General features: G+C 73.2%; 50 protein-coding genes and 1 pseudogene (1 of these 51 only partly in view). 24 read left to right on the top strand and 27 right to left on the bottom strand.

What is annotated here, in order from left to right; all coding sequences use genetic code 11:
* The 4 genes from IE177_RS33370 to IE177_RS33355 all read right to left on the bottom strand — a co-directional run.
* Positions 1-881, bottom strand: partial view of a glycoside hydrolase family 3 protein gene (locus tag IE177_RS33370; protein WP_190019225.1) — the 5' portion only. Its footprint begins 631 nt before the window's first position; the window shows 881 of its 1,512 coding nt (coding positions 1-881); it begins with the start codon at positions 879-881; its stop codon lies off the left edge, out of view.
* Between the two features lie 7 nt (positions 882-888).
* Complete coding sequence (locus IE177_RS33365; RefSeq protein WP_190019224.1) at positions 889-1,719, bottom strand: carbohydrate ABC transporter permease; 831 nt, start codon at positions 1,717-1,719, stop codon at positions 889-891.
* Positions 1,716-2,714, bottom strand: coding sequence for a carbohydrate ABC transporter permease (locus IE177_RS33360; RefSeq protein ID WP_190019223.1), 999 nt, complete (start codon positions 2,712-2,714; stop codon positions 1,716-1,718). Before IE177_RS33360 ends, IE177_RS33365 begins: the two co-directional genes overlap by 4 nt.
* A gap of 99 nt (positions 2,715-2,813) precedes the next feature.
* Entirely contained in the window at positions 2,814-4,094 is a 1,281-nt protein-coding gene (locus IE177_RS33355) for an extracellular solute-binding protein (protein ID WP_190019222.1), read from the bottom strand.
* Positions 4,095-4,396: 302 nt separating this feature from the next.
* On the opposite strand from IE177_RS33355, the gene IE177_RS33350 reads away from it, so the two are divergent.
* Positions 4,397-5,230, top strand: a complete 834-nt coding sequence (locus tag IE177_RS33350) for a GntR family transcriptional regulator (RefSeq protein WP_190019221.1) — start codon at positions 4,397-4,399, stop codon at positions 5,228-5,230.
* Between the two features lie 66 nt (positions 5,231-5,296).
* Here IE177_RS33350 and IE177_RS33345 read toward each other — a convergent pair whose 3' ends face one another.
* From IE177_RS33345 to IE177_RS33335, 3 genes are all read right to left on the bottom strand, one after another.
* Positions 5,297-5,722, bottom strand: coding sequence for a DUF6299 family protein (locus tag IE177_RS33345; RefSeq protein WP_190019220.1), 426 nt, complete (start codon positions 5,720-5,722; stop codon positions 5,297-5,299).
* Between the two features lie 111 nt (positions 5,723-5,833).
* Positions 5,834-6,232: a RidA family protein gene (locus tag IE177_RS33340; RefSeq protein WP_190019219.1), complete on the bottom strand. Its 399-nt coding sequence runs from the start codon at positions 6,230-6,232 to the stop codon at positions 5,834-5,836.
* Positions 6,229-7,461 carry an acyl-CoA dehydrogenase family protein gene (locus IE177_RS33335; RefSeq protein ID WP_190019218.1) on the bottom strand — a complete coding sequence of 411 codons (1,233 nt, stop codon included), beginning with the start codon at positions 7,459-7,461 and terminating at the stop codon, positions 6,229-6,231. The genes IE177_RS33340 and IE177_RS33335 overlap by 4 nt, the downstream gene beginning before the upstream one ends.
* 148 nt (positions 7,462-7,609) lie before the next feature.
* Here IE177_RS33335 and IE177_RS33330 point away from each other — a divergent pair, with 148 nt between their 5' ends.
* Positions 7,610-9,307, top strand: a complete 1,698-nt coding sequence (locus IE177_RS33330; protein WP_190019235.1) for an AMP-binding protein — start codon at positions 7,610-7,612, stop codon at positions 9,305-9,307.
* A gap of 15 nt (positions 9,308-9,322) precedes the next feature.
* Positions 9,323-10,135, top strand: coding sequence for a PaaX family transcriptional regulator (locus tag IE177_RS33325; RefSeq protein ID WP_190019217.1), 813 nt, complete (start codon positions 9,323-9,325; stop codon positions 10,133-10,135).
* An 18-nt stretch (positions 10,136-10,153) separates the two neighbouring features.
* Here the strand turns inward: IE177_RS33325 and IE177_RS33320 are convergent, their stop codons facing one another.
* Positions 10,154-12,436, bottom strand: a complete 2,283-nt coding sequence (locus IE177_RS33320) for a bifunctional salicylyl-CoA 5-hydroxylase/oxidoreductase (RefSeq protein ID WP_190019216.1) — start codon at positions 12,434-12,436, stop codon at positions 10,154-10,156.
* Between the two features lie 2 nt (positions 12,437-12,438).
* Positions 12,439-13,266, bottom strand: coding sequence for an enoyl-CoA hydratase family protein (locus IE177_RS33315; protein WP_190019215.1), 828 nt, complete (start codon positions 13,264-13,266; stop codon positions 12,439-12,441).
* Between the two features lie 331 nt (positions 13,267-13,597).
* Here IE177_RS33315 and IE177_RS33310 point away from each other — a divergent pair, with 331 nt between their 5' ends.
* A complete protein-coding gene (locus IE177_RS33310) occupies positions 13,598-14,050 on the top strand; it encodes an ATP-binding protein (RefSeq protein WP_190019214.1) in 453 nt (150 codons plus the stop codon).
* Here the strand turns inward: IE177_RS33310 and IE177_RS33305 are convergent.
* The 11 genes from IE177_RS33305 to IE177_RS33255 form a co-directional block, all read right to left on the bottom strand.
* On the bottom strand, positions 14,010-15,455 hold the full coding sequence (locus tag IE177_RS33305) for an amino acid permease (protein ID WP_190019213.1): 1,446 nt from the start codon (positions 15,453-15,455) through the stop codon (positions 14,010-14,012). The genes IE177_RS33310 and IE177_RS33305 overlap by 41 nt on opposite strands.
* Before the next feature lie 98 nt (positions 15,456-15,553).
* On the bottom strand, positions 15,554-16,561 hold the full coding sequence (gene argF, locus IE177_RS33300) for an ornithine carbamoyltransferase (RefSeq protein WP_190019212.1): 1,008 nt from the start codon (positions 16,559-16,561) through the stop codon (positions 15,554-15,556).
* 88 nt (positions 16,562-16,649) lie between these two features.
* Positions 16,650-17,873 carry an arginine deiminase gene (locus IE177_RS33295; RefSeq protein WP_190019211.1) on the bottom strand — a complete coding sequence of 408 codons (1,224 nt, stop codon included), beginning with the start codon at positions 17,871-17,873 and terminating at the stop codon, positions 16,650-16,652.
* A gap of 142 nt (positions 17,874-18,015) precedes the next feature.
* Positions 18,016-20,556, bottom strand: a complete 2,541-nt coding sequence (locus tag IE177_RS33290; protein ID WP_190019210.1) for a polynucleotide kinase-phosphatase — start codon at positions 20,554-20,556, stop codon at positions 18,016-18,018.
* Positions 20,553-22,022 carry a 3' terminal RNA ribose 2'-O-methyltransferase Hen1 gene (locus IE177_RS33285; protein ID WP_190019209.1) on the bottom strand — a complete coding sequence of 490 codons (1,470 nt, stop codon included), beginning with the start codon at positions 22,020-22,022 and terminating at the stop codon, positions 20,553-20,555. Before IE177_RS33285 ends, IE177_RS33290 begins: the two co-directional genes overlap by 4 nt.
* Positions 22,023-22,085: 63 nt before the next feature.
* Positions 22,086-23,030: a hypothetical protein gene (locus tag IE177_RS33280; protein ID WP_229816378.1), complete on the bottom strand. Its 945-nt coding sequence runs from the start codon at positions 23,028-23,030 to the stop codon at positions 22,086-22,088.
* Between the two features lie 188 nt (positions 23,031-23,218).
* Positions 23,219-24,142 carry an LLM class F420-dependent oxidoreductase gene (locus tag IE177_RS33275; protein WP_190019207.1) on the bottom strand — a complete coding sequence of 308 codons (924 nt, stop codon included), beginning with the start codon at positions 24,140-24,142 and terminating at the stop codon, positions 23,219-23,221.
* Between the two features lie 33 nt (positions 24,143-24,175).
* On the bottom strand, positions 24,176-24,682 hold the full coding sequence (locus tag IE177_RS33270) for a DUF6099 family protein (protein WP_190019206.1): 507 nt from the start codon (positions 24,680-24,682) through the stop codon (positions 24,176-24,178).
* A gap of 213 nt (positions 24,683-24,895) precedes the next feature.
* The gene (locus tag IE177_RS33265) at positions 24,896-25,270 is read right to left on the bottom strand and encodes a nucleotide pyrophosphohydrolase (RefSeq protein WP_190019205.1); all 375 of its coding nucleotides are present in this window, start codon (positions 25,268-25,270) and stop codon (positions 24,896-24,898) included.
* Positions 25,267-26,463 (bottom strand): AAA family ATPase, encoded by a 1,197-nt coding sequence (locus IE177_RS33260; RefSeq protein WP_190019204.1) that lies wholly within the window; start codon positions 26,461-26,463, stop codon positions 25,267-25,269. Before IE177_RS33260 ends, IE177_RS33265 begins: the two co-directional genes overlap by 4 nt.
* A gap of 131 nt (positions 26,464-26,594) precedes the next feature.
* The gene (locus tag IE177_RS33255) at positions 26,595-26,984 is read right to left on the bottom strand and encodes a cell division protein SepF (RefSeq protein ID WP_190019203.1); all 390 of its coding nucleotides are present in this window, start codon (positions 26,982-26,984) and stop codon (positions 26,595-26,597) included.
* A gap of 236 nt (positions 26,985-27,220) precedes the next feature.
* On the opposite strand from IE177_RS33255, the gene IE177_RS33250 reads away from it, so the two are divergent.
* From IE177_RS33250 to meaB, 3 genes are read left to right on the top strand one after another with little or no spacing between them, the layout of a single operon-like run.
* Positions 27,221-29,038 (top strand): methylmalonyl-CoA mutase subunit beta, encoded by a 1,818-nt coding sequence (locus IE177_RS33250; protein ID WP_190019202.1) that lies wholly within the window; start codon positions 27,221-27,223, stop codon positions 29,036-29,038.
* Entirely contained in the window at positions 29,038-31,212 is a 2,175-nt protein-coding gene (gene scpA, locus IE177_RS33245; protein WP_190019201.1) for a methylmalonyl-CoA mutase, read from the top strand. Before IE177_RS33250 ends, scpA begins: the two co-directional genes overlap by 1 nt.
* Positions 31,213-31,218: 6 nt before the next feature.
* The gene (gene meaB / locus IE177_RS33240) at positions 31,219-32,244 is read left to right on the top strand and encodes a methylmalonyl Co-A mutase-associated GTPase MeaB (RefSeq protein WP_190019200.1); all 1,026 of its coding nucleotides are present in this window, start codon (positions 31,219-31,221) and stop codon (positions 32,242-32,244) included.
* Between the two features lie 18 nt (positions 32,245-32,262).
* Here meaB and IE177_RS33235 read toward each other — a convergent pair whose 3' ends face one another.
* Together IE177_RS33235 and IE177_RS33230 are read right to left on the bottom strand one after the other, a co-directional pair.
* Positions 32,263-32,952: a GAF and ANTAR domain-containing protein gene (locus IE177_RS33235; protein ID WP_190019199.1), complete on the bottom strand. Its 690-nt coding sequence runs from the start codon at positions 32,950-32,952 to the stop codon at positions 32,263-32,265.
* A 180-nt stretch (positions 32,953-33,132) separates the two neighbouring features.
* Positions 33,133-34,029: an alpha/beta fold hydrolase gene (locus IE177_RS33230; protein WP_190019198.1), complete on the bottom strand. Its 897-nt coding sequence runs from the start codon at positions 34,027-34,029 to the stop codon at positions 33,133-33,135.
* Between the two features lie 170 nt (positions 34,030-34,199).
* Between IE177_RS33230 and IE177_RS33225 the strand changes: the two genes are divergently transcribed.
* Complete coding sequence (locus IE177_RS33225) at positions 34,200-36,476, top strand: MMPL family transporter (RefSeq protein WP_190019197.1); 2,277 nt, start codon at positions 34,200-34,202, stop codon at positions 36,474-36,476.
* Positions 36,477-36,551: 75 nt separating this feature from the next.
* Here IE177_RS33225 and IE177_RS33220 read toward each other — a convergent pair whose 3' ends face one another.
* Positions 36,552-37,805: a 3-deoxy-7-phosphoheptulonate synthase gene (locus IE177_RS33220; RefSeq protein WP_190019196.1), complete on the bottom strand. Its 1,254-nt coding sequence runs from the start codon at positions 37,803-37,805 to the stop codon at positions 36,552-36,554.
* A gap of 149 nt (positions 37,806-37,954) precedes the next feature.
* The gene (locus IE177_RS33215; protein ID WP_190019195.1) at positions 37,955-38,506 is read right to left on the bottom strand and encodes a 4'-phosphopantetheinyl transferase superfamily protein; all 552 of its coding nucleotides are present in this window, start codon (positions 38,504-38,506) and stop codon (positions 37,955-37,957) included.
* A 412-nt stretch (positions 38,507-38,918) separates the two neighbouring features.
* Between IE177_RS33215 and IE177_RS33210 the strand changes: the two genes are divergently transcribed.
* Positions 38,919-39,425, top strand: coding sequence for a hypothetical protein (locus IE177_RS33210; RefSeq protein ID WP_190019194.1), 507 nt, complete (start codon positions 38,919-38,921; stop codon positions 39,423-39,425).
* Here the strand turns inward: IE177_RS33210 and IE177_RS33205 are convergent.
* Positions 39,402-39,935, bottom strand: a complete 534-nt coding sequence (locus IE177_RS33205; protein WP_229816377.1) for an RNA polymerase sigma factor — start codon at positions 39,933-39,935, stop codon at positions 39,402-39,404. The genes IE177_RS33210 and IE177_RS33205 overlap by 24 nt on opposite strands.
* A gap of 709 nt (positions 39,936-40,644) precedes the next feature.
* On the opposite strand from IE177_RS33205, the gene IE177_RS33200 reads away from it, so the two are divergent.
* The 13 genes from IE177_RS33200 (at position 40,645) to IE177_RS33140 (ending at position 55,086) form a co-directional block, all read left to right on the top strand.
* A complete protein-coding gene (locus IE177_RS33200; protein WP_190019193.1) occupies positions 40,645-41,211 on the top strand; it encodes an RNA polymerase sigma factor in 567 nt (188 codons plus the stop codon).
* Complete coding sequence (locus tag IE177_RS35530; protein ID WP_190019192.1) at positions 41,208-41,696, top strand: hypothetical protein; 489 nt, start codon at positions 41,208-41,210, stop codon at positions 41,694-41,696. The genes IE177_RS33200 and IE177_RS35530 overlap by 4 nt, the downstream gene beginning before the upstream one ends.
* Before the next feature lie 311 nt (positions 41,697-42,007).
* Entirely contained in the window at positions 42,008-43,606 is a 1,599-nt protein-coding gene (locus IE177_RS33190) for a class I adenylate-forming enzyme family protein (RefSeq protein WP_190019191.1), read from the top strand.
* A 3-nt stretch (positions 43,607-43,609) separates the two neighbouring features.
* Positions 43,610-45,283: an AMP-binding protein gene (locus tag IE177_RS33185; RefSeq protein ID WP_190019190.1), complete on the top strand. Its 1,674-nt coding sequence runs from the start codon at positions 43,610-43,612 to the stop codon at positions 45,281-45,283.
* Positions 45,280-45,537 carry an acyl carrier protein gene (locus IE177_RS33180; protein WP_190019189.1) on the top strand — a complete coding sequence of 86 codons (258 nt, stop codon included), beginning with the start codon at positions 45,280-45,282 and terminating at the stop codon, positions 45,535-45,537. Before IE177_RS33185 ends, IE177_RS33180 begins: the two co-directional genes overlap by 4 nt.
* Positions 45,534-46,553, top strand: coding sequence for a transglutaminase (locus tag IE177_RS33175; RefSeq protein WP_190019188.1), 1,020 nt, complete (start codon positions 45,534-45,536; stop codon positions 46,551-46,553). Before IE177_RS33180 ends, IE177_RS33175 begins: the two co-directional genes overlap by 4 nt.
* Positions 46,550-46,798, top strand: coding sequence for an acyl carrier protein (locus IE177_RS33170; protein ID WP_190019187.1), 249 nt, complete (start codon positions 46,550-46,552; stop codon positions 46,796-46,798). The genes IE177_RS33175 and IE177_RS33170 overlap by 4 nt, the downstream gene beginning before the upstream one ends.
* Position 46,799: 1 nt before the next feature.
* On the top strand, positions 46,800-48,317 hold the full coding sequence (locus IE177_RS33165) for a class I adenylate-forming enzyme family protein (RefSeq protein WP_190019186.1): 1,518 nt from the start codon (positions 46,800-46,802) through the stop codon (positions 48,315-48,317).
* On the top strand, positions 48,314-49,435 hold the full coding sequence (locus tag IE177_RS33160) for a diiron oxygenase (protein ID WP_190019185.1): 1,122 nt from the start codon (positions 48,314-48,316) through the stop codon (positions 49,433-49,435). Before IE177_RS33165 ends, IE177_RS33160 begins: the two co-directional genes overlap by 4 nt.
* A 203-nt stretch (positions 49,436-49,638) precedes the next feature.
* A complete protein-coding gene (locus tag IE177_RS33155) occupies positions 49,639-50,154 on the top strand; it encodes a PaaI family thioesterase (protein ID WP_190019184.1) in 516 nt (171 codons plus the stop codon).
* A 5-nt stretch (positions 50,155-50,159) separates the two neighbouring features.
* The gene (locus tag IE177_RS33150) at positions 50,160-51,302 is read left to right on the top strand and encodes an acyl-CoA dehydrogenase family protein (protein WP_190019183.1); all 1,143 of its coding nucleotides are present in this window, start codon (positions 50,160-50,162) and stop codon (positions 51,300-51,302) included.
* Between the two features lie 89 nt (positions 51,303-51,391).
* Positions 51,392-53,626 carry an anthranilate synthase component I gene (locus IE177_RS33145; RefSeq protein ID WP_190019182.1) on the top strand — a complete coding sequence of 745 codons (2,235 nt, stop codon included), beginning with the start codon at positions 51,392-51,394 and terminating at the stop codon, positions 53,624-53,626.
* A complete protein-coding gene (locus IE177_RS33140; RefSeq protein WP_229816376.1) occupies positions 53,623-55,086 on the top strand; it encodes an ABC1 kinase family protein in 1,464 nt (487 codons plus the stop codon). Before IE177_RS33145 ends, IE177_RS33140 begins: the two co-directional genes overlap by 4 nt.
* Positions 55,087-55,129: 43 nt before the next feature.
* Here IE177_RS33140 and IE177_RS33135 read toward each other — a convergent pair.
* Positions 55,130-55,285 (bottom strand): annotated as a pseudogene (locus IE177_RS33135) (LacI family DNA-binding transcriptional regulator); the annotation flags it as partial.
* 165 nt (positions 55,286-55,450) lie between these two features.
* Here IE177_RS33135 and IE177_RS33130 point away from each other — a divergent pair.
* Positions 55,451-55,915 carry a hypothetical protein gene (locus IE177_RS33130; RefSeq protein WP_190019181.1) on the top strand — a complete coding sequence of 155 codons (465 nt, stop codon included), beginning with the start codon at positions 55,451-55,453 and terminating at the stop codon, positions 55,913-55,915.
* A 30-nt stretch (positions 55,916-55,945) separates the two neighbouring features.
* Here IE177_RS33130 and IE177_RS33125 read toward each other — a convergent pair whose 3' ends face one another.
* Positions 55,946-56,278, bottom strand: coding sequence for a DUF3140 domain-containing protein (locus IE177_RS33125; protein WP_190019180.1), 333 nt, complete (start codon positions 56,276-56,278; stop codon positions 55,946-55,948).
* Between the two features lie 198 nt (positions 56,279-56,476).
* On the opposite strand from IE177_RS33125, the gene IE177_RS33120 reads away from it, so the two are divergent.
* Positions 56,477-56,899, top strand: a complete 423-nt coding sequence (locus IE177_RS33120; protein WP_190019179.1) for a hypothetical protein — start codon at positions 56,477-56,479, stop codon at positions 56,897-56,899.
* Positions 56,900-57,054 lie beyond the last annotated feature (155 nt).

The raw sequence follows: 57,054 nt of genomic DNA, 5'->3' as shown, positions 1-57,054 counted from the left end.
TCGGCGCCGGCCGCGATCGCGAGGACGACGCCGTGCTCCAGGCCGTAGGTGCCGGAGATGGCGCGCATCTCCATGCCGTCGGTGACGATCAGGCCCTGGTAGCCGAGTTCCTCGCGCAGCAGTTCGGTGAGGATGCGGCGGGAGAGGGTGCCGGGGCGGTCGGGGTCGAGGGCGGGCACGAGGATGTGCGCGCTCATGACGGCCCGGGTGCCGGCGGCGATCGCCGCCCGGAAGGGCGGCAGTTCGCGCTCGTGGAGGGTGTCGGCGTCGACGTCGATGCGCGGTACGGCGTGGTGGGAGTCGACGTTGGTGTCGCCGTGGCCCGGGAAGTGCTTGGTGCACGCGGCGACACCGGTGGACTGCAGGCCCTCGACCCACGCGGCGGTGTGCCGGGCGACCAGGTCGGTGCTCGCGCCGAAGGAGCGGACGCCGATCACGGGGTTGTCGGGGTTGGCGTTGACGTCGGCGGAGGGCGCCCAGTCGAAGTTGACGCCGCAGGCCGCCAGGCGCCGGCCCAGCTCGCGGGCGACGGCCCGGGTGAGGGCGGGGTCGTCGACGGCGCCGAGGGCGTGGTTGCCGGGGAAGGCGGAGCCGGTGCGCACGTCCAGGCGTGTGACGTCGCCGCTCTCCTCGTCGATGGCGACCAGCAGATCGTCCCGCTCCGCCCGCAGCTGGGCGGTGAGCGCGGTGACCTGGTCCTCGCTGACGACGTTACGGCCGAACAGGGCGACGGAGGCGAGGCCTTCGCCGATGCGGCGGCGCACCCAGTCGGGCGCGGTGGTGCCGTCGAAGCCCGGCTGCAGCACCGCGAGGGCGTCGCGGGTGAGGCTGTCGCCCGCGGCGGAACCGCTGCCGGACGCGGTGGTGGCGAGTGTGGTCATCGGCCGGTCATCCCTTCACGGCGCCGTCGGTCAGACCGCTGACAGCCTTGCGTTGCAGGAGGATGAAGACGATCAGGATGGGCAGCGCGAACAGGGACGAGGCGGCCATCGTGGCCCCCCAGTCGTCCCCGAAGGCGGTCTGGAACTGCGACAGCCACAGCGGCAGCGTCTGCTTCTCGACGTCCTTGTTGAGGATCAGGACGAGCGGGAACTCGTTCCAGGCGGTGATGAACCCGAACAGCGAGGTCGCCATCAGACCGGGGGCCAGCAGCGGGAAGATGACGCGCACGAAGGCCTGCCCGCGGGTGCAGCCGTCGACCATGGCCGCCTCCTCCAGGTCCTTGGGCACGGCGGCCACGTAGCCGCGCAGCGTCAGGACGGTCAGCGGGAGCACCATCACCGTGTAGAAGACGGTGAGCGGGACCAGGCTGTTGAGCATGTCGTTGTCGCGGACGAGCATGTAGATGGCGATGATCATGACCTCCCAGGGGGCCATCTGCGCCAGCATGAACGTCACGATGAGCCCGCGCCGGCCCCGGAACCGCATCCGGGCGAGCGCGAAGGCCGCGAACAGGGCGATGACGAGGGAGAAGACGACCGACAGGACCGTGACGGTCACGGAGTTGACGACCAGCGTCCAGAAGTGGTCGGCGTCGACCGCCTTCTTGAAGTGGCTGAAGGTGACGTCGGTCGGGAACCACACCGGGTTCTCGGCGATGATGTCGCCGGTCGGCTTGAAGGCCGTGGCGAACATCCAGTACACGGGGAACGCGAAGCCGGCGAAGAGGATGACGGCGGTCGCGTTGGGCCAGAAGCGGCCGAAGATCGAGCGCTTCACAGCTCGTCCTCCTCTTGCTTGAGCACCATGCGGAGGTAGTACGAGGTGATGACGAGGAGCGCCACGATGGTGAGGAAGGAGATCGCGGCACCGACACCGAAGTGCTGGTTGCCGACGCCCTCGACGTATGCGTAGACCGGCAGGGTCTCGGTGAGCCGGTCGGGGCCGCCCTCGTTGATCGCGAAGACCTGGGTGAACGCCTTGAAGATCCAGATGACTTCGAGGAAGGTCGTGGCGTAGAGGAAGGGCCGCAGGAAGGGCAGGGTCACCGAGGTGAAGCTCTTCCAGCCGCCGGCGCCGTCCAGGGACGCGGCCTCGTACAGCTCCTTGGGGATGGTGGTGGTGGCGGCGTACAGGTTGATCGCGACGAACGGGACCGACTGCCACACGAGCAGCAGGATGATCACGAAGTACGTGGAGGTCTGGGTGCCCAGCCAGTTGTAGTCGGCCATGGAGTGCCAGCCGAGCCTGTCCAGGACCCAGTTGACGACACCGAAGCGCTGGGCGAACAGCCACTGGTAGACGGTGGTGGCGGCGACGTAGGGCATCGCCCAGGCCAGGACCAGGCCCACCATCAGCAGCAGCCGCATCCTCTTGCCGAGCCGGGCCAGCAGCAGCCCGACCAGGGTGCCGACCGCCATGATCAGTACGACGTTGACGGCGGTGAAGACGACGGTGCGCTCGACGACGTGCCAGAAGTCCTGGCCGGTCAGCACCTCGCGGTAGTTGTCGACGCCGTTCCACTCGGTGAGGTGCTGGATGAGCTGGCGCGGGTTGAGGTTCTGGAACGACAGCAGGCCGTTCTTGACCAGGGGCCAGCCGAGCAGCACCACGGTGGCCAGCAGTGCGGGCAGCAGGAGCAGGTAGGGGGCGGCGGCGTGCCGCCGGGACGGGGCCCCGGGGGTGCGGTCGCCGCCTCGCGGCGGGGCCGGCACCGGGGCCTTGCGGACAGCGGGCTCCCCGGCCGTGTCCGTGCCTCGGGTCTGCACTGACATGAGTTGCCATCTCTTCCGTGGCCGTACGAAACCATGGCCGTGCCCGTGGCACGGCGCAGGCGTGGGCCGGGGGCGCCGCGCGGCGCCCCCGGCACGGGTCTAGTTCTGCTGGGCCAGGCGCTTGTTGATCTCGCCCTCGACCTGCTTGGCGGCGTCCGCCGGGGACTTACCGTTGAGCACGGCCGTCATGTAGGACTTGATCGGGTTCGGGGCGTTCTCCACCGCGCCCCACTCGGGGATCAGCGGGGTGGTGCCGCCGACCGCGGCGCCCGGAGCGGCGGCCTCTGCGACGGCGTTGCCCTTGAGGTTGGTCTCCAGCGACTTCTTGTTCGGGATGACGCCGTTGAGCTTGGCCAGTTCGCCCTCGTACTGGTCGGACAGGGCGATCTTCAGGAACTCCTCGGCCAGGGCCTGCTTCTTGCTGCCCTGCGCGACGGCGAGGTTGGAGCCGCCGAGGAAGACGCTCTCGGGCTTGTCGGCGGTCTCACCGGGGATGGTGAAGTAGCCGAGGTCCTTCTCGATGGCCTTGTTGGCCTGGACGGCGGTGCCGGCCTCCCAGCCCATGCCGATGAAGGCGCCGGTCTTGCCCTTGGCGAAGATCTCCGCCTGCTGCGGGGTGGCCTCGTCCTTGTCCTTGGGGGCCTTGGAGTAGGAGGCGTACTTCTTGTAGATCTCCATGGCCTTGGCGACCTTCGCGTCGGCGAGGTTGGAGACGTACTTGTCGCCGTCCTTCTTCACCAGGTCGGCGCCCTGGCCGATGGTCAGGCCGTCGAAGAAGTACCAGTTCTGGCCGGGCAGGTAGATCGGCTCGGCGTCGGTCTTCTTGCCGATGGTGTCGAGGTCCTTGAAGAACTCGTCCCGGGTCTTCGGGGTGTCCTTGATGCCGGCCTTGGCCCAGATCTTCTTGTTGTAGATGACCACGCGGTTGGCGAAGTACCAGGGAGCGGCGTACTGCTTGCCCTCGTAGACGGAGGACTGCGAGACCGACGGTGTCCAGTCGGTGCCGATCTGCTGCTTGAGGTCGCTCAGGTCCGCGAGGCCGCCGGTGGCCGCGTAGGCGGGGGTCTGGGTGTTGCCGACCTCCAGCACGTCCGGCGGGTTGGACTCGGAGAGCGCCGTGGTGATCTTCTGCTGGATCCCGTCCCACTTCTGCGTCTCGAACTTCAGCTTGGCGCCGGTCTTCTTCTCGAACGCGGCCGTCACGTCCTTGACCCACTGGTCCGGCGTCGAGCCGTCCATGGCCCAGACCGTGAGCGTCTGGCCCTTGAAGCTGTCCGGTCCCGCGTTCTTGCCGCTGTCGTCGCCGTCGTCCCCGCCGCACGCCGACACGGAGACCATCATGCCCGCGATCACGATCGCGGCCGCAAGCTTGCGCTTCACGTCACCCTCCTCAGGGATGCCACTAACCCCCCACGCCCTCTGCGGTGACCTGCGCACGACGCTGTTGCACGTAGGGCTCGGGACCTGGCCACTAATGGTGTAGACCAGTACGGTGGAGCTTGGCCTAGACCTTTTTGAGTGTCAAGGGTGGTCCGGAAAGCCGGTCCCGGCCGTTACGAGAAAGTCACCGGAGCGCGTCCGTCCGCATTCCGCACCATTCGCCCGGGCGGTTCAGTTGGACTAGACCATAGGGCAGTTGGTCGCTATAACGGGAGCCCATCGACACAGCCGGGAAGGCAGGCATGACCACCGACGTCAGCAGCGCCCAGCCGCACAGGGGGGCGTCCGGCCGCACCGCGCGCGTGCCGAAGTACTACCGGATCAAGCAGCGGCTGCTCAGCATGGCCGAGGCGCTGCAGCCCGGCTCGGCCATGCCCGCGGAACGCCTGCTCGCCGTCCGGTTCGACACCTCCCGGACCACCGTCCGCCAGGCGCTCCAGGAACTCGTCGGTGAAGGCCGCCTCGACCGGATCCAGGGCAAGGGAACCTTCGTCGCCCAGCCGAAGCTGTACCGCACCCTCCAGCTCACCTCGCACACCGAGGACATGCGCGCCCAGGGCCTGACGCCGGGCTCGCAGATGCTGGACGTCGGCGAGGTCCCGGCGGACGAGAAGCTCGCGGGGCTGCTCGGCATCGCCACCGGCGAGCGGGTGCTGCGCGTCGAGCGGCTGCGGCTGGCCGGCGGCGACCCGATGGCGATCGAGACGACCCACCTGTCCGTACGGCGCTTCCCCGGTCTGCGCCGGTGCCTGACCACGTGTCCGTCGCTCTACACGGCGCTCGCCGAGGTGTACGGCGTCCACCTCGCGGAGGCCGACGAGACCATCGAGACCTCGCTGTCGACCCCGCGCGAGGCGCAACTGCTCGGCACCGACGTGGGGCTGCCGATGCTGCTGCTGTCCCGGCACTCGCGGGACGCGCAGGGCACGCCGGTGGAGTGGGTGCGCTCGGTGTACCGGGGCTCCCGCTACAAGTTCGTGGCCGCGCTGCACCGGCCGGGCCCGCGCCTGTCCCCCGCCCTGGTGCGGCGCGGCAGCCTCCCCCCACCCGGTCCGGACGGCCTCGGCCCGGCCTGAACGCGTGCGCCCGGCCCCGGTCGGCAGGGGCCGGACGCGCGCGTTGCCGGGGGTGGGCTCCCGCCGTCACTCCTGGCCGAGCGCGATGTCCTGTTCGGTGACGGCGTGGAAGGCGGGCAGCGGCACGATGCCCGACGGGCGCAGCTCCATGAGCGTGGCCTCCACGTGCGCCGGTCCCGCGCCGAGCGCCTCCGGGAAGACCTTCCCGGTGTTCTGCCAGCGGTGTTCGGCGCCGTCGCACCGGGCCTCGCTGCCGCCGACGGGGTACTTGTGGAGCGGGTCGCTCTGGCTGACCGAGGCGCTGACGAGCACCGGTCCGGTGCCGGCGGCGCAGCGGTAGGTGCCCGACAGGACGACCGTGCCGTCGGGCGCGATCACCCCGGTGGAGTCGACGGTGATGCTCTCGGCAGGGTCGGCGCCGGCCGTACCGACGGCGGCGCAGAGCAGGGCGGCGGCGCCGAGGACCGCGGCGAGCGCGGGGCGTACACGCATGGGGGTTACCTCCCGGTTTCGTGGAACGGGGCTCCACTGGTACCGGGCGCCCGCGCCGGGAGGCGTGACCGTACTCCATCGGTGGCGCGTCGTGGAGCCGTCCGGCAGGCCCTACGTCAGTACGGCGAACCCGTCCAGCTCCACCAGCGCCTGTTCGTCCCACAGTCGTACGACCTCCACGACCGCCATGGCGGGATAGTCGCGGCCTGCCAGGTCGCGCCAGATGCGCCCCAGCCGGCAGGCCTGGGCGCGGTAGGCGGCGACGTCCGTGGCGTAGACGGTGACCCGGGCGAGGTCGGCGGGGGTGCCGCCGGCCGCGCGCAGTGCGGCGAGGAGGTTGCCGAGGGCCTTCTCGAACTGCTCGGGGAGCGTGCCGCCGGTGACCTTGCCGTCGGCGTCCAGCGCGGTCTGGCCAGCGAGGAAGACCACGCGGGAGCCGGTCGCGACGACGGCGTGGGTGAAGCCCGTGGGCGGGGACAGCTGCGGCGGGTTGACGCGCTCGGTCGTCACCGGGCCTCCTGGTCGTGGGTCGCGAGGGGCGTGACGTCCGGGGTCCCGTAGAGGCCGGCGGCCGGGGGCTCGGCAAGGGCGGCGGCCTGAGTCTCCGCGAGGGCGGCGGCCGGGGGCTCGGCGTACAACTCCTTGGCGATGATGCCCCGTTGCACCTCGCTGGCGCCCTCGTAGACGCGGGGCGCACGCACCTCGCGGTAGAGGTGTTCGAGGAGGTGGCCGCGGCGCAGGGCGCGGGCGCCGTGCAGCTGGACGGCCGTGTCGACGACGTACTGCGCGGTCTCGGTGGCGAGCAGCTTGGCCATCGCGGCGCGCTTCGGGACGTCGGCGGCGCCCTCGTCGTACGCCGACGCCGCCGCGTAGACCATCAGACGGGCCGCCTCCGTGCGCAGGGCCATCTCGGCGACCTGGTGGGAGACGGCCTGGAGGTCCTTCAAGGTGCCCTGGAACGCCTCGCGCCGGCGCGTGTGGGCGAGGGTGGCGTCGAGTGCCGCCTGGGCCATGCCGACCGCGAAGGCGCCGACGCTCGGGCGGAAGAGGTTGAGGGTGCCCATGGCGACGGCGAAGCCGCGGTCCATCCCGCCGAGGACGTCGGCGGCGGTGACCGGCACGCCGTCGAAGTCGAGGGCGCCGATGGGGTGCGGTGAGAGCATCTCCAGCGCGGTGCCGGTGAGTCCGGGCCGGTCGGCGGGGACGAGGAAGGCGGTCACGCCGCGCGCGCCGGCGCCGGGAGTGGTGCGGGCGAAGACGGTGTAGAAGTCGGCCTCGGGGGCGTTGGAGATCCAGCACTTGGCACCGGTGAGCCGCCAGCAGCCGCCGCCGTCGGGCTCGGCCGCGAGGGACAGCGCCGCCGCGTCCGAGCCGGCCCCGGGCTCGCTCAGCGCGAAGGCGGCGACCGCCGTGCCGTCGGCGACCCGGGGCAGCCAGTGCTCGCGCTGGGCCGGGGTGCCGTGGGCGTGCACCGGATGGGCGCCCAGGCCCTGCAGGGCGAGGGCGGTCTCGGCCTCGGTGCAGGTCTGGGCCAGCGACTCCCGCATCAGGCACAGGTCCAACGCGCCGGAGGTGAACAGCCGCGCGAGCAGCCCGAGCCGGCCGAGTTCGGCGAGGAGCGGCCGGTCGACGCGCCCCGCTTCGCCCTTGTCGGCGACCGGACGCAGCCGTTCGGCGGCCAGGGTGCGCAACTCGGCGCACCAGGCGGCCTGCTGCGGTTCGAGCGAGAATGCGGGCACTGCCGTTCCTCCCTCCGCGGGCGGCCACCACGGCCTGCCCGTCGCCTGCCGGACCGGACCACCTCGGCCCGGTCCGTCACCACGGCCCCCGGCCGGCACGGCCGGACCGGAAAGACGCCGCCCCGTCGACGCTATCGCGTGCGGTTGACTGCCGTCACCGACACGATACGCTCGTTGGCGCGAGCCACCCAGGACGCCGGTGCCCACCACGACGCCCGTCTCGACGCTTGTCACGGCAAGGGGGCGAACCGCCATGCACCTCTCGGCCCACGTCGACACCTTCGCGCGCGACCACCTGCCCCCGCCCGACGAGTGGCCCGAGCTGCGGTTCGACCTGCCGGAGCTGCGCTACCCCGACCGGCTGAACTGCGCCTCGGAGCTGCTGGCCGGCCCCGATCCGGCCCGCCCGGTCTTCCACACCCCGGCCGGCCCCACCTGGACCTACGGGGAGCTGCGCGGCCACGTCGACCGGATCGCGCACGTCCTCACCGGCGACCTGGGCGTGGTCCCCGGCAACCGGGTGCTGCTGCGCGGCCCGACCACGCCCTGGCTGGCCGCCTGCTGGCTGGCGGTGCTGAAGGCGGGCGCGGTCGCGGTCACCGTGCTGGCCCAGCAGCGCCCGCACGAGCTGGCGGCCATGTGCGAGATCGCGCGGGTCCGGCACGCGCTGTGCGACGTCCGGTCGGTGGACGACCTGGCGAAGGCCGGGGTACCCGGGCTGCGGATCACGACGTACGGCGGCGGCGCGCCCGACGACCTCCTGGGCCGGCCGGCACCCGTCACCCCGTACCCGGCCGTGGACACCGCGGCCGACGACGTCGCCCTGATCGCGTTCACCTCCGGCACCACGGGCCGCCCGAAGGGGTGCGTGCACTTCCACCGGGACGTCCTCGCCGTCGCCGACACCTTCTCCCGGCACGTGCTGCGCCCCCACGCGGACGACGTGTTCGCGGGCAGCCCCCCGCTCGGCTTCACCTTCGGACTCGGCGGGCTGGTGGTCTTCCCGCTGCGGGCCGGCGCGAGCGCCCTCCTCCTGGAGCAGGCCGGTCCCCGGCAACTGCTCCCCGCGATCGCCCGCCACCGGGTCTCGGTGCTGTTCACGGCCCCCACCGCGTACCGCGCCATGCTGGAGGGGCTGGACGGGCACGACCTGTCGTCCCTGCGGCGCTGCGTCTCGGCGGGCGAGAACCTGCCCGCGGCCACCTGGCGGGCCTGGCACGAGCGCACGGGCCTGCGCGTCATCAACGGCATCGGCGCCACCGAACTGCTGCACATCTTCGTCTCCGCCGCCGACGAGTCGATCAGGCCGGGCACCACGGGCGTGCCGGTGCCGGGCTGGCAGGCGCGCATACAGGACGCGGACGGCGTGCCGGTGCCCGACGGCGAGCCGGGGCTGCTGGCCGTGCGCGGGCCGGTGGGCTGCCGCTACCTCGCCGACCCGCGGCAGCGCGACTACGTGCGCGACGGCTGGAACGTCACCGGCGACACCTACGTCCGCGAACCCGACGGCTGGTTCCGCTACGTGTCGCGCGCCGACGACATGATCATCTCGGCCGGGTACAACATCGCCGGACCCGAGGTCGAGGACGCGCTGCTGCGCCACCCGGACGTGGTGGAGACGGCGGTCGTGGGCCGCCCCGACGAGGCGCGCGGCCAGGTCGCGGTGGCGTACACGGTGCTGCGCGACGGGGCCGCGCGCGACCCCGAGGCCCTCCGCGCGTTCCTCACGTCCGAGCTGGCGCCGTACAAGTGCCCGCGCGAGTTCGTCTTCCTCGACGCGCTTCCCCGCACGGCCACCGGCAAGCTGCAGCGGTTCCGGCTGCGCACCGCGGGTGACCGGCGCTGATGCCGACGAACTAACATGATCAACGTGTCCGAGCAGCACGCCCCCAGGTCCCTCATCGTCACGCTCTACGGCGCGTACGGCCGCTTCCTGCCCGGCCCGATGCCCGTCGCCGAGCTGATCCGGCTCCTGGCCGCGGTCGGGGTGGACGCGCCCTCGGTACGCTCCTCGGTGTCCCGGCTCAAACGCCGTGGTCTGCTGCTGCCGGCCCGCACGCCCTCCGGCGCCGCGGGTTACGAACTCTCGCCCGAGGCCCGTCAGTTGCTGGACGACGGCGACCGCCGCATCTACGCCACGGTGCCGCCGCGGGACGAGGGCTGGGTGCTCGCGGTCTTCTCCGTCCCCGAGTCGGAACGGCAGAAGCGGCACGTCCTGCGGTCCCGGCTGGCGGGCCTGGGCTTCGGCACGGCCGCGCCCGGGGTGTGGATCGCCCCGGCCCGGCTGTACGAGGAGACGCGGCACACGCTGCGCCGGCTGCGCCTGGACCCGTACGTGGACTTCTTCCGCGGCGAGCACCTGGGCTTCGCGCCCACGGCCGACGCGGTCGCCCGCTGGTGGGACCTGGCGGCGATCGCCAAGGAGCACGAACGCTTCCTGGACGCGCACGCCCCGGTCCTGGACTCCTGGCAGCACCGCCCGGGCACCCCGCCCGAGGAGGCGTACCGCGACTACCTCCTCGCCCTGGACTCCTGGCGCCACCTCCCCTACACCGACCCGGGCCTGCCCGCCCGCCTCCTGCCGGCCGGCTGGCCGGGGGTCCGCTCGGCCCAGGTCTTCCAGTCCCTGCACGAGCGGCTGCGGGACGCCGGCGCGGAGTTCGCGGGGGTGTGACGCCGGCTCCCGCCGGTCTCAACCGCCGAGCCTCAGGCGGGGCTTGGGGGCGTCCGTACGTCCGGTCCGCGGGCGGCGGCTGCCCGCGCGGTACGGGTCGGGCCAGCCGGCGCCCGGGCCCTCGTACCCCTGCTCGGCCGCCGCGTGCAGGGTCCAGTTCGGGTCGTAGAGGTGCGGGCGGCCCAGTGCGCACAGGTCCGTCCGCCCGGCCAGGATCAGGGAGTTGACGTCGTCCCAGGAGGAGATCGCGCCGACCGCGATCACGGGGACGCGGGCCTCGTGCCGGATGCGGTCGGCGAACGGCGTCTGGTACGACCGCCCGAACTCCGGTCGCTCCTCGGCCACCACCTGCCCGGTCGAGACGTCGATCGCGTCCGCGCCGTGCGCGGCGAAGGCGCGGGCGATCCCGACGGCGTCCTCGGCGGTCGTGCCGCCCCCGGCCCAGTCGGTGGCGGAGATGCGCACGGTCATCGGCCGTTCCGCCGGCCACACCGCGCGCACGGCTTCGAAGACCTCCAGCGGGAACCTCAGCCGTCGTTCCAGGGAGCCCCCGTAGGCGTCGGTGCGCAGGTTGGTGAGCGGGGAGAGGAAGCCGGAGAGCAGGTAGCCGTGGGCGCAGTGCAGTTCGAGCAGGTCGAACCCGGCCCGTGCGGCCCGTTCGGCAGCCGTCGTGAACTGCTCGCGGATGTCGGTCAGCTGGGCCCGGGTGAGCCGGCGCGGGGTCTGGCCGCCCGGCTTGTACGGCAGCGGGGAGGCGGCGACCAGCGGCCAGTTGGCGTCGGGCAGCGGTTCGTCCATGCCCTCCCACATCAGCTTCGTGGAGCCCTTGCGGCCGGAGTGCCCGAGCTGCACGCCGATCGCCGTGCCGGGTGCCCGGGTGTGCACGAAGTCGGTGATCCGCCGCCAGGCCTCGGCCTGCCGGCCGGTGTAGAGGCCGGTGCAGCCCGGGGTGATGCGGCCCCGCTCGCTGACGCACACCATCTCGGTCATCACCAGACCGGCGCCGCCGAGCGCCCGGGCGCCCAGGTGGACGAGGTGGAAGTCGCCGGGGACGCCGTCCGTGGCGGAGTACATGTCCATCGGCGAGACGACGACCCGGTTGCGCAGGGTCAGGCCGCGCAGCCGGAACGGGGTGAACATGGGGGGCGTGCCGGGCGGGCAGCCGAACTCCCGCTCCACGGCACCGGTGAAGCGGGCGTCGCGCAACCGCAGGTTGTCGTGGGTGACCCGGCGGCTGCGGGTGAGCAGGTTGAACGCGAACTGCCGGGACGGCAGGCCGAGATACAGTCCCAGGTTCTCGAACCACTCCAGGCTGGCCCGCGCGGCCCGCTGTGTGGAGGCGACGACAGGTCTGCGCTCCTCCTCGTAGGCCGCCAGCGCCGTCGCCACGTCCGGCCGCTCCTCCAGGCAGGCGGCCAGGGCCAGCGCGTCCTCCACCGCGAGCTTGGTGCCGGAGCCGATGGAGAAGTGGGCGGTGTGCGCGGCGTCGCCCAGGAGCACGACGTTGCCGTGCGACCAGCGCTCGTTGGCCACCGTGCGGAAGGTCGTCCAGGCCGAGTTCCCGGACCGCAGGGGCCGGCCGCGCAGTGCCTCCGAGAAGATCTTCGCGCAGCGCTCGACGGACTCCCGCACGCCGAGTTCGTCGAAGCCGGCCGCGCGCCAGACCTCCTCGCGCATCTCGACGATGACGGTGGAGGCGTCGGCCGCATAGGGGTATCCGTGGAGCTGCATCACGCCGTGCCCGGTCTCGGCGATGTCGAAGCGGAAGGCGTCGAAGGCGAAGTCGGCGGCGAGCCAGATGTAGCGGCAGCGGTGTTCGGTCACCCGGGGGCGGAAGACGGCGGCATGGGTCTCACGGGTGGTGCTGTGGACCCCGTCGGCGGCGATGACGAGGTCGTGGTGTGCCGCGAGGCCGGCGGTGTCCGGGGCCCGGGTCCGGAAGCGGAGGTCCACGCCCAGGGAGCGGCAGCGCTCGTGCAGGATCTCCAGGAGGCGGTGCCGCCCCAGCGCGGCGAAGCCGTGGCCGCCCGAGCGGTGCCGGACGCCCCGGTGCACGATGTCGATGTCGTCCCAGCGGACGAAGTCCTCGCTCAGGGCCGCGTGGACCACGGGGTCGGCGTGCTCGATGCCGCCGAGGGTCTCGTCGGAGAGGACCACGCCGAAGCCGAACGTCTCGTCGGGGGGGTTGCGCTCCCAGACGGTGACGTGCCGCTCGGGGTCGAGGCGTTTGAGCAGGGCCGCGGCGTAGAGACCGCCCGGGCCGCCGCCGACCACGGCCACGCGCAGGGGGCGGGCCGGCATGGTCACCGCCCCCGCCACTTGGGCGGGCGCTTCTCCGTGAAGGCCGCGTGGAACTCCGCGTAGTCCTCGCCGTTCATCAGCAGGGCCTGGGTCGAGGCGTCCAGCTCCACCGACGCCGCCAGGGGCATGTCCAGCTCGGCCGTCAGCAGGGCCTTGGTCTGGGCGTACGCGAGGGCGGGGCCGTCGGCCAGCCGGCGGGCCAGCTCCTGGGCCGCCCGGTCCGTCCCGCCCTCCTGCGTCAGCTCGCTGATCAGGCCGATGCGCTCCGCCTCGGGGGCGCGGACCGGCTCACCGAGCATGAGCAGGCGGGTGGCGTGGCCGAGGCCGACGATCCGGGGCAGCAGGTAGGCCGCGCCCATGTCGCCGCCGGAGAGGCCGACGCGCGTGAAGAGGAAGGCGAAGCGGGCCGAGGGGCCGGCGACCCGGAAGTCGGCCGCCAGGGCGAGGACGGCTCCCGCGCCGGCCGCCACGCCGTGCACGGCGGCGACCACCGGGAACGGGCACTCGCGGAGCGCCCGCACCACCTGGCCGGTCATCCGGTTGAAGTCCAGCAGCTGGGCGGTGTCCATGGACAGGGTGGCGCCGATGATCTCGTCGACGTCGCCGCCGGAGCAGAAGCCGCGCCCCTCGCCGGCCAGCACCAGGGCGCGCACCGAGCGCTCCCGGGACAGCTCGGCGAGCAGGTCGCGCAGGTCGGCGTAGGCGCCGAAGGTGAGGGCGTTGAGCCGGTCGGGGCGGGCGAGGGTGACGGTGGCGACCCCGTCGGTGAGCCGGACCCGCAGGTGCTCCCAGTCGGAGGTGCGGGCGGCGGAGCCGGTGAAGGGACTCATGCGTGCGGCCTCCCTGCGGGGCCTGCCGGGGCGGCGGCGCCCCACGTCGCGGTGGGTGGTGCCTCACAGTGCTCTACCCGACGAAGCTATCACTCATTTGTGACCGTCGTCATGAGTGCGCGACAGATGGGACCCGGCCGGCCGGGTCCGGTCACGAGGGTCACCGGTCGTCGACAGCGCGGTAACAGTGGGCACGGCCGCGCGAGGGGGGCCGCCGGGCGGGGTAGGCCGCCCGGTACCGGGGCCGCGGGGTCCCGGGCGAAGCCCGTCGACGGCCGTCCGTGGCCGGGCCCGTACCATCTCTACAGTCGAAAGCAGGACAGCCTGCTCCATGAACGGACTCGCCTTGCACCAACGCCCCGCCGGACCGGCCTCCTGGCGCCTCGCGCTGCCCCACACCGCCGCGGCGGTGCCCGCGGCGCGCGCCCTGGTGCGCACGGCCCTCACCGAGGTGGAGCATCCGGCGGACCGCGACACCGCGGAGCTGCTCACGGCGGAGCTGGTCGCCAACGCGGTCGAGCACACCGCCGGGCGCGGCCCGATCGAGCTGGTCGTGGAGCTGCTGCCGACCGGCTGCCAGGTGGAGGTGCACGACCCGGACCCGGCGCCGCCCGGCCATCTGACCCGGCCCGTGATCGAGCAGCCCGACCCCTGGCAGGAGGGTGGGCGCGGTCTGCTGCTGATCCGCGCCCTCAGCTCGTCCTGCGGTCACCGCCCCACCCCGTCGGGCAAGGCGGTGTGGTTCAGACTGCCTGCGGTTCCCGGTCAGCGCCGTCCGGTGTGACCTCGGCGGCCGTGCGGGCCAGCGTGGAGTGCCGGCGTCCGTAGGCGGCGTAGACCAGCAGTCCCGCCGCGAGGAACACCGCGAACTGGATCCAGGTCCGCCACCCGGTCTCGTACATCAGGTAGAGGCAGAAGGCGACGCCGAGCAGCGGGCCCAGGGGGTGGAGCGGCACCCGGAAGCTGCGGGCGAGGCCCGGCTCGCGGCGGCGCAGGGCGATCACCGCGATGTTGACGACGGCCATGACGGCGAGCGTGCCGATGGTGCACAGGTTCATGACGGCGCCGAGGGAGGCGAAGGCCGCCGGGACCGCGAAGACGACCGCGACGATCAGCGTGCCGGCCACCGGCGTGGAGGTCCTCGGGGAGACCTTCTCGAAGACGCGCGGGATCAGGCCGTCCCGGGACATCGACATCAGGATGCGGGTCTGGCCGTACATCACGGCGAGGACCACGGACGCGATGGCGACGACGGCGCCGAAGGCGATGACCCCGCCGCCGACCGAGGAACCGGTGACCTCGTTGACGACGAACGACAGCGCGGCGGGCCGGCCGGCCACCTGGTCGCCGCCGATGGCGCCGATGGCGGCGACCGCGACCGCGCAGTACAGCAGGGTGACCAGGCCCATGCAGACCATGATGGCGACCGGGATGTCGCGGCGGGGGTTCTTGGCCTCCTCGCCGGCCGTGGTGATGGCGTCGAAGCCGATGTAGGAGAAGAACGCGGCGGTGGTGCCCGCGCCGATGCCGCCGAGACCGGCCGGGGAGAACGGGGTGAGGTTGCCGTCCTTGAAGGCGCTGTAGCCGATGACGCAGAAGGCGAGGAGGATGGCCAGCTTGACGGCCGCCATGGCGGCGGTGGCCCGGGCGCTCTCGCGCACCCCGCGGACCAGCAGCACCGAGGCCATGGCGATGACGATCACGGCGGGGAGGTTCACGATGCCGCCGTCACCCGGCCCCGCGGACAGCGCGGCCGGGAGCTGCCCGCCGGTCAGGCTGTGCAGCAGCTCGTTGACGTACTGGCTCCAGCCGACGGCGACGGCCGAGATGGAGATGCCGTACTCCAGCAGCAGGCACCAGCCGACCAGGAAGGCGGTGGACTCGCCGAGGCCCGCGTAGGCGAAGGAGTAGGAGGATCCGGAGACCGGGATCGCGCCGCCCAGCTCGGCGAAGGACAGGGCGGTGAAGACGCAGGTGAGCGCGGCGAGGACGAAGGAGACGACGACGGCGGGACCGGCCTGGGCGACGGAGTCGGAGAGGCCGACGAAGATGCCGGTGCCGACGATGGCGCCGACGCCGAAGCAGATGAGCTGGAAGAGGCCCATCGTGCGCTTGAGGCCGTGTCCCTCACGGTCGGCGCCGGACTCGGCGACGAGCGCTTGCGGTGACTTGATACGGGGAGCGGGCATGCGGGTGGTGCTCGTTTCTGGTGGTGCGGGCGACCGGGTGGGGTCGCGGCGGCGGCTCGGCCGGGGTGGTGCCGGGCCGCCGGTCAGGATAAGGCGGATCAGGCCAGCGTGGCGACGAGTACGGCCTTGATGGTGTGCAGCCGGTTCTCGGCCTCGTCGAAGACGACCGAGTGCTCCGACTCGAAGACCTCGTCGGTGACCTCCAGGCAGTCCAGTCCGTACGTCTCGTGGATCTCGCGGCCGACCCGGGTGCCCAGGTCGTGGAAGGCCGGCAGGCAGTGCAGGAAGCGCACGTCCGGGTTGCCGGTGGCGCGCAGCACGTCCATGGTCACGGCGTAGGGCGCGAGGGCCTTGATGCGCTCGCCCCAGACCTCCTTGGGCTCGCCCATGGAGACCCAGACGTCGGTGGCGACGAAGTCGGCGCCCCGGACGCCCTCGGCGACGTCCTCGGTGAGGGTGAGGCGGGCGCCGCTGCCCCCGGCCAGCTCGCGGGCGCGGTCGACGACCTCCTCGCCCGGCCAGTAGTCCTTCGGCGCGACGATCCGCACGTCCATGCCGAGCAGCGCGCCGGTGACCAGGTAGGAGTTGCCCATGTTGAAACGGGCGTCGCCGAGGTAGGCGAAGGTGATCCCGGTCAGCGGCTTGTCGCTGTGCTCGGTCATGGTGAGCACGTCGGCGAGCATCTGGGTGGGGTGCCAGTCGTCGGTGAGACCGTTGTAGACGGGGACGCCGGCGCAGGCGGCCAGCTCCTCGACGGCGGACTGGCTGTCCCCGCGGTACTCGATCCCGTCGAACATCCGGCCGAGGACGCGCGCGGTGTCCCGCACCGACTCCTTGTGGCCGATCTGCGAGCCCGAGGGGTCGAGGTAGGTCGTGCGGGCGCCCTGGTCGGCCGCGGCGACCTCGAACGCGCAGCGGGTGCGCGTCGAGGTCTTCTCGAAGATCAGCGCGATGTTCCTGCCCCGCAGGTACTGCGTCTCGGCGCCCGCCTTCCTGGCCGCCTTCAGCTCGGCGGCCAGCTCGACCAGGCCACGGAACTCCGCCTCGGTGAAGTCCAGCTCCTTGAGGAAGTGGCGGCCGGCGAGGGCGGTCGGGACTGTCGCCATGGGGGCGCTCCAGAGGTATGACGGCAAGGGACTCTGGAATTCTATACGACCTTCAGCATTTATATACGGGCCCTGGGCGTCCGCTCGGTCACACCGCCTCGCGCTCGACCGGACAGCTCATGCAGCGGGGTCCGCCCCGGCCACGCCCCAGCTCGCTGCCCGGGATCTCGATCACCTCGATGCCCTCCTTGCGCAGGTGGGTGTTGGTGGTCGCGTTCCGCTCGTAGGCGACGACCACCCCGGGCTCGACGGCGAGGACGTTGCAGCCGTCGTCCCACTGCTCGCGCTCGGCGGCGTGCACGTCCTGGGTGGCGGTGAGCACCCGGATCTCGCCGAGGCCGAGGGCGGCGGCGATGGCGCGGTGCATGTGCTCCGGCGGGTGGTCGGTGACCTTCAGCTCCCGCTCGCCGACGCCCGGCTCGATGGTGTACGAGCGCAGCATGCCGAGGCCGGCGTACTGGGTGAAGGTGTCGCCGTCGACCATGGTCATCACCGTGTCGAGGTGCATGAAGGCCCGCCGCTTGGGCATGTCGAGCGCGACGATGGTGCGTGCCGAGCCCGCCGCGAACAGCTTGTGCGCGAGCATCTCGACGGCCTGCGGGGTGGTGCGCTCGCTCATGCCGATCAGCACGGCGCCGTTGCCGATCACCAGGACGTCGCCGCCCTCGATGGTGGAGGGGTAGTCGGCCTGACCGCGGGACCAGACGTGGAACGTCTCCGCGCAGAAGAGCGGGTGGTGCCGGTAGATCGCCTCGAAGTGGACGGTCTCCCGCTGCCGGGCGGGCCAGCGCATGGCGTTGATGGAGACTCCGTCGTATATCCAGGCCGAGGTGTCGCGGGTGAAGAGATGGTTGGGCAGCGGGCGCAGGAGGAAGTCGTCCAGGTCCATGACGTGGAAGCGCACGGAGGCCGGTTCCGCGTACGCGTCCAGGAACTCCCGCTTGGTCATCCCGCCGACCAGGGCCTCGGCCAGCTCGCCCGGGGTCATCCGGTCGAAGGCGGCGCGCAGGTGGCCGGTGGCGAGGGGGCCGTACTCCTTCTCGTCGAAGACCCGGTCCAGGACGAGGGATCTCGCCTCGGGGATCTCCAGGGTCTCGGTGAGCAGCTCGCCGAAGAGGTGGACGGTGACCCCGCGGTCACGCAGGACGTCGGCGAACCCGTCGTGCTCGGCGCGCGCCCGGCGCACCCAGAGCACGTCGTCGAAGAGAAGGGCGTCCTTGTTGCTGGGGGTGAGCCTTTTGAGCTCGAGGTCAGGCCGGTGCAGGATGACGCGGCGGAGCCGCCCGGCCTCGGAGTCGACATGGAATCCCATGTCTCCATCCTGACCACCGGGCCCCGGCTTCACCCGCCTTCCGCCCTTTTCGCTCCCGTGTTGTTCCGATCTCCCCGGCCACGCGGCCGCGGGGCGCCGGCGGACGCGCTCCCGGGGGCGCGGTCCGCCGGCGCCCCCGGGCCTACAGGCGCGGGTCCACCGGCTCGGACTCCAGTGCCAGCACCCCGAAGACGGCCTCGTGCACCCGCCACAGCGGCTCCCCGTCGGCGAGCCGGTCCAGGGCCTCCAGGCCGAGGGCGTACTCGCGCAGGGCGAGGGACCGCTTGTGGCCGAGGAAGCGCTGGCGCAGCCGGGCGAGGTTGTCCGGCCGGGTGTACTCGGGACCGTAGACGATCCGCAGGTACTCGCGGCCCCGGCACTTGACGCCGGGCTGCACCAGCCGCCCGTCCTGGTCGCGGACGAGCGCGCCGACGGGCTTGACGACCATGCCCTCGCCGCCCCGGCCGGTCATCTCCAGCCACCAGTCGACGCCGGCGCGCACCGACTCCGGGTCGCCGGTGTCGACGTACAGCCGCCGGGTGGTCTGCAGCAGGCCGGAGCCGTCGTGCTCCACCATGCGGTCGATCAGGGCCAGTTGCCCGTCGTGCGGCAGTCCGGCCAGGCTGCGGCCCTGGACGGCCAGGATCTGGAAGGGGGCCAGCCGGACCCCCTCCAGGCCCTCGGTGCTCCAGCAGTAGCGGCGGTAGGCCGCCGTGAACGCGGCGGCGTCGGCGGCGCGTTCCTGCTGGCGGGTGAGCAGCGCCTCCACGTCGGTTCCGCGTGCCGCGGCTGCCTCCAGGGCGGCGAGGGCGGCCGGGAACGCGGCCCCGGAGGCGGCGCCCACGGCCGCGTACTGGGTGCGCAGCAGGCCCGAGGCCTTCAGCGACCAGGGCATCAGCTCGGCGTCCAGCAGCAGCCAGTCCGTTTCGAGTTCGTCCCACAGACCGGCGTCCGTGATCGCCGCGCGCAGCCGGCCGAGGATCTCCTCCGTCGCCTTCTCGTCGTCGAGGAACGGCCGCCCGGTACGGGTGTAGAGGGACCCGGTGGGGCCCTCGGCGCCGAACCGCCCGCGTGCCGCCTCCGCGTCCCGGCACACCAGCGCGACCGCACGCGAGCCCATGTGCTTCTCCTCGCACACGACGCGCTCCACCCCGTCCGCCGCGTACTGCGCGAAGGCCTCGGCCGGGTGCTCCAGGTATCCCTCCACCGCCGAGGTCGCCGTCGGCGCCATGGTCGGCGGCAGGTACGGCAGCAGGCGCGGGTCGATCGCGAAACGGCTCATGACCTCCAGGGCCGCCGCCGCGTTCTCCTCGCGGACCGCGACCCGGCCCGCGTGCCGGGTCTCCACAGCCCTGCGCCCGTGCACGTCCGCCAGGTCCAGCGGCCGGCCGTCGCGCCCTCCGGGCGCCTGTGAGCGCAGCGGCCTCGCCGGCTCGTACCAGACCCGCTCGGCCGGTACGTCGACCAGTTCGCGCTCCGGCCAGCGCAGCGCGGTCAGCTTGCCGCCGAAGACGGCTCCGGTGTCCAGGCAGATGGTGTTGTTGAGCCAGGTGGCCTCCGGCACGGGCGTGTGGCCGTAGACGACCGCCGCCCGGCCCCGGTAGTCCTCGGCCCACGGGTAGCGCACCGGCAGCCCGAACTCGTCCGTCTCGCCGGTGGTGTCGCCGTACAGGGCGTGCGAGCGCACGCGGCCGGAGGTGCGGCCGTGGTACTTCTCGGGCAGGCCGGCGTGGCAGACCACGAGCCGGCCGCCGTCGAGCACGTAGTGGCTGACCAGGCCGTCGATGAACTCCCGGACCTCGGCGTGGAACTCCTCGCTCTCGCCCGCCATCTGCTCGACGGTCTCGGCGAGCCCGTGCGTGTGCTGGACCTTGCGGCCCTTGAGGTGGCGGCCGTACTTGTTCTCGTGGTTGCCGGGGACGCACAGGGCGTTGCCCGACTTCACCATCGACATCACGCGGCGCAGCACGCCGGGGCTGTCCGGGCCGCGGTCGACCAGGTCGCCGACGAACACGGCGGTACGGCCGTCGGGGTGCGCGCCGTCGGCGTAGCCCAGCCCGGTGAGCAGGGACTCGAGTTCGGCGGAGCAGCCGTGGACGTCGCCGATGATGTCGAAGGGGCCGGTGAGGTGGGTCAGGTCGTTGAACCGTTTCTCGGTGACGACGGTGGCGTTCCCGGCCTCTTCGGCTCCGCGCAGCACGTGCACCTTGCGGAAGCCCTCGCGTTCCAGGTGCCGGATCGAGCGGCGCAGTTCGCGGACGTGCCGCTGGATCACCCGGCGGGGCATGTCGGCGCGGTCGGTGCGGGCGGCGTTGCGTTCGGCGCACACCTCCTCGGGCACGTCCAGCACGATGGCGACGGGCAGCACGTCGTACTTCCTGGCCAGCTCGACGAGTTGCCGGCGGCTGTCCTGCTGCACGCTGGTGGCGTCGACGACCGTGCGCCGGCCGGCGGCGAGCCGCTTGCCGGCGATGTAGTGGAGCACGTCGAAGGCGTCCCGGGAGGCGCTCTGGTCGTTCTCGTCGTCGGCGACGAGGCCGCGGCAGAAGTCGGAGGAGATCACCTCGGTGGGCTTGAAGTGCCTGCGGGCGAAGGTGGACTTGCCGGAGCCGGAGGCGCCGACGAGGACGACGAGGCAGAGGTCGGTGACGGGCAGGACGCGCCCCTTGCGTGTCTCGGTCATGCCGCCTTCGCCTCCTTCTCGGTCCTGATCACGAACACCGCCATCTGGGTGGGCGGGCCGACCTCCGTGTCGTCCGGTCCGACGGCGGTGAACTCCACGTCGTAGCCGTGCCGTTCGGCCACCGTCCGCGCCCAGGTCTGGAACTGCGCCCGCGTCCACTCGAAGCGGTGGTCGCCGTGCCGGACGTGGCCGGCGGGCAGGGTCTCCCAGCGCACGTTGTACTCGACGTTCGGGGTGGTCACGAGGACCGTGCGCGGGCGCGCGTGCCCGAACACGGCGTACTCCAGGGCGGGCAGCCGGGGCAGGTCGAGGTGCTCGATCACCTCGCTGAGCACGGCGGCGTCGTAGCCCTTGAGACGCTTGTCGGTGTAGGCGAGCGAGCCCTGGACGAGCGTGACCCGGGACGCCTGCCGCTCCCCCATGCGGTCCAGCTTCAGCCGGCGTGCGGCGATGGTGAGGGCCCGCACGGAGACGTCGACGCCGGTGATCTCGGTGAAGCGCGCGTCCCTGAGCAGCTCCTGCACCAGCTGGCCCTGGCCGCAGCCGAGGTCCAGCACGCGTGCGGCGCCCGACTCGCGCAGGGCGGAGAGGATCGCCTCCCGCCGCTGCACGGCGAGCGGCGCGGGCTTCTCCTCCGCCTCGTTCCCGGTGTCCTCGGGGACCGCGTTGTCGATCTCCCCGACCTCGGTGTCGTCCGTCTCGGCCAGCCGCACCAGCTCCAGCCGTTCCATCGCCTGCCGGGTCAGCGACCAGCGGCGGGACAGGTACCGGCTGGTGATCAGCTTCTGTTCCGGGTGGCCGGGCAGCCAGCCCTCGCCGGCCCGCAGCAGCTTGTCGACCTCGTCGGCGCTGACCCAGTAGTGCTTGGCGTCGTCCAGCACCGGCAACAGGACGTAGAGGTGGCGCAGCGCCTCGGCCAGGGTCAGCGTCCCGGCCTCCAGGACGAGACGGACGTAGCGCGAGTCGCCCCACTCGGGGAACTCGGTGTCCAGCGGCACCGGTTCGGCCGTCACGGTCCAGCCGAGCGGCGCGAACAGCCGCCGTACGAGGTCCGGTCCGCCGCGGGCGGGCAGGGCCGGCACCTCGACGCGCAGGGGCAGGGGTGCGGCGGCCCGCTCCGGGCGGGCGGTGCACACCCCGCGCAGGGCGCTGGAGAACACGTTGCTCAGGGCGACCGCCAGGAGTGAGGAGGCCGCGTAGGGGCGGTCGTTGACGTACTGCGCGAGCGCCGCGTCGGGCGCGCCGCCGCGGCCCTTGCCCTTGGCCCGCCGGACCAGTGCCGCGGTGTCGGTCTCCAGCAGCAGCGCGGCCGTGCAGCGCCGGTCGTCCGCCTCCGGGTAGAAGACGTGGGCGGTGCCGTAGGACGTGGAGAACCGCTGCGCCTTGGCAGGGTGCTTGTGCAGCAGGTACCCGAGGTCGGTGGCCGGGCGGGCGGCGTCGCCGCTGGTGGAGATCGTCAGGAACACATGTCCGAGTCTCCCGGTGTCAGCCCCCGTTGACCACCGGTTTTCGGGCGGTGTCCCGCTCACTCACGAGGCGTCGGCGATGATCTTGCGGGCCTTGCCGACGGACCGGTCGTAGGCCGCCTGCAGATCGTCGAGGGCCTTCTTGTGCTGGGCGATGGAGGCCTTCTGGACGCGGGAGTCGATGCCGTGGACGGTGTCGATGTAGCCGGTGTCGAGCTTGCACCGCGCGTCGGCGGCCGCCGTCTTCTTCTCCTTGGCCGACGGCTTCCCGGTCCGGAGCCAGTCGGTGTCCGTGGACGCCTCGTCCGGGTTCGGGTAGCGGAAGCCCTTCTCCTTCATGCAGGACGACCACTCGCGGTCGGCCTTCTTCCAGGCGTGCTCCTTGCGCGCCTCCTTGTGGGACTCGTACCACAGCTGGAAGGCGAGGGAGTAGTACCCGCTGAGCTTGACGCCGTTGACCTTCGTCGCCTTGGGCGCGGGGCCGTAGATCTTGCGCATCGCCTCCCCCATGCAACCGCCCTCCGGGATGGCGTGTCCGTGCGCGGAGTGGCTGTCGCCGGGGCTGAAGGAACCGGTGAGGGCGGCGTACTGGGCGGCGGGGTACTCCTGTGGCTGGGAGGTGCCGGCTTCCCCGGTGTCCTCGTCGTGGCGGTCGTGGTAGCCGTGTTCGGCCGCCCGCTCCGGGTCGTCGACCCCGTAGAAGTCGTCCTCACCGGACCGTCCGCCGCCCGCGAGGGCTCCCTGCCGTACCGGGTACGTCGACTCCACGGCCTTGACGTCGAGCGTCGCGAAGCCGGGGAAGCCCAGCTTCACCATGCACGGCTTGGTGAGGATCCACTGCGCCTTGAGGATGGCCTTCGCGCCGTCGGACGACGGGTCCGGGATGTAGTCGTGCAGCGGGAACGACTTCATGGAGTTGAGACGATGCGCCTTGTCGGCGGGGTCGTCGTCGTCGGCCAACTGGCACGCCGACAGGGCCAGCAGGCCGGTGAGGGCAAGAGGGAGCATTTTACGCACCGGGTCATCCGACCAGGGCTTGATCACGCGCGCTGTGATGGAGCCCACAATTCCGGCACCAGGAGGTCACAGGGTCATCACAGTCGTGGCCTGTCGCCGGGCTCCCCGCCGCGGGCGGCCCGGGCGGGGGGCGTCGCGGCCCGGGTCGTACCGGCCGGGAGCCGTACGACCCGTGCACGTCACGGCAGTTGCGACTGGACCTGGGCGGAGATCAGCTCCAGGTGGTCGAGGTCGTCGAGGTCCAGGATCTGGAGGTAGATCCGCCGGGAGCCGATCTCGGCGTACCGGCCGATCTTGTCGACCACTTCGGCCGGCGATCCGGCGAGGCCGTTGGTCTTCACCTCGTCGGCCTCACGGCCGATCGCGGCGGCACGGCGGGCCACCTCCCGGTCGTCCCTGCCGACGCAGACCACGAGGGCGTTGGAGTACGTCAGGTCGTCCGCGTCCCGGCCGGCCTCCTCGGCGGCGGCGCGCACCCGGCCGAACTGCCGCGCGCTGTCCTCGATCGAGGCGAAGGGGATGTTGAACTCGTCGCCGTACTGGGCCGCGAGCCGGGGAGTGCGGGTCTTGCCGTGGCCGCCGATGAGCACCGGGACCTTGCGCTGGGCCGGCTTGGGCAGGGCCGGCGAGTCGGTGAGGTCGTAGTACGCGCCGTGGAAGTCGAAGGTCTTGCCCACCTCGGTCGCCCACAGTCCGGTGATGATGGCGAGCTGCTCCTCCAGCCGCGCGAACCTCTCCTTCGGGAACGGGATGCCGTACGCCTTGTGCTCCTCCTCGAACCAGCCCGCGCCGAGGCCCAGCTCGACCCGGCCGCCGGACATCCGGTCGACCTGTGCGACCTGGATGGCGAGCACGCCCGGCAGGCGGAAGGTGCCGGCCGTCATCAGGGTGCCCAGGCGGATCCGCCTGGTCTCGCGGGCCAGGCCGGCCAGCGTGATCCAGGCGTCGGTGGGGCCGGGGAGCCCGTCGGCGCCGCCCATGCGCAGATAGTGGTCCGAGCGGAAGAAGGCGTCGAAGCCGAGGTCCTCGGTGGCCTTCGCCACGGTGAGCAGGGTGTCGTAGGTGGCCCCCTGCTGGGGCTCGGTGAAGATTCGAAGGTCCATGCACCCATCCTGCACGCAGGGCGGGCCCTCGCCTCACAGGGCGCCGGAGGGGCTGCTCTCGTTCCCGCTCCCGGGTAAGACCTCCTGGCGCGCCGCCTCCTCACGCGCCGCCAGCTTGCGCAGCATCTCCAGGACGCGGTCGCGGGACTCGTCGGCCGCGTCGATGGCTTCCATGCACTGCCAGTAGGTGGTCTCGTCGGCCGCGGCGCTGGCCATGCCGACCAGGGCCATGCCGACCTCGCCGAGCAGGCCGCCGAGGCAGAGCAGGGTCTCGCGGGCGTCGTCCAGTTCGGTGAGCTGGGCGGCGCGCAGGTCCTTGGGGTCGAGGGCGGGCGGGTCCAGGACTCCGCAGCCCCGGCCGGCCAGCTCGGTCAGACCCAGCGCCTCGCCGCGCAGCTCGGGCGGGCCGGAGACCGCGAGGCGGCTGCCGATCGCCTGGGCCAGGGCCTGCGCCTGCCAGACCTCCGCCATCATCTCGGCCGTGTCGGCACCCTCGGCCAGAGCGCGCCTGCCGGCGCCGATGAGCCGTACCGCGTCCATACCGTGCCCCCGTCCGTCCGCGTGCTCGCCCGCACGTCCGCGTGAACTCCCCTGTTCATTACCCAGAGTGAGGGCGAGTGAGACAAAAAGCCAGAGGAAGACGGAAATTAGTGGACAACAATTCGGATTCGACACAGGAGTTGACTGCGGAGAGTAATAGCGGAATCAGGCAGTCCGCCCCCTGCGGGTGACGGGCGCCGGTGCGGCGGCACGTCACGCGTCCTCCCCGGGGGTGTCGTCCCCGGGCGTGCCGTCCCCCGGGCCCGGCAGCGGGAAGCGCCGTTCGTTGCGGTCGATCTTGGCGTCCAGGGCGGTCAGCGGGTCGATGCCGAGGGCCTCGCAGAACTGCAGGAGATAGGCGAGCACGTCGGCGACCTCGTCCCTGACCCGGTGCGCGCGTCCGGGGTCCTCCATCACACGGGCGGACTCCTCGGGAGTCAGCCACTGGAAGATCTCGACCAGTTCGGAGGCCTCCACCGAAAGGGCGGCGGCGAGGTTCTTGGGCGTGTGGTAGGGCTGCCAGTTCCGCGCGGCCGCGAAGCGCGCCAGTCGGCGCTGGAGCCGGGCCAGGTCGAGGGGTTCCGTCACGGTTCCAGGTGTACCACCGTGACGCCCTCGGCCCCGGTGGCCCACGAGGCGTCGCTGACCGCCGCCACGCAGCGGATGTGCCCGCGCTCCCCCATGCGGGCGGCCGTGTCCAGCAGTTGCCGGCGCTGGAGCGGGTCGAGGGCGCGGTCGAAGCCGTCGGCGAGGACGGTGAGGCTGCGCAGGGCGTCGGGCACCTCGCCCGGGGCGTCCAGGTCGAGGACCCCGGGCCCGGTCAGCAGGACCAGGGTCAGCGCGAGATACCGCAGTTCGCCGTCACCGAGCCGGGCGAGTTCGGTGCGGGGTCCGTCGCCGCGGTCGAGCAGCGCCCGCACCGTGCCGTCGGCCAGGGGCTCGGCGATCAGGTCGGCCACCGGGCCGGCGCAGCCCGCGCGCAGCGCCTCGACCAGCAGGCCGTGCCGCCGGGCGCACTCCGCGCGGGTGCGCCACAGGACGTCGGCGAGGTTGTCGCAGCCGCGCAGCAGCCGGCCGGAACCCGTGGGGACGGGGGTGCGCATGCCGTCCGGGCGGGGGTCGCAGGGGAAGACGGAACGCAGGGCGACGACCATCTGCTCGGCCGCCGACAGCACATGGCGCTGCCCGTCCGTCCTGCCCGCCACCCGCAGCGGCAGCAGGGCGGTGCCGAGGCGGTCGTCGGGGAACGGGGCGCGGGTCGCCGGGGCGGAGTCCGCGGTGTGCCAGGCGGCCTCCACGCACCGGCGCCTCGGCTCGCGCAGGGCGGTCTCCAGCAGGACGACCCCGCCCGCGGTCAGGCGCTCCCCCACGATCCGCAGCGTCGGCTCGGCCTGGACGGCGACGTCGAGCCGGACCGGTCCCCCGGCGCCGTCGGCCGTGCACCCGATCCGGAAGCCCCGCCGCCCGTCGGCGTCCGGGCGGGCCCGCTCAGGCACGCAGGTGACCGGGTCGGGGAACGCCTCCTGGAGCGGCGCGCCGCCCCCGAGCCGCGCGAGCGCCTCGAGCGCCGCCAGCGCCGTCGTCTTCCCGGTGCCGCTGCGCCCCGCGAGCAGGGTCACGGCCCCCACCGGGAACCCGGCCCGCCGGTGCCCGGCGAAGGCCGACAGCCGCATCCCGGTGAGCCGGGCGCGTACGTCGGGGAGCCCGCGGGAGGGTACAGGGACGGACGCGGCGGGCGCGGCGGGCGCCGGACGCCCGGCGGACACGGAGGGCACGGCCATACCGGGACCGTAGGCCGCCGCCGGGGCGGTGAACCGTTCAGCCTCCCCGGGCTTCCCACGATCGGGGGACGGGCCGGGCGGACGCCGGTATGAACAACGCCGGCGGCGCGGGCGGCGCCGTCCGCCGGGCCTCAGCCTCCCGAGATCCCCGCGCCCTGCATCAGCCCGCTGACCTCCGTGCCGGGCGGGGTGAGCAGGAAGACGTTCCGGTCGACGCGGTGCATTCCGCTGCCCAGGCCGAAGACGACGCCCGTGCTGAAGTCGAGGACGCGCTTGGCGACGTCGCCCTCCGCGCCGGACAGGTCGAGCAGGACCGGCGCTCCGGCCATCAGCGTCTCGGCGACCTCCCGGGCGTCCGCGAAGACGTTGACCCGCAGGACGACGAAGCGGCGCCGGGTCTCGGTCTCGGCGTCGGGCAGCGAGCGGTGGTCCACCGCGGACGGCCAGGCGTCCCGGCCCCGCAGTGGCACGACCTGGGCGAGCCCTTCCCACTGTTCATCGGTGACGTCGTAACGGCTCACCGGCTCCCCCTGACCTGACTCGCATTCAATGCCTGCACCAGCCAATTCTTACGCCAAGTCACCCGTTCGGCCCAACAGCGACACGGTGCGCGACCGGTACGGTGACGCCCACGCCGAACGAACCGTGTGAAAACGGGCCGCCCGGATCGGGAGAGGTGCAGCTCACAGCCACAAGGAGGGAAACGTCACAAGGCCCACGCTGCACCCGCTTGAGCGCCCTGCCCTAGCATCCGAGCATGACGGTCCTGCCTGACGACGGGCTCCCGCTGGCCGCCGAGTTCCCTGACGCGACACACGAGCAGTGGCAACGCCTCGTCGAGGGTGTGCTGCGCAAGTCGGGCAAGGAAGTCTCGGGCGCGGCAGCTGAGGAAGCCCTGTCCACGACGCTGGAGGACGGGCTGCGCACCCGCCCCCTCTACACCGCGCGCGACGCCGCGCCCGACCCCGGCCTGCCGGGCTTCGCCCCGTACCTGCGCGGCGGCCGGCCCGAGGGCAACATCGCGGGCGGCTGGGACGTACGGCAGCGCCACGCGGCGCTCGCCGGCGGCACGGCGGACGGCGTGCTGGCCGACCTGGAGAACGGCGTCTCCTCGCTGTGGCTGGTCCTCGGCGAGGGCGGCATCCCGGTGGGCGAGCTGGGCCGCGCGCTCGACGGCGTCTACCTCGACCTGGCGCCGGTCGTCCTGGACGCGGGCCGCGACACCGAGGCGGCCGCCGAGGCGCTGCTGCGGCTGTACCAGGACAAGGGCGTCGACCCGAAGGCGGTGCGCGGCAACCTGGGCGCCGACCCGCTCGGGTACGAGGCCCGCACCGGCACGGCAATGGACCGCGCGCCGTTCGCCGCGCTGGCCGCGCGCTGCGCCCAGGACCACCCGGGGCTGCGGGCGCTGACCGTGGACGCGCTGCCGTACCACGAGGCCGGCGGCTCGGCCGCGCAGGAGCTGGGCGCCTCCCTCGCCACCGGCGTGGCCTACCTGCGGGAGCTGACCGGGGCCGGACTGCCCCTCGACGCGGCCCTTGGGCAGCTGGAGTTCCGCTACGCGGCCACCGCCGACCAGTTCCTGACCGTCGCCAAGCTGCGCGCGGCGCGCCGCCTGTGGGCGCGCGTCGCCGAGGTGTCCGGGGCGCCGGGCGCCGGCGCGCAGGTGCAGCACGCGGTGACCTCGCCGGTGATGATGAGCCGCCGCGACCCGTGGGTGAACATGCTCCGCACGACGGTCGCGACGCTGGCCGCCGGGGTCGGCGGCGCCGACTCGGTGACCGTGCTGCCGTTCGACCACGCGCTCGGCCTGCCCGACGCGTTCGCCCGCCGCATCGCCCGCAACACCTCCACGATCCTCATCGAGGAGTCGCACCTGGCCCGGGTCGTCGACCCGGCGGGCGGTTCCTGGTACGTCGAGCGGCTGACCGACGAACTCGCCCACGCCGCCTGGGAGTTCTTCCGGTCGATCGAGCGGGACGGTGGCCAGGCGGCCGTGCTGCGCTCCGGCCGGATCCGTACGGACCTCGCGACGACCTGGGCCGAACGCTCCAAGCGGCTGGCCAAGCGGCGCGAACCGGTCACCGGCGTCAGCGAGTTCCCGCTGCTCTCCGAGAAGCCGGTGCAGCGTGAGCCCGCGCCCGAGCCGCCGTCCGGCGGTCTGCCCCGGGTACGCCGCGACGAGGCGTACGAGGAGCTGCGCGCCCGCTCCGACGCCCACCTCGCGGCGACCGGAGCCCGCCCGCGCGTCTACCTCGCGACCCTCGGCTCCCCCGCCGCGTACACCGCGCGCTCGACCTTCGCCGCGAACCTCTTCCAGGCGGGCGGCGTCGAGCCGGTCACCGAGGGCGGCTTCGAGGAGAGCGGCGCGACCGAGGCCGTGCTGTGCTCCAGCGACGCCCTGTACGCCGAGCAGGCCGAGCAGGCCGCCGGGGCGCTGCGCGCGGCCGGAGCCCGGCACGTGTTCCTGGCGGGCCGCCCGGCCGGGTACCCGGGAGTCGACTCGTACGTCTTCGCGGGCTGCGACGCCATCGACGTGCTGTCCGCGACCCTCGACCGCATGGGAGTGTCCTGATGGGAATCCCCGACTTCTCCGGCATCGAGCTGGGGACGCCGGCCGCCGACGGCAGCGCCGAGGAGTGGCGCACGGCCGTCAAGCGGGCCACCGGCAGCGAGGAACCGCTGTGGGAGACCCCGGAGGGCATCGGGGTCAAGCCGCTGTACACCGGCCGTGACCTGGAGGGCCTGGACTTCCTGGGCACCTACCCGGGCATCGCGCCGTACCTGCGCGGCCCGTACCCGACGATGTACGTCAACCAGCCCTGGACGATCCGCCAGTACGCCGGCTTCTCCACCGCCGAGGAGTCCAACGCGTTCTACCGGCGCAACCTGGCGGCCGGCCAGAAGGGCCTGTCGGTCGCCTTCGACCTGCCCACGCACCGGGGTTACGACAGCGACCACCCGCGGGTGACCGGTGACGTCGGCATGGCGGGCGTGGCCATCGACTCGATCCTCGACATGCGGCAGCTGTTCGACGGCATCCCGCTGGACCGCATGAGCGTGTCGATGACGATGAACGGCGCCGTGCTGCCGGTGCTGGCGCTGTACATCGTGGCGGCGGAGGAGCAGGGCGTACCGCCCGAGAAGCTGGCCGGGACCATTCAGAACGACATTCTGAAGGAGTTCATGGTCCGCAACACCTACATCTATCCGCCGAAACCGTCGATGCGGATCATCTCCGACATCTTCGCGTACACCTCGCAGCGGATGCCGCGCTACAACTCCATCTCCATCTCCGGATACCACATCCAGGAGGCGGGCGCGACGGCCGACCTGGAGCTGGCGTACACCCTCGCGGACGGTGTGGAGTACATCCGCGCGGGCCGTCAGGCCGGCCTGGACGTGGACGCGTTCGCGCCGCGGCTGTCGTTCTTCTGGGCGATCGGCATGAACTTCTTCATGGAGATCGCCAAGCTCAGGGCGGCGCGCCTGCTGTGGGCCAAGCTGGTCTCGCAGTTCGAGCCGCAGAACAGCAAGTCGCTGTCGCTGCGCACCCATTCGCAGACCTCGGGCTGGTCGCTGACGGCGCAGGACGTGTTCAACAACGTCACGCGGACGTGCGTGGAGGCGATGGCGGCGACCCAGGGCCACACCCAGTCGCTGCACACCAACGCGCTCGACGAGGCCCTCGCGCTGCCCACCGACTTCTCGGCGCGCATCGCCCGCAACACCCAGCTGCTCATCCAGCAGGAGTCGGGCACCACCCGGGTCATCGACCCGTGGGGCGGCAGCGCGTACGTGGAGCGGCTGACGTACGACCTCGCCCGCAAGGCCTGGGCGCACATCCAGGAGGTCGAGCAGGCGGGCGGCATGGCGCAGGCCATCGACGCCGGCATCCCCAAGCTGCGCGTGGAGGAGGCCGCGGCCCGCACGCAGGCCCGCATCGACTCCGGTCGCCAGCCGGTGATCGGAGTCAACAAGTACCGGGTGGACAGCGACGAGCAGATCGAGGTCCTGAAGGTCGACAACTCCTCCGTGCGCGCCCAGCAGATCGAGAAGCTGCGGCGGCTGCGCGCGGAGCGGGACGAGCAGGCCTGCCGGGACGCGCTGGACGCGCTCACCCGGGCCGCCGACGGCGACGGCAACCTGCTGGAGCTGGCGGTGCGCGCGGCCCGCGCCAAGGCCACCGTCGGCGAGATCTCGGACGCCCTGGAGAAGGTGTACGGCCGGCACGCGAGCCAGATCCGTACGATCTCCGGTGTGTACCGCAACGAAGCCGGCCGGTCCCCGTCCGTGGACCGCACCCGCGCCCTGGTGGACGCCTTCGACGAGGCCGAGGGGCGCCGCCCGCGCATCCTGGTCGCCAAGATGGGCCAGGACGGCCACGACCGCGGCCAGAAGGTGATCGCCACGGCCTTCGCCGACCTGGGCTTCGACGTCGACGTCGGCCCGCTGTTCCAGACGCCGGAGGAGGTCGCCCGGCAGGCGGTCGAGGCGGACGTGCACGTGGTCGGGGTGTCCTCGCTGGCCGCCGGTCACCTCACGCTCGTACCGGCGCTGAAGGAGAAGCTCGCCGAGGAGGGCCGCGAGGACATCATGATCGTGGTCGGCGGCGTGATCCCGCCGCAGGACGTGCCGACGCTGCTGGAGATGGGCGCCGCGGCCGTGTTCCCGCCCGGGACGGTGATCCCGGACGCGGCGTACGACCTGGTGCGGCGGCTGTCGGCCGACCTCGGCCACGAGCTGTAGCCGCGTATGGCAGCGATCGATCTCGACACGTATGTGAAGGGTGTGCTCGACGGCAGGCGGGCGCTGGTGGCCCGTGCCATCACGCTGGTCGAGTCCACCCGCCCGCAGCACCGGGCGCTGGCGCAGGAGTTGCTCACCGAGCTGCTCCCGCACAGCGGCCGGGCGCGGCGGATCGGCATCAGCGGCGTGCCGGGCGTCGGCAAGTCGACGTTCATCGACGCGTTCGGGACGCTGCTGACCTCGCTGGGACACCGGGTGGCCGTCCTCGCCGTGGACCCGTCCTCCACCCGCACCGGCGGCTCCATCCTGGGCGACAAGACCCGGATGGAGCGCCTCGCGGTCGACCCGGACGCGTTCGTGCGGCCCTCCCCGAGCGCCGGCACGCTGGGCGGGGTCGCGAAGGCCACCCGGGAGTCGATGGTGGTGATGGAGGCCGCCGGGTACGACGTGATCCTGGTCGAGACCGTCGGCGTCGGGCAGTCGGAGACGGCGGTCGCCGACATGGTCGACTCGTTCCTGCTGCTCACCCTGGCCCGCACCGGCGACCAGCTCCAGGGCATCAAGAAGGGCGTGCTGGAACTGGCCGACGTGATCGCCGTCAACAAGGCCGACGGCCCGCACGAGCGGGACGCGCGGGCGGCGGCACGGGAGTTGGCGGGCGCGCTGCGGCTGATGCACGGCAAGGACGCCTTCTGGACGCCGCCGGTGCTGAGCTGCAGCGCCCGCGAGTCGACCGGCCTGGACACCGTGTGGGAGCGGCTGGAGCAGCACCGCACGCTGCTGGACTCCACCGGCCGGCTCACCGCCAAGCGGCGTGACCAGCAGGTCGACTGGACCTGGTCGATGGTCCGCGACGAGCTGCTGGGCCGGCTGCACGCGGACCCGGCCGTGCGCGAGGCCGCTCCCGCGCTCGAGCGGCAGGTCAGGGAGGGCACGTTGACGGCGACCCTGGCGGCGGAGGGCATCCTGCGGGCTTTCGGGGGACGGCCGGACCGGGCGCCGGGGCGGGCCGGCCCGCGGACGGAGCCCTGACGGGCCCGCGCCGGAACCTCAGTTCAGCCCGCCGCGCTCGCAGATCCGCCGGGCCACCTCCCGGAGCTTGACGTTGTTGTCCTGGGAGTAGCGGCGCAGCACGTCGAAGGCCTGGTCCTCGGTGAGGTCGTGACTGCCCATGAGGATGCCCATGGCCTCGCCGATGAGGTGCCGGGTGGCGACGGCCTGCTCCAGCTGGGCGTGCGTGCGGGCGCTGGAGAAGGCGACCGCGGCGTGCGAGGCGAGGAGCCAGCCCGCCGTCTCGCCCGCGTCGGTGAAGGCGCCCGGGGTGCGGGAGTACAGGTCGAGGGCGCCGAGGTCCTCGTCCTCGGTGAAGAGCAGGAAGCCCATCATGCTGCCGATGCCCAGCTCACGGGCGCGCGAGACGTAGTCGGGCCAGCGCGGGTGACGCTCCCGGAAGTCGGTGACCCGGAACACCCGCTCCGCTTCGTCCCGGCGGGCGACGTCGTAGCAGGGGCCTTCCCGCAGGCGCTCCTGCAGCCGGTCGCTGTCGATCACGCGCTGGTCGGTCGGGGCGAGGGACTGCACCCCGTTGTCGCGCAGGATGAGGATGCCGGCCCCGTCGCAGCCGGGGACGAGATCGATCGCCGAGGCGGTGATCCGCTCCAGGGTGCTGGTCACCGTCTGCTGTGCCAGCAGGTCGCGTGCCAGGGTCGCCATCTGTTCGGCGAACATCCGCCAGTCCATCGGTCTCCTCCGCCGCTGCCCACCGAAGCGCCTGCCCACTTCCCACCATCGCATCCCCGCGCGGTCCCGGCCGTGCGGTGGGACGTGATCGTTCCGGGCGCTGGTCCGTCGGGGTGAGGGCCCCGGAGCCCAGCGGGCGCCTGCGGCGCCGCCGGGCGGGGGCGGCGCCGGGCGGCTGCGTCAGGGGCGGCCGGAGAAGAGGGCCAGGGCCGCCTCGGCCACCAGGCCGGGGTTCTCCTCGTGGAGGTAGTGGCCGCAGCCGGGGACCACCTCGACGCGCAGGTCGTCGGCGTGGCGGCCGGCGTCCGTGATGACGCCGGGCGGCAGCATGAAGTCCCGCTCGCCGGCCAGGACCACGGTGGGCGTGGTCAGCCGGGACTTGCGGTACCGGCCGAGGAGCAGCCTGGCGATGTCCCGCAGGGCGAAGGCGCGGTGCAGCGCCTCGCCGGCCCGTGCCCGGCCGGGCTCCCTGCTGGAGCGCACGAACTCGTCCATGGCGTCCGGTGTCCACACCGACCGGTCGGCCACGCCCTTGCGCATCAGGTAGCGCGTGAAACCGGGCCGGTTGCGCAGCATCCAGCGGCCCAGCAGCGGCTGTTCGAGCAGCGCGGTGTACCAGAACCGCCAGGACTGCGGCATCAGCCGCCGGTGCAGCGGCCAGGGATGCATCATGTTCAGCGCCAGGTACTGGCGGATCCGCTCCGGGGCCCGCAGGCACACGTGGAAGCCGGTCCAGGCGCCCCAGTCGTGCCCGATGAGCCGGACCCGGTCCAGGCCCAGCCCGTCGAGCAGTCCGAGCACGTCGGCCACCCTGGTGTCGGTGTCGTAGCCGCGGCCGGGCGTGTCGGACCAGCCGAAGCCGCGCTGGTCCACGCACAGCAGCCGGTAGTGGCCGGACAGCAGCGGGATCAGCCGCCGCCAGCCGTACCAGTGCTGGGGGAAGCCGTGCAGCAGGACGACGGGTTCTCCCGCACCGGCCTCCGCGACGTGCAGGCGGACGCCGCGCACGCTGACGTAGTGGTGGCGGACGCCCTCCATTTCCGGCATCGGCGGTGTGCTGTGCTCGACGGTCTTCACGAGGGCTCCTGGGGGGTCGGGAATGGCAGTCGGCCTGTCAGGAGGTGCCGGACGCCTGAAAGGTTCCGTCCGGTCCCCGCGCAAGAGGTGCGGAACGTTTGCGTGTCCCGGCTCCTCCTGTCCCAGCGCGGCTCGATGCAGCCGACTGGCCCTCAACGGAGGAGAAGAGCGTGACAAACAGGCGAGGCCTCGCTCAGGCCGCCGGGCGCTGGAGCGCCACGCACAGATGGGCGGCGGTGCTGCTCTGGCTGGCGTTCGTCGTCGTGGCCACGGTGGCCGGCGGCATGGTCACCCAGCAAGAACCCACCCCCGCCGAGCTCACCAACGGCGCGGCCCGGCACGCGGAACGGATCCTGGACGACGCCGGGCTGAGCCTGCCCGCGCACGAGGTCGTGTTCGTCCACAGCGACCGGGAGACCGTCGGCTCGCCCCGGTTCCGCGCGGCCGTCACCGGGGTGGTCGGGCGGATCAAGGGCACCGGCAAGGTGCGCGACGTGGTGTCGCCGCTGGACCCGGCCGGTGCCGCGGCGGTCTCGGCGGACCGGCACAGCGCGCTGGTGCAGTTCGACATGGCGGGCGACGCCGTGACGGCGAAGGAGGAGGTGCAGCCGGTCCTCGATGCCGTGGCACGGTCGGCCGAGGCGAGTCCCGGTGTCACGGTCGAGCAGTTCGGCGAGGCGTCCTTCGCGCACAAGTACGAGGAGAAGCTCCACAGCGACTACACCGGCGCCGAGACCATCTCCTTCCCGGTGACCCTCGGCATCCTGCTGGTGGCGTTCGGCGCGCTGGTGGCCGCCCTGCTGCCCGTGGTGCTGGCCCTCACCGCGGTCGTCGCCGCGGGCGGGCTGCTCACCCTGAGCAGCCACCTGGTGCACGTCGACCAGAACGGCAGCTCCGTCATGTCGCTCATCGGCATCGCCGTCGGTGTCGACTACTCGCTGTTCTACATCCGCCGGGTGCGTGAGGAGCGGGCGCGGGGCAACAGCACGGAGGCGGCGGTGAGCGCGGCGGCCGCCACGTCCGGCCGGTCGGTCATCGTCTCGGGCCTGACGGTCATGGTCTCCCTGGCCGGGCTCTTCCTCTCCGGCAACGGCATCTTCTACGGCATGGCCACGGCGACCATCATCGTGGTGGCGGTCGCGGTCCTCGGCTCGGTGACGGTGCTGCCCGCGCTGCTGTCGCTGCTCGGCCGCCGGATCGACAAGGGCCGGGTGCCGCTGCTGCCCCGGATGCGCACGGCGCACGCGGAGGACGCCGCCGGCGCCGGGCGGCGCGGCTTCTGGGGTGCGGTGCTCGGCGCCGTACTGCGCCGGCCGGCGGTGTCGCTGGTGCTGTGCGGCGGCGCTCTGCTCGCCCTCGTCGCGCCCGCCTTCTCGCTGCACACGTCCGACCCGGGGGTGAGCGACCTGCCGGCCAGGAGCCTTCCGGTGCTGCGGACGTACGAGCACATCCAGCGGGCCTTCCCCGGCTCGTCGACCCCGGCGAAGGTCGTGGTCCGGGCCGACGGCCTGGGCGGGGCGGCGGGCGACGCCGCGCTGCGGAACTTCACGAAGGCCGTCGAAGCGGCGTCACCGCAGCTGAGCGGCCCGGTGACCTTCCGGGTGTCGGACGACGGCAAGGTGGCCGTGGCCACGGTCGGCCTGGCCGGCACGGGCACCGACGACACGTCGGTACGGGCACTGCGCACGCTGCGCACCCAGGTCGTACCGAAGACCTTCGGCGCGATCGCGGGGGCGGACGTCGCCGTCGGCGGCACCACCGCGGCATCGGTCGACACCAACGCGAACCTGTCGGACAGGGCACCCTGGGTGGCGGGCTTCGTGCTCGTGTTCACCTTCGCGGTGATGCTGGTCTCCTTCCGCTCGCTGGTGGTGGCCGCCTTCACCCTGGTGCTCAACACGCTGTCGGTCGGCGCCGCCTACGGCATCGTGGTGCTGGTCTTCCAGCGCGGCTGGGGCGAGGGCCTGCTGGGCTTCACCAGCACGGGCGGGATCGCCTCGTGGGTACCGCTGTTCATGTTCGTCTTCCTGTTCGGCCTGTCGATGGACTACCACGTGTTCGTCGTCAGCCGGATCCGCGAGGGCCACGACCGGGGCCTGTCCACGGATCGCGCCATCGAGCAGGGCATCCGGGGCACGGCGAGCGTGGTCACCGGCGCGGCCGTGGTGATGGTCGCGGTCGCCGGGGTGTTCGGCATGCTGCCGCAGCTGTCCATGAAGGAGTCGGGCGTGGGCATGGCCACGGCCGTGCTGGTCGACGCGACGTTCATCCGGATCGTGCTGCTGCCGGCCACCATGAAGCTCCTCGGCGACGCCAACTGGTACCTGCCGGGGTGGCTGAGCCGGCTGCCGGCCGGGGTCGCCGAGCGGGCCGCGGCCGACGGCGGCGCGGCGGCCGAGCGGGCGGAGCGGCCGGCCGAGCGGGAGACCATCGCGTCCGGCGGCTGACGGACGGCGACTGGACACGGCATGCCGATGCCGCCGGACCTCCGGGTCCGGCGGCATCGGCGGGTCGGCGTCCGGTCAGGCCCCGGCCGCGCACAACCGGGCGGCCAGCGCGGCGATCTGCGCGGTCTGCGTGCCGTTGAGGCGCGGGTCGCAGGCGGTCTCGTAGCGCCGGGGCAGATCGTGCTCGGTGATGCCGGCGGCGCTGCCGACGCACTCGGTGACCTCGTCCGGGGTGGCCTCCAGGTGCAGGCCGCCGGGGCGGACGCCCACCGAGCGGACGGCCGCGAAGAAGCCGCGGATCTCGGTGGCCACGGTCGCCACGTCCCGGGTCTTGTGGCCGCCGGCGGTGACGTAGGTGTTGCCGTGCACCGGGTCGCACAGCCAGACGGCCGGGTGACCGAGCCGGGCGACCTCCGCCACCAGTGGGGGCAGTGCCTCGCGCACCCGCTGCGCGCCCATCCGGGAGATCAGCACCAGGCGTCCCGGTTCCCGGTCCGGGTCGAGCCGGGCGCACAGCGCGGCCAGGTCCCCCAGCTCGGTGCCCGGACCGACCTTCACGCCCACGGGGTTGACGACACCGGACAGGAACCGCACGTGCGCCCCGCCGGGATCACCGGTGCGCGCGCCGATCCAGGGCAGATGGGTGGAGGTCAGGCACACGGTGCCCGTCTCCGGGTCCCGCCGCACCTGGGGCTCCTCGTAGTCGAGCACGAGCGCCTCGTGGCTGGTCCACACGGCGGGTGACCCGCCCTCGGGGGCGCCGGGCAGCGGCATGCCCGACTCGGCCAGCTCCCGCAGCAACCCGAGCACCTCGTGCGCGTGCGCGTGTCCCCGCAGCAGCCGCATGGCGTCGGGTACGCGGGCGTGGGGGAGCGGTGCCGGGTCGTTGACCAGGTGCCCGCGGAACGAGGGCAGGACCAGCTCGCCCACCCGCTCGGTCGGGGAGGACCGGGGCTTGGCGTACTGGCCCGCCAGCCGGCCCACCGGGATCACGGGGCGGCCCAGGGCGGCGCCGATCGTGCGGGCGGTGCCGTGCAGCTGGCCGACCCGGGCCGCGACGCCGGAGAAGGTGGGGGTGTCGAACGTCTCGGCGCAGTCGCCGAGTTGCAGCACGAAGGCCTCACCGTGCGCGGCGGCGGCGAGCGAGCGGCGCAGGGCGAGGATCTCGTGCGGCCGCACGAGCGGCGCCGCGCCGGCCAGCCGTGAGCGGACGCGGCGCAGCAGCGCGGTGTCGGGCCAGTCGGGTTGCTGACCGGCCGTGCGGTGCCGCCAGTCGGACGGCGTCCAGGACGGTGGCCGGGGCGGGAGGAGCACGGTGGGCGAGGACATGGGGCATCTGCCTCCGTCGACGGGGTGAGGGAAGTGGGCGGGGCGGAAGAGTTCGGGGGCGGCCGGTCCCGGGCCGGGTCCGTGGAGTCGTGGCACACGCGTGCCGTGGCGGACCCGGCCCACGGTCTGCCGTCCGGGGCGGGCCGGGCTCAGGGGTGCGCGAGCGCCCAGCACAGCGCCCCGCCCTGGGGCAGCTCCCGTACGCTCACGCGCGCGCTCCGCTCGGGGTGCCCGGCGGCCCGGGCGAGGTATCCGGCGCCGTCCGGGGTGAGCCGCAGGTCCCGCAGGCCGCGCAGGGCGGGCCCGGTGAGCGGGCTGAGGGCCTTGAAGGCGGCTTCCTTGGCCGAGTAGAGGGTGAGCAGTCGCCGGGCCGCGGTCCGGGCCGGTCCGAGCAGCGGGCGTTCGGGCTCGCCCAGCACCAGATGGGCGGCGCGGAGCGGGAGTTCGGTGAGTTCAAGGTCGACGCCGAGGGCCGGGTACCGGTCGGCGGGTCCGGCTACGGCGACCGCGATGCCGCGGGAGTGGCTGATCGACGCCGCGATGCCTCCGGGGAGCCGGGGCCGGGGTCCGTCGCACAGCACGGGGCCGGTGCTCAGTCCGGCCGCGCGCGCGGCCCGGTGCAGGGCGCTGCGTCCGATGAGGAAGTCGCCGCGGCGCGGTTGCGGCATCGTCCGGGCCAGCTGCCGTTCTTCGTCGGTCACGGCGACCGGCGGTCCCTCGTGGCTGGAGGCCACGGCGAAGCCGACCCCCGGAATACGCGGTCCGGCGTCGGCGAAAAAACGTGGAAGAATGCGGAGCGTCCCACTCGAATGCACGAGGTCTATTCCTGTTCCTGGCTGATGGGTCAGGCAATGGACGGCGTGGCGAATTACGGCGGCACCGGGTAATTGCCCGCCCGATGCGCCGTATTCCGCCGGATCACGCGGCGAAGCGGCCAGAACGACTGCGCCCCCACCTCCGCTCGAACCCTTCCCTGGGATGGAGGGGCTACCGGTATCCTGACCTCTCGGACACAAAGAGGCGGCATGGCGCCGATGCACTCCCGGCTTTGCCGTGGTTTGACCATGCGGAGGGCCGGCGCGCCCTCCACGCGGCGCAGAGGGAGGGACGGGGATGATCGGTTCGGGAAGCAGCGGATGGCCGGTGGCCGAGCTGGACACGGTGCGCCGTCTGAAGGTCATCGCGTCCGGCTCGGGGCAGCACGCGTCGTTCTCCGAGCGGCGGTTCGACGTGCCCCTGGAGCGGCTGTGGTCCGTCGTCTCCGATCTGGAGAACGAACTCCCGTTGATCGTGAGCGGTCTGCGGTCGTTCACGATCACCGGTTCCTCGGGTGAGCGGCTGTCGGGCGAGGCGGTCGGCGCCGTCGGCTTCCGGGAGCGGTTCGAGGTCGTGCTGCGTCCCGGCTGGTGCCTCATGCAGGGCCAGGTCCTGACCAGCGGCATGGCCGCCACCGCGGACGCGGACGGCTGCCGGTTCGCCTTCTTCACCAGTCTGCGGCTGCCAGGTGGCGCCCTGCTCGACCGGCTGCGCGGCCCGTGGTCCGCGCGGCGGGCCGAGGACATGCTGGACCGGCTCGGGGAGCGGGTGGCGGCGCGGTCAGCCCCAGGCCGACCGGAATGACCGCCGGGCCCGGAAGAGCCGGGATCTGACGGTCCCCACGGGTATCTCCAGCAAGGCCGACACCTCCTGTTCGCTGAGCCCCTCCACATGACGGAGCATCAGCACCGCCCGGTGCTCGGGCGCGAGCCGGTGCAGGGCGTCGGCGATGTCGGAGGCCAGCTGGAGGTCGCCGGAGACCGGGGGTTCCTCCCACTCCATGGGCACCGTCGGCTGCCGTCGGCGCTGGCCCGCGAGCTTGAGCGCCTCACGCACCGCGATCGCCCGCACCCAGCCGAACAGGGCGGCGGGTTCCTTGAGCTGACGGATGCGGCTGAACACCGCGATCAGGGCCTCCTGTGCCGCGTCCGCGCCGTCCTGCAGCGCGACCGGTCCGCAGATCCGGCCGACGTAGGGCGCGAGGATGCCCAGCAGTTCGTCCATCGCCAGCGCGTCGCCGCGCTGCGCGCCCTCGACCAGACGGGCCACCAGGCGCGGATCGTGCAGCGTGCCCGTCCTGGCCTCCCCCGTCACCGCGCCCCCGCTTCCGGCTCCACCGCGCCCTCGGCGGAACACGGGTGGGCGAGAGAACGGGAGGAGACGCGGAGGCAAAAGGGGAATACGGCGGTCCGCGCGTTCACCCGCGGAGATGCCGCGTTCTGACCCGTTCTGGTACCACCCGCTTTCCCACCCCGTCCCCCGGTTCCAGATCTCCCGTTCGGGCAGCACAGAACCATCTGAAATGACACCCCCGTTGATGGCGAATCAGATACGTACGCACACCGCGGGCAACCCTAGCACCGGGTACCGGCCCTCGGGGAGGCTGAAGAACTCGGCACACCTGGAAACCGGCAGGTAACGCATAAGCATCGGGATGCCGGGGACCCGGTGCCGGGGACGGGAATTCACGGAATCCGGCCGGGTGCGGGGCTTGAGACCCAAAGGCGGAAAGTCCGTTCCTTCCGGCAATTGAAGGGGAGCGGCCGGCTTCCGCTCCGAGGTGTGGTTCCGGTCAGCGGCGCGCACGGCCGCGCCGGCGCGGACGGCGGGCGGGAGGGTCCGGTCGCCGTCCCCCGCGGGCGTCCGGCGGATCCCGCGCCTCCCCGGTTCCTGTGAATTCAGGCCAGAGCGAGAAGCACCGGGAGTACCAGGCCGTTCTGTCCCCTCCTTCCCATTCGAAGCTCCCACACCGACGCCGCCTTGGTGCCGCTGGAGCGTCGACGACCAGGGAGGAGAACGACAGATGAGAACCGTGCGAGCGGACGCCCCGCAGCAGGGCCCGCCGTCCCCGCGGGCCGCGCCGGAGGATCCATGGGTCACCGCGGCCCCACTCGTCCGGGCGGCGCAGGCCGGTGACGCCATGGCCCTCAACGACCTGCTGAGCCTGCTCACCCCCTATGTGAGCAGGCTGTGCCGGCCGATCGCGCTGGGCAACAGCGCCGACGCCGTCCAGGAGGCGCTGATCGCCGTCTTCCAGGGCCTGCCCCGGCTCAAGGACCCGCGTGCCCTGTACGCGTGGGTGCGCACCATCACCGTACGCGAGGCGGTGCGGGTCGCCCGGCGGACCGAGCGCGAGACACCCGTGTGCGAGTTCGCCGACGTGGCCTGGCCGTGCAGCCCCGAACTCGCCGTCGACGTACGGGACGTGCTGCGCCGCCTGTCCACCGAGCACCGCGCGGTCCTGGTCCTGCGTGAACTGGAGGGCCTGGACGAGCGTACGGCGAGCGGCATCCTCAACATCTCCTGCGGCACGCTGAAGTCACGGCTGCACCGTGCCCGCCACAGCTTCCGAAAGGCGTGGGCGCGATGAACCTCAACTGGCCGACGGCCGAACTGGACCCGGTGCGCCGGCTGCGCGTCATGGCCGCCGGGCTGAACGCCGTCATGTACGCGGACGCCCACGTGGATCTGCCGATGACCGACCTGTGGGCGGTGGCGAGCGACCTCGAGGGCGAACTTCCGCATCTGGTGCCGACGCTGCGGGAGTTCCGCTGCCGGCCGCTCGGCGGGGACCGGCAACTGGGCTGGGCCTACGGTCTGCTCGGCCACAGCGCACGCTTCGATGTGCAGCTGCGCCCCGGCTGGTGCCTGATGCAGAGCAGCTGCGTGGTCGGCGGCATGGCCGCCGTGCCCGAGGGTTCGGGGACCCGGTTCGCGGTGCTGGGCGGGCTGCGTCAGCCGTGGTCGGCCCCCCTGCAGCGGGCGCTGCGCCCCCTCGGGCGCGCCCGGGGCCTGCTGATGGTGGACCGGGCCGCCCGCCGCGCCGTGATCCGCGCCGGGGGCCGGCCGGCCTGAGCCGCCGCACGGGACCGTGCCGACGGAGCCCCCGCCGCCCGGGACCGTGCCAGGTGCCGCCCCACCCGTGCCCGGCACGGGCGGGGCGGCACCACGCACGACCGGCACACGGCCGCACGGTGGAAGGCGCCACTCCGGAAAAAGTCCGGATCCCGGTGGAGTGCATCGGCCGGACGCCGCCTCTTGTCTGGTGTCGGACGCTCCCCGCACACGGTGAGCGAGCACCGGCCGTCCCCCACGCACAGCAGCCCGTTCCTGGGCGCGTCAGCGCTGCCCACACGTCATCGCCAGGCCGAGCAGAGGGAACCACCATGCCCGACATATCAGCACTCAAGCTCGACGTCGTACCCGAGCCGACGGCCGCGCTCGGGATCCTTCCGACCGTCGCTGCCGAGAAGTACCCCGACACGCCCTTCCTCTCCGACACGCCGTGGCGCACCTACGACGGACCGGTCCGCACCTTCGCCGAGTTCGCGCAGGCCATCGACGACTACGCCGACCGGCTGTGGGCCGGGGGGATCCGCCACGGGGACGTCGTCGCCGTGGTGCAGCGCAATCACATCGAGGTCGAGGGCGTGATGTGCGCCCTCGGCAAGATCGGCGCGCTGCCCGCCCTGCTGTCCTCCGCCATGGAGACCGGCGAACTGCTGGAGTGCTTCGCGCGGCTGGACCGCCCCTTCCTCCTGGTGGACTCCCTCGGTCTGTCCCGGCTCGCCGAACACCGGCACGCGCTGCGGCTGCTCACCCGCAACGTGCTGTGCCTGGAGGAGACGGACGAGGACTGGGTCGTCCCGCTGCAGGAGCGCGTCGCGCACACCGCCGCCCCGCGCGACGAGGACGAGTGGTTCGTGATCACCCACTCGTCCGGCACCACCGGCGTTCCGAAGATGGCCGCGCACTCGACGCGCTCGCTGTTCGGCATGGTCGCCCCGATGATCCAGATCTTCCGGGACCAGTACTCCCCGCAGGACCTCAACGCCAAGCACCTGTCGTTCGTGCACGCCCGCACCTGTGCCGGCACGCTCGCCTCGCTGGAGACCGCGATGCCCGCGCTGGCGATCGCCGACCCGGACCCGGCCAACGTCAAGCGGCTGATGCTGGAGCACCGTCCGACCTCGCTGGAGACGCACCCGAACGTCTACATCCAGTGGGAGACCCTGGCGGACGACCCGGACCGCCCGCTGCAGCACGTCGAGCGGTTCATCTCCACGTTCGACGCGATGCACCCGCGGACCGTGCGCAAGCTGCTGAACGCCTCGGAGCACCCGCGCGCCCACTACTTCGAGGCGTACGGCCAGACCGAGTCGGGGCCGATCTGCCTGCGCATCGTCACCCGCGAGCAGTCCGCGGACTACTCGCCGCGCAACGTCGGGCACAGCGGCGGCGGCATGGAGATCCGGATCGTGGACGAGAAGGGCGTCGAGCAGCCCGCGAACACGCCCGGCTTCATCGAGACCCGGTCCGCCGGCCGTATGCGCGGCTACATCGGCGGCGCCCCCATGCCGCCCCAGGACGCCTGGTGGCCGATGGGCGACATCGGGCGCCTGCTGGACGACGGCTCGCTGGAGCTGCTCGACCGCATCGTGGAGCACGTCGACGGCGTCGACAGCCTCCTGGAGAAGGAGGACCACCTGCTCGAAGCGCTGCCCGAGCTGGTCGAACTGGTCCTGGTCAAGGACGAGGACGACGACTCGGTGTTCGCCGTGGCCTGCCCGCGGCCCGGCACCCGTCCCGACCCCGAGCGGTTCCGGGCCGTGGCCGCCGAGGCCGGGCTGCCCGGCCTGGAGGTGCGCTTCTGGGACTGGGAGGCCATGCCGCTCACCGGCTCCTACAAGGTCCGCCGCTCCGTGCTGCGCCGCAAGCTCTCGGGCCGCATCCAGCGCACCGCCACCGCCCGCAAGGAGGCGTGAGACATGACCCACCTGTGGTACGAACTCGCCCGCGGTCTGCGCGACGAGACCCTGCTGCACACCCCTTCGCGCTCGGAGGAGCCCGTCGGCGGCGCCGCCCTGTTCGACCGTGCCGAGCGCACAGCCGGCGCCGTGCTGGCCGCGTGCGAGGGCCGCGCGCCGCGCCGGATCGGCCTGCTGATGGCCAACGGCGAACCGTGGGTGCGCGGGCTGCTCGCCGCGCTGCGCCTGGACGCCGCGGCCGTGCCGCTCGCGCTGCCGGTGGCCTTCGGCGGCGCCGACGCCTACGCCGCGCACGTCCGGCGCATCGCCGAGGACGCCTCGCTGGACGCGATGCTCGTCGACGGCAGTCTCGGCGGGCGTATCGTCTCGCGGGTCGCCGAGGCCGTACCGGACGTGCCCTTCGTCGACATCGCCGAACCGCCCACCGCCCGGACCGCGGTGCCCGAGCCGCGGGGCGGCGGCGCGGCCACCGCGATCATCCAGTACACCTCCGGCAGCACCTCGGCGCCCAAGGGCGTCGTGGTCAGCCACGACAACGTCTCGGCCGGGCTCGACGCCATCGAGTCCGGCACCGGGTGGACGCCCGAGGACCGCCTCGGCGAGTGGCTTCCGCTCTTCCACGACATGGGCCTGTTCACGCTGCTCGCCGCGCTGCGCATGGGCTCGGCCGTCACCCTGTGGCAGCCCGGCGACTTCGTGCGCCGCCCGCTGAAGTGGCTCGCCGAGTTCGCCGAGTCGCGCTCCACCATCCAGCCGGCCCCGAACTTCTTCTACGACTACCTCGTCGCCGCGGCCGCCAAGGGCGTCCCCGACGGCCTCGACCTGTCGGCCTGGCGCTACGGCGGCAACGGTTCGGAGCCGGTGCGCCGCTCCAGTCTCGAGGCGTTCCAGCGGACCTTCGCCCCCCACGGGCTGCGCCCCCAGGTCGTCCAGCCCAACTACGGGCTGGCCGAGGCCACGCTGATCGTCAGCACCGGCGCGCCGGGGTCGGCGTACCGCAGCCTCGACGTGGAGCGGTCCAGCCTGTCTGTCGGCGAGCGGGTCCAGGAGGCCGCCCAGGCGGGGCCGGCCACCCGGACCGTGGTCTCCTGCGGCACACCCGTCGAGGGCGTCGAGGTGCGCATCGGCGACGCCGCGGGCAACCCGCTGCCGGAGGGCGTCGTGGGCGAGGTGCAGATCGGCGGCAGGCCCGTGACCGGCGGCTATCTGGGACTGCCCGCCGCCGAGCAGCCGTTCACCCCGGACGGGCGTCTGCGCACCGGTGACATCGGGTTCCTGCGCGACGGCGAGCTGTACGTCATGGGCCGGCTCAAGGCGATGGCCGTCGTGCGCGGCCAGAACTACTACGCCGAGGACGTCGAGGAGGTCGTCAAGTCCACGCCCGGCGTCGACCGCCGGCACTGCGCCGCCTTCGCCTGGGACGACGACGGCGAGGAGCGGATGGTCGTGATCTGGGAGACGAAGCTCGCCGGCGACACCGCGCGCGCCGTCGGCGAGGCCATCCGCACCCGCCTGGCCGAACACCTCGGCCTGACCGCGGTGGAGACTCTCGCGGTCTCCCCGCAGACCCTGCCGTTCACCAGTTCCGGGAAGGTCAAGCGCTCCGGCGCGGCCGACCTGTACCGGCAGCACAAGACCGCACCGATCACCGCACCGGAAGGACAGCACTCGTGAGCGTCACCGCGACTCTGGACATCGTCGTACGGGCCCTGGCCACGCAGGCGGGCGTCGCCGAGCCGACCGTCGACCCGGACAAGCCGCTGTCGGCCGTGCCGGGCATCGAGTCCGTCAAGGCGCTGCGCGCCATCACCGAGATCGAGGACGAGTGCGACGTCGTCATCCCCGACGACTTCCTCTTCGAGTCCGCGACCGTACGGGAACTCGCCGACTTCGTGGCCGAGCTGGCACGGGAGGGCAGCGCCATATGACCGTGGAGACCGCGGCGGCGCACGCGCTGCTCGGCGCGCTCGACCGGTTCCGCGTCGCGCCGGCGGACGTCGCCCGCTACGACACCGACACCGCGACCGCGGCCCGCGCCCTGCGCGCCGCGCCGGAGCAGGTGGCCCGGCTCGCCGACGAGGGGCTGCCGCACGTGGTGGACGCCGAGCGCGGGCCGTTGTTCGACTACGACGACCTGATGAACGTCGGCATGTTCTGCGGCACCGGCCAGACCGTGCCCGAGCTGGGCCTGCGCTTCCTGATGCGCTTCGCGGCCTCGTCCCGGGCCAGCTGGTTCGAGCCCCGGGACTGGGAGATCGGCGTGCATCCGTCCCGGACCGCCGGCGGCGAGGGTGCGGAGGCTCCCGCCGCCGGAGCGGACCGGCTGGAGGTGACCGTCCGGGTTCCCGACCTGTCGGCGCCGGGCGTCGAGCTGCTCGACGGCGGCCCGTTCGAGGAGCCGCTGCGCACCAACGGCTACCAGGCGGCCATCCGGCTGACCGGCGCCGAGCAGACGGTGCGCGACCCGCGCATCCACGAGGCGTGGGCCGAGGTGGTGGACGGGCTCGCCTCCCGCCGGGTCGTCTACCAGACGGTGCCCGAACCGCTGCGCGCCGACCACCACCGCGCCTGGGACCTCGGCGTCGCCGACTGCGTGGTGGCGTCGCGGCTGCTCACCGACCGGCTGCGCGCGGCCGGTCTGGAGGCGACCGCACGGCGCGGCTACCTGCTCGGCCTCTTCGGCAGCGACCACGCCTGGTGCGACGTCGTCGAGGACGGCGTGCACAAGTCGCTGGACCCGGTGTTCGCGTTCGTGGCGACCGTGGGCGACGAGCGCGGGGTCGCCGAGTCGCCCGAGTTCGCCGCCGCCTGCTTCGGCAGCCGCTTCAACCGGCTGCTGCCGTGCCGCACGGACAGCGCCGAACCGCTCGTGTACTTCGACGGCGACCCCGCGCCCTACTGGGCGATGGTCGGCGTCGGTGCCCGCCCGAGGAGGACCGCATGACCGCCGTCGCAGGCGCCCCGGACGCCGTACGCAGCCTGATCAAGGGCAGCCTCGACCACCCCGCCCTGCTGGACCGCCTCGGTGACGAGGACGACTTCGCGCGGGCGGGCATCGGCTCGGGCGAACTGATCCGGATCGCGCTGAGCCTGGAGGAGGAGCTGGGCCGGCCGCTCAGGGACGAGGAACTGCTCGGGCTCACCTCGGTGCGCGCCGTGGCCGTGCTGATCGGGGCGGAGGGGAACTGACATGTGGCTCAACCATGTGGTGCGCCGCGGTCTCGACCGGGACCCCGACGCGATCGCCCTGCGTGACGGCCGGCGCGACGTCAGCTGGCGCACGCTGCACCGTGAGGTGAGGGCCCTGGCCTGCCGGCTGCGCCACGACACGCTGCCCGGCAGCCGGGTCCTGGTGCTCAGCGGCAACCGGGTCGAGGTGCTGGAGACCTACCTCGCCTGCGCCGCCGCGGGCCTGGTCGCGGTGCCCGTCAACCCGGCCCTGACCGACCCGGAGATCGGGGCGATCACGGAGTCCGTGGAGCCGTCGGCCGCGGTCGCGGAGGCGCCCTTCGCGGCGCGGCTGGCCGACCTGTATCCCGGGCTGCCGGTCACCGACATCGCCCGGCTGCCCGAACTGCCCGACGCGGAACCCGGGTCCGACGAGGAGCAGGGCGGCGGCACGGCCGACCCGGTACTGATCCTGCACACCTCGGCGACCACCGGGCGGGCCAAGGGCGTCGTGGTCGACCAGCGTTCGCTGCAGGTCAACGCCCTGTCCTGGCTCGCCGACGTACGCCCGGAGCCGGGCACCGCGTTCCTCAACGCCGGGCCGCTGTTCCACGGCAGCGTCGTCATCGCCCTGGACCACCTGGCGGCCGGCGGCACGGTGTGCGTGCTGGACCGGTTCACCCCGCAGGGCGCCCTGGCCGCGCTGGAGCGCTGGGAGGTGGAGTACGCCTTCCTGGTGCCGTCCATGGTGCGCCTGCTGCTGGAGACGAAGAGCCTCGCCGGCACGGACCTGTCCCGGCTGCGGCTGCTGCTGCACGGCGCCGCCCCGATGCCCGCGGACCTCGCGGACGAGGCGCGGGAACGGCTCGGTGTCGAGCTGCAGACCGTCTTCGGCATCACCGAGGGCGGCGGCCCGGTCCTCACCCTGCGCCCCGGCACACCGGTGGGCGAACCGCCGGTGCCCGGAGCCGTGTGCGTCGGGGTGCCGATGCTGGGCGCCGGGCTGCGCGTCACCGACGGCGAGGGGCGCGAGGTGCCGGCGGGCACCGTCGGTGAGATACAGGTCAGCGGCGACGGCCTGATGCAGGCCTACTGGAAGAATCCGGAGGCCACCGCCGCCGTGCTGCGCGACGGCTGGCTCAACACGCACGACCTGGGATGTGTCGGCTCCGACGGCCTGGTCTGGGTCGTGGACCGCCGCAACGACCTGATCCTGCGCGGCGGGCAGAACGTGTACCCGGCGGAGATCGAGCACGTGCTGCGGCAGTCGCCGAACGTCGCCGACGTGGTCGTCGTGCCCCTGCCGTCCCGGCTGTGGGGGCAGACCCCCGTGGCGTTCGTGCAGCCGGCGGCCGACGGCCTGTTCGACGAGGCGGAGCTGCTGCAGCTGTGCGTCGACGCACTCGCCCCCTACAAGCGCCCCACCCACTTCCTGCCCCTGGAGCGCATCCCGCGCAATCCGGCGGGCAAGGCACTGCGCACCGACCTGCGCGAGACCGCCCGCACGACGCTCACCGCCGACAGGGAGCAGACCGCATGACCACCACCGACTACACCCGTCCCGAGGTGCTGACGGACCTCGCCGGCGAATGGGCCGTGCCGGTCAACGGCAACGCCGTCATCCAGTGGGACTACGACCAGCGCAACGACAAGCTCGTCCGGCTCTACAAGCAGGGCAAGCAGCGACAGTGGGACATGGACGAGCGGCTCGACTGGGACCACGAGGTGGACCCGGACGACCCGCTGGGCCTGCCCGACGAGTTCATCTCCATCGCCGGGTCCAAGCTGTGGGACCGGCTGCCGGAGAGCGAGCGGCGCATCGTGCGCCGGCACAGCAGCGGCTGGCTGTACTCGCAGTTCCTGCACTCCGAGCAGGCCGCGCTGATCGCGGTCGGCAAGATCCTGCTCACCGTGGAGGACCTGGACTCCAAGCTGTACGCGGCCACGCAGATGATGGACGAGGCCCGGCACGTGGAGGGCTTCAACCGCTTCCTGCACACCAAGATCGGCCTGCGCTACGGCCTCTCCCCGTCGATCTCCGCGATGTTCGAGCAGGCGATGCGCGAACCGCGCTGGGACTTCGGTGTCCTCGCGGCCCACATCCTGGTGGAGAACATGGGCCTGGCCACCTTCGGGGTGCACCGCGAGCGGCTGAAGGACCCGCTGGCGCGGGCGTTCAGCGCGTACGTCGCCCGGGACGAGGCACGGCACGTGGCCTTCGGGCGGCTGCTGCTGCGCTCCTACTACCCGCAGCTGTCCGAGGCGGAGCTGAGGGAGCGCGAGGACTTCGTCGTGGAGGGCTGCTGGGCGCTGCGCGACCGTTACGTGGACGACGAGATCTGGAACGCGCTGGGGTACGGCGAGGAGGCGATCAAGGCGTCCCGGCGCTCACCCGCCAAGCGGGAGTTCCGGCGTCTGGTCTTCATGCGGATCGTGCCCGGGCTGAAGGAGATCGGCATGTTCGGGCCCCGGGTGCAGGAGGCGCTGGCCAAGATGGGCGTCCTCGGCTTCCAGGAGGTGGACGAGGAGGCGCTGCGCGCGCTCGACGACAAGGCCGCCGTCGACGCCCTCACGCGGCACGAGATGGAGCTGCGCCGCCGCGACATCCAGCAGGTGATGGACCTCGGCGGCACCGCCGCCCCGTCCGGCACCCAGTGAGCCGGGCCGCCGCCGCCCGGAGCGAACCCCCGGCTCCCCCTACGGCGGCGGCCCCACCCCCCCCTCCGCCCGCACCGCCTCGGTCGCCACACGGCCGGCCCCGCGCGGCGTACCGCCCGGTGCCCCGAACGGATCGCCGGCCACGTCCGCCGAGTTCCCGCACCCCGCTCACCGTCCGTCGCCGAACCGCCGGAGATGTCAGCATGCTCGAAACCACACCCCCGCCCGCTCGTCCGACCCGGCTGCGCGGGCTCGCGCCGGCCGGGGCGCACACCAGTGGCCGGGGGATGCTCGCCGGTCTGGCCGACGGCACGGTGCCCGATCCGCCGGCGGCGCACACCCTCGCCCTGCCGCACGCGACCTCCTGGCTGCCGGGCCTGGTCACCTGCGAGACCACGTTCGGGGAGGAGCTGACCCTCACCCCCGGCGTCGTCTTCGGCGGCTGGATCGCCTGCCTGGTCGACCACTTCGCCGGCCTGGTCATGCTGTCCGCGCTGCCGGACGGCTCCGGCTTCCTCACCGCGAACCTGTCGGTCGACTACCACGCCCCGCTGGTGCCCGGACCGGTCCGGGTCGAGACGGAGCTGATCAGCTGCTCGACCCGGCGTGCCGTCGCCGAGGTGCGGTTCGTCCAGGACGGCACCCGTGCGTGCACCGCCACCGTGGAGCAGGTCATCCACCGCACCGTGCCGGCCGCGGCCGGCCGGACGGCGGGGTGACCGGCGTGCGCGACAGTGAACTGGACCAGGAGCACCGGGACTTCCAGGCGATGGTGCGGGACTTCGTGGAGCGGGAGATCGTGCCGCACCACGCCGGCTGGGAGCGCGCCGGACTCGTGGACCGCGAGGTGTGGCGCCGCGCCGGCGAGGTCGGCCTGCTCGGCATCGACGTGCCGGAGGAGTACGGCGGTGCCGGGGTGCGCGACTTCCGTTACCAGGCCATCATCAGCGAGGAGATCATGCGGGTGGGCGCGACCGGCATCGGCTTCGCGCTGCACAACGACGTGGTCGCCCCCTACCTCCTCGATCTGGCCACCGAGGAGCAGAAGCGGCGCTGGCTGCCCGGCTTCTGCTCGGGCGAGCTGATCACCGCCATCGCGATGACCGAGCCGGACGCCGGCAGCGACCTGCAGGCCCTGCGCACCACGGCCCTGCCCGACGGCGACTGCTACGTCCTCAACGGCGCCAAGACGTTCATCACCAACGGCATCCACGCGGACCTGGTGATCGTGGTGGCCCGCACCCAGCCCGGCCGGGGCAGCCGGGGGCTGAGCCTGCTCGTGGTCGAGCGGGACATGCCCGGCTTCACCCGGGGCCGCAAGCTGGAGAAGATCGGCATGGCCGCGCAGGACACCGCGGAGCTGTTCTTCGACGACGTCCGCGTGCCCGCGGCCAACGTTCTCGGCCGGCCCGGCCGGGCCTTCCTGCACCTCGCGGCCAACCTGCCGCAGGAACGCCTCGGCATCGCCGCGTATGCCGTGGCCGCCGCGGAGACCGCGTTCGCCCAGACCCTGGCGTACTGCAAGAGCCGTACCGCCTTCGGGCAGCCGATCGGCGCCTTCCAGCACGTCCGCTTCGAACTCGCCGAGATGGCCACGGAGCTGGACGTCGCCCGGACCTACGTCGACCGGGCGATCGCCGAGCACAACGCGGGCCGGCTCGACGCCGTCGCCGCCGCGAAGGCGAAGTGGTGGGCCACCGACGTGCAGCGCCGGGTGCTCGACCGCTGCGTCCAACTGCACGGCGGTTACGGCTTCATGCGCGAGACGCCGGTCGCGAAGGCGTTCGTCGACAACCGCGTGCACCCCATCTACGGCGGCACGAACGAGATCATGAAGGAGATCATCGGCCGCGATCTCGGCGTATGACCGCGAGCGGCGCACCGCCCGCGCCCCGGCACGCCCGTATCCCGACTCGCCCCGCACCTGTCGGCGTACCGACGCAGAAGGACTTCACGATGACGGCAACTGCACACCGGTGGACCACCCCGATCGGCCTGGAGGTGATCCGCCGGACCGAGCCGCTCGGCCCGGAACGGGCCGAGGCCGAACTGACGCGGCTCGAGGACGCCCTGGACACCCGCAGGGGGCTGCTGCTGTCGGGACGGTGCGACCAGCCCGGCCGCTACCGGCCGCACGACCTCGGCCACGTCGACCCGCCCGTCGAGGTCTGCGCCGACCACGAGAGCGTACGGCTGCGCGCGCTGAACGGGCGCGGGCGGGTCCTGCTGCCCGCGCTGGCCGCCGCGCTGGCGCCGCACGGCGCGCGCTGGGACGAGACCGCGGGCACGATCACGGCGGCCCTCGGCACGGCCGGCGCGGACCGCGCCCTGTCCGAGGAGGAGCGCACCCGCCGTCCCTCGGCGTTCACCGTGCTGCGTGCGCTCGTGGCCGCGTTCGCCGCACCGGACGACGAACTGTGGGGGCTGTACGGGTCGTTCGGCTACGACCTCGTGCTGCGCTTCGACCCCGTCCCGCTGCACCAGGAGCGCGACCCGCACGACCGCACCATGGTGCTGCACCTCCCGGACCGCATCCTGCGGATCGACCGGCGGCGCGGCACCGCCGAACTCGTCAGCTACGACTTCCGCTACGCCGGACGCGGCACCGAGGGCCTGGACCGGGCCACGCCCCTGGCGCCCTGCGGACCGCCCACCGAGCCCAGCGGCCCGCGGGACCACGCGCCGGGCGAGTACGCCGAGTTGGTCCGCCGTGCCAAGCTGCGCTTCCGGGCCGGCGACCTGTTCGAGGTCGTGCCCGGTCAGAGCTTCCACCGCCGTGCCGACACGCCGCCCTCGCGGGTGTTCCGCCGGCTGCGCGAGCGCAATCCGGCGCCGTACGGCCTGCTGATGAACCTGGCCGACGGCGAGCATCTGGTCGGCGCGTCACCGGAGATGTTCGTACGGGTCGACGCGCGCGCCCGGACGGTCGAGTCCTGCCCGATCAGCGGCACCATCGCCCGCGGCCGGGACCCCCTGGAGGACGCGGAGCGGATCCGCACCCTGCTCGGCTCCGTGAAGGAGGAGTCGGAGCTGACGATGTGCACGGACGTGGACCGCAACGACAAGGCCCGCGTGTGCGTGCCCGGCAGCGTCGAGGTGCTGGCCCGCCGGCAGATCGAGCGGTACTCCCGGCTCATCCACACCGTCGACCACGTCCGCGGCAGGCTGCTGCCCGAGCGCGACGCCCTCGACGCGTTCCTGACGCACACGTGGGCGGTCACGGTCACCGGGGCGCCGAAGCGCGCCGCCATCGCCTTCGTCGAGGAGCACGAGCGCAGCCCGCGCCGCTGGTACGGCGGCGCGGTCGGCCGGATCGGCTTCGACGGCGGCCTGGAGACGGCGCTCACCCTGCGCACCATCCAGATCCGCAGCGGTGTCGCCACCGTACGGGCCGGCGCCACGCTGCTCTTCGACTCCGATCCGCAGGCGGAGGAGGACGAGACCGTGCTGAAGGCGTCCGCGCTGCTGGACGCGGTGGAGAACGCGGACGGGGCCGGGAGCGCGCGCACGGGCGCCGGCCGGCCCCGCGCGGCGGGGACGTGGCCGGCCGCGGGCCGAGGCCGGCGGGTCCTGATCGTCGACCACCAGGACTCCTTCGTGCACACGCTGGCCGACTACGTCCGGCAGACCGGCGCCGAGGTCGTCACCTATCGCGCCGGCTTCCCGCCGGAGCTGCTGGACACCGTGCGGCCGGACCTGCTGCTGCTGTCGCCGGGCCCCGGCCGTCCGGCCGACCACGGCATGCCCGGCATGCTGGACGCGGCGCTGCTGCGCGGGCTGCCGGTGTTCGGCGTGTGCCTCGGGCTGCAGGGCATCGTGGAGTACTTCGGCGGTGCACTCGGCACCCTTCCCCGGCCCTGGCACGGCAAGCCGTCGTCCGTCGAGCTGGTCGGCGACGGCGGCACGGTGTTCCGCGGCCTGCCCAGCCGGTTCCGGGCCGGCCGCTACCACTCCCTGCACGCCGACCTGGCCACGCTGCCCGGAGAGCTGCTGGTGACGGCCCGTACGGCCGACGGCACGGTGATGGGCGTCGAACACCGCGGCCTGCCCGTGGCGGCCGTCCAGTTCCACCCCGAGTCGATCATGACCATGTCCCAGGGGGTGGGTCACGCCCTGATCGCCAACGTCGTCACGGGACTCGGCGCCGCGACCCGGGTGGCGGCCACGACGGCGGCCGGGGGCGTGCGGTGACCGCCGGCGAGGAGGAGCGGGAACGGGCGGGCGGGACGGAAGGGAAGGCGGAGCGGGTGCCCGAGGGCGAGAAGCCGCCGGGGAAGGAGCCGCGGGCCTCCTTCCCCGGCCGCGACGACCACTCGGCCGGCGGCATTCCGCGCTCCCCCTGGGTGCGCAACGCCCGCCTGGCCTCCCTGCCGCTCGGGTTCGCGGGCCGCTCCGCGCTGCGGCTCGGCCGCCGGCTGCTGGGCCAGCCCGTGGATCTGATCACCGGTGAGCTGCAGCGCCGTACGAGCCTGCACCTCTTCCGCGTGCTGGGCGAACTCAAGGGCGGAGCGATGAAGTTCGGGCAGATGCTGTCCGTCTTCGAGGCGGCGCTGCCGCCCGAGGTCATCGGTCCCTACCGGGCCGCCCTGACGTTGCTCCAGGAGGCCGCGCCCGCACTCCCGGCACCGCAGGTGCACGCCGTCCTGGCCGGGGAGCTGGGCCCGAAGTGGCGCGAGCACTTCAGGGAGTTCTCGGACACGCCCGCCGCCGCCGCCTCCATCGGGCAGGTGCACCGGGCCGTGTGGGCGGACGGCCGCCAGGTGGCGGTGAAGATCCAGTACCCGGGAGCGGCCGAGGCGCTGCTCGGCGACTACGCCCAACTCGGTCGGCTGATCCGCCTCTTCTCCGTCGTGACACCGGGCCTGGACGTCGAGCCCATGCTGCGGGAACTGCGCGAACGGGTCGCGGACGAACTCGACTACCGCCTGGAGGGAGCGGCCCAGCAGGCCTTCGCCGACGCCTACCGGGGCGACGCGGAGATCCTGGTGCCGGACGTGGCCCTGTGCACCGAGCGCGTGCTGGTCACGCAGTGGCTGGACGGGACCCCGCTCTCCGCCGTCATCCGCGAGGGCACGCAGGCGGAGCGCGACCACGCCGGGCTGCGCTACGCCCGTTTCCTGTTCTCCGGCCCCGCCCGGGCGGGGCGGCTGCACGCCGACCCGCATCCGGGCAACTTCCGGGTACTGGAGGACGGGCGTCTCGGCGTCATCGACTTCGGCGCCGTGAAGGACCTGCCCGACGGCCTGCCGTCCGCGCTCGGGACGCTGCTGCGGCTGGCGCAGGAAGGCGACTGGGCGGCCGCCGAGGAGGTGCTCGTGCACGAGGGCATCGTCACGCCGGGGGTGCCCCTGGATCCGGCGGCACTCGGCTCGTTCCTGCTGCCCCTGGCCACTCCGGCCGCCGGGGAGACGTACCGGTTCACCCGGGAGTGGCTGCGCGAGGAGGTCGTGCAGGCCATCGACCTGCGCGAGAGCGGCCTGCTGCGCCGCTTCAACCTCCCGCCGTCCTACGTCCTGGTCAACCGCGTGGTCGGCGCGGCCACGGCGGTCCTGTGCCAGCTGGAGTGCACCGTCCCCTTCCGGGCGGAGGTGGCCCGGTGGCTCCCCGGCTTCGCGGAAGGCGCGGTGGCCGGGGAGCCCACCGCGCGGTGACCGCGTCGCGTACTCAGCCGGACGGCGTGAGCGGGGACCGCACGCCGAGCCACTGCGCGGCGCCCCAGGCGAAGATCCGGGCCCGGGTCGCCTCGGAGACCCCCGGCCTGCCGTTGAACGCCAGCGACACCGCGCCCTTGGACACCCCGGCCGCGGCGGCGACGTCCCTGGTGGTGACGCGTCCGGCCGGTGCGCTCACGCCGGTTCCACGCGGATCGGGACGGCGCGGACGGCGTCCGGGCCGGTCCGGCCGGCCTGCGGGAGGAGGCCCCGTACGAGGTTATGCGCTGTCGCCACGGCCCTCGACACCACCCCCGCCGGCGGGGACGATTCGGACGAGCCGCCCGGGGGAACCCGGCCGGGCATGATGCGAAGCATTGTGCGCGGTGGCGCGGCGGGCGCCGCCGGGACGACCGTTCTGAACGCCGTGACCTACGCCGACATGGCCCTGCGGGGCAGACCGTCGAGCGAGGTCCCGGCCCGGACCGTGGACAAGCTCAGCAAGGACGCCGGGCATCCGGTCCCCGGGGACGAGGACGTCCGGGCCAACCGGCTCTCCGGGCTGGGCGCGCTGTCCGGGATCGCCGTCGGCTGCACCACCGGTGTGGCCGTCTCCCTGCTGCGCCGGGCCGGCATCCGCCTGCCCGTGTGGCTGGGCGGAGTGGCCACCGGGGCGCTGGCCATGGTGGCGACCGACGTGCCGATGGCACGGCTGGGCATCAGCGATCCGGCCGGCTGGTCGGCGACGGACTGGGTGTCGGACGCGGTGCCCCATCTGATGTACGGGCTCGCGACCTACGGCACCCTGACGGCGTTCGAACGCCGGTGACGGCCGCGGAACGACCTGCCGGGGGCGCCGTCAGGCCAGCGGGTCGTGGCCCCAGTTCATCAGGGAGTACCGCCAGCGGGTGTCCCGCACGTCTCCCGACGGCCGCTGGGCCAGATGGCGGCGGACGTAGCCGACGACCTTGCGCATGTGCCGGTAGTCGTCGTCCGAGAGGTCGCCCTTCCTGGCCCGGAGGATCTCCGTGATCCGGCGGCCGGACGCGTGCCCGGTGGACTCGCCCCCGTCCTTGTGCTGTCCGACGTCGCGGGACTCGTCGGTCTCCAGCCACTTGTCCAGGTCGGCCGGTGTCATGTTCACCAGCTCGCGGAAGTCGTCCCAGGTCTCTTTCCGCTCGTTGTCGTCCACGCCGCCTCCGGCTGCTCGCCCTCGCCACGGCCCTGCGCCGTGCGGATCGGCCGTCGCGGAAGAACGCGACCGCTCCCCCAGCGTGAGGGCCCACGGACCGCCGCGCATCCCTGCGCGCGGCCACACGCCTGGGAGGCGGCGGCGCGGGTACTCATCGTGGGAACGCCCACAGCCGTTCGACGTGTGGAGGTGTCCACAGTGCACACCGGACTACTGCGAACCGTCGGGGCGCTGACCTTCGCGTACGGGGTCACGACGGCGTGCCGGCCGGAGCTGCTCGCCCGGCCCTGCGGGCTGGTCGGCCCGGACGGCGACGTCGCCCCGCACACCGCCGCGGTGCTGCGCCCGCTGGCGTGGCGGGACGCCGCGAGCGGTCTGGCGATGGTGGTCGCTCCCGAGGGGCCGGCGCTGGCCACGGCCGCCGCCGTGCGCATCGCCTCGGACGTCGGCGACGCCGTCCTCTTCGGCAGCGCGCTGCCCGGGCGGCTCCGCCGTGCGGGGGCGGTCGTCACGGCTCTGGGCTGGGCCGGCCTCACGGTGGCGGGTCTCGTCGGCCGCCCGGAGCCGGCGCGGCGGCACCGGCTGGCGTGCCGGTGCGCCGCGGGCCGCACGCCTCAGTGACCGGCGTCCGGCCCGGCGGCGCGTGCTCGGGCCGTGTCCGCTCGGGCGGTGTGCGGGTCACCCGTCCCGGGCGGACGTGCTCGGGCCGTGCTGGGCATCAGGCCGTGCTGAGCATGCCTTCGCGCAGGCGGGTCAGGAGGCGGGTGATCAGACGC

It is taken from the genome of Streptomyces lucensis JCM 4490, assembly GCF_014650035.1.
Lineage (GTDB): Bacteria > Actinomycetota > Actinomycetes > Streptomycetales > Streptomycetaceae > Streptomyces > Streptomyces lucensis.
This window is presented reverse-complemented; position numbering and strand designations above follow the sequence as displayed.

Excerpts from the sequence above, each read along its gene's own strand:
- IE177_RS33310 (WP_190019214.1), top strand. The coding sequence starts at position 13,598 with ATGAACGGACTCGCCTTGCACCAACGCCCCGCCGGACCGGCCTCCTGG.
- IE177_RS35530 (WP_190019192.1), top strand. The coding sequence starts at position 41,208 with ATGAACCTCAACTGGCCGACGGCCGAACTGGACCCGGTGCGCCGGCTG.
- IE177_RS33325 (WP_190019217.1), top strand. The coding sequence starts at position 9,323 with ATGATCAACGTGTCCGAGCAGCACGCCCCCAGGTCCCTCATCGTCACG.
- IE177_RS33305 (WP_190019213.1), bottom strand. The coding sequence starts at position 15,455 with ATGCCCGCTCCCCGTATCAAGTCACCGCAAGCGCTCGTCGCCGAGTCC.
- IE177_RS33250 (WP_190019202.1), top strand. The coding sequence starts at position 27,221 with ATGACGGTCCTGCCTGACGACGGGCTCCCGCTGGCCGCCGAGTTCCCT.
- IE177_RS33185 (WP_190019190.1), top strand. The coding sequence starts at position 43,610 with ATGACCCACCTGTGGTACGAACTCGCCCGCGGTCTGCGCGACGAGACC.
- IE177_RS33155 (WP_190019184.1), top strand. The coding sequence starts at position 49,639 with ATGCTCGAAACCACACCCCCGCCCGCTCGTCCGACCCGGCTGCGCGGG.
- IE177_RS33290 (WP_190019210.1), bottom strand. The coding sequence starts at position 20,556 with ATGACCGAGACACGCAAGGGGCGCGTCCTGCCCGTCACCGACCTCTGC.
- scpA (WP_190019201.1), top strand. The coding sequence starts at position 29,038 with ATGGGAATCCCCGACTTCTCCGGCATCGAGCTGGGGACGCCGGCCGCC.
- argF (WP_190019212.1), bottom strand. The coding sequence starts at position 16,561 with ATGGCGACAGTCCCGACCGCCCTCGCCGGCCGCCACTTCCTCAAGGAG.
- IE177_RS33165 (WP_190019186.1), top strand. The coding sequence starts at position 46,800 with ATGTGGCTCAACCATGTGGTGCGCCGCGGTCTCGACCGGGACCCCGAC.
- IE177_RS33320 (WP_190019216.1), bottom strand. The coding sequence starts at position 12,436 with ATGCCGGCCCGCCCCCTGCGCGTGGCCGTGGTCGGCGGCGGCCCGGGC.
- IE177_RS33145 (WP_190019182.1), top strand. The coding sequence starts at position 51,392 with ATGACGGCAACTGCACACCGGTGGACCACCCCGATCGGCCTGGAGGTG.
- IE177_RS33360 (WP_190019223.1), bottom strand. The coding sequence starts at position 2,714 with ATGTCAGTGCAGACCCGAGGCACGGACACGGCCGGGGAGCCCGCTGTC.
- IE177_RS33160 (WP_190019185.1), top strand. The coding sequence starts at position 48,314 with ATGACCACCACCGACTACACCCGTCCCGAGGTGCTGACGGACCTCGCC.
- IE177_RS33235 (WP_190019199.1), bottom strand. The coding sequence starts at position 32,952 with ATGGACTGGCGGATGTTCGCCGAACAGATGGCGACCCTGGCACGCGAC.
- IE177_RS33175 (WP_190019188.1), top strand. The coding sequence starts at position 45,534 with ATGACCGTGGAGACCGCGGCGGCGCACGCGCTGCTCGGCGCGCTCGAC.
- IE177_RS33345 (WP_190019220.1), bottom strand. The coding sequence starts at position 5,722 with ATGCGTGTACGCCCCGCGCTCGCCGCGGTCCTCGGCGCCGCCGCCCTG.
- IE177_RS33315 (WP_190019215.1), bottom strand. The coding sequence starts at position 13,266 with ATGAGTCCCTTCACCGGCTCCGCCGCCCGCACCTCCGACTGGGAGCAC.
- IE177_RS33270 (WP_190019206.1), bottom strand. The coding sequence starts at position 24,682 with ATGGACGCGGTACGGCTCATCGGCGCCGGCAGGCGCGCTCTGGCCGAG.
- IE177_RS33350 (WP_190019221.1), top strand. The coding sequence starts at position 4,397 with ATGACCACCGACGTCAGCAGCGCCCAGCCGCACAGGGGGGCGTCCGGC.
- IE177_RS33190 (WP_190019191.1), top strand. The coding sequence starts at position 42,008 with ATGCCCGACATATCAGCACTCAAGCTCGACGTCGTACCCGAGCCGACG.
- IE177_RS33295 (WP_190019211.1), bottom strand. The coding sequence starts at position 17,873 with ATGGGATTCCATGTCGACTCCGAGGCCGGGCGGCTCCGCCGCGTCATC.
- IE177_RS33170 (WP_190019187.1), top strand. The coding sequence starts at position 46,550 with ATGACCGCCGTCGCAGGCGCCCCGGACGCCGTACGCAGCCTGATCAAG.
- IE177_RS33275 (WP_190019207.1), bottom strand. The coding sequence starts at position 24,142 with ATGGACCTTCGAATCTTCACCGAGCCCCAGCAGGGGGCCACCTACGAC.
- IE177_RS33260 (WP_190019204.1), bottom strand. The coding sequence starts at position 26,463 with ATGGCCGTGCCCTCCGTGTCCGCCGGGCGTCCGGCGCCCGCCGCGCCC.
- IE177_RS33130 (WP_190019181.1), top strand. The coding sequence starts at position 55,451 with ATGATGCGAAGCATTGTGCGCGGTGGCGCGGCGGGCGCCGCCGGGACG.
- IE177_RS33200 (WP_190019193.1), top strand. The coding sequence starts at position 40,645 with ATGAGAACCGTGCGAGCGGACGCCCCGCAGCAGGGCCCGCCGTCCCCG.
- IE177_RS33280 (WP_229816378.1), bottom strand. The coding sequence starts at position 23,030 with ATGCTCCCTCTTGCCCTCACCGGCCTGCTGGCCCTGTCGGCGTGCCAG.
- IE177_RS33220 (WP_190019196.1), bottom strand. The coding sequence starts at position 37,805 with ATGTCCTCGCCCACCGTGCTCCTCCCGCCCCGGCCACCGTCCTGGACG.
- IE177_RS33210 (WP_190019194.1), top strand. The coding sequence starts at position 38,919 with ATGATCGGTTCGGGAAGCAGCGGATGGCCGGTGGCCGAGCTGGACACG.
- meaB (WP_190019200.1), top strand. The coding sequence starts at position 31,219 with ATGGCAGCGATCGATCTCGACACGTATGTGAAGGGTGTGCTCGACGGC.